This window comes from Cellulosimicrobium sp. NPDC055967 (assembly GCF_042269845.1).
In the GTDB taxonomy this organism is placed as follows: domain Bacteria; phylum Actinomycetota; class Actinomycetes; order Actinomycetales; family Cellulomonadaceae; genus Cellulosimicrobium.
On sequence record NZ_JBHJYJ010000006.1, the window covers coordinates 172,361 to 230,031 of the forward strand.

At 72.7% G+C, this 57,671-nt stretch carries 51 protein-coding genes and 1 tRNA gene (2 of these 52 running past the window's edge); 44 read left to right on the forward strand and 8 right to left on the reverse strand.

Translation table 11 applies throughout. The features are described from left to right. The 3 genes from ACFC2L_RS10545 to ACFC2L_RS10555 all read right to left on the reverse strand — a co-directional run. Positions 1–2,024, reverse strand: partial view of a multifunctional oxoglutarate decarboxylase/oxoglutarate dehydrogenase thiamine pyrophosphate-binding subunit/dihydrolipoyllysine-residue succinyltransferase subunit gene (locus tag ACFC2L_RS10545; RefSeq protein ID WP_375824262.1) — the 5' portion only. Its footprint begins 1,765 nt before the window's first position; 2,024 of the gene's 3,789 nt are visible here — the first part of the coding sequence; its start codon is at positions 2,022–2,024; the stop codon falls past the left edge of the window. Positions 2,025–2,419: 395 nt separating this feature from the next. After that, positions 2,420–3,616 carry a sensor histidine kinase gene (locus ACFC2L_RS10550; protein ID WP_375824263.1) on the reverse strand — a complete coding sequence of 399 codons (1,197 nt, stop codon included), beginning with the start codon at positions 3,614–3,616 and terminating at the stop codon, positions 2,420–2,422. Then, on the reverse strand, positions 3,613–4,416 hold the full coding sequence (locus ACFC2L_RS10555; RefSeq protein WP_253053309.1) for a response regulator transcription factor: 804 nt from the start codon (positions 4,414–4,416) through the stop codon (positions 3,613–3,615). Before ACFC2L_RS10555 ends, ACFC2L_RS10550 begins: the two co-directional genes overlap by 4 nt. 150 nt (positions 4,417–4,566) lie before the next feature. Between ACFC2L_RS10555 and ACFC2L_RS10560 the strand changes: the two genes are divergently transcribed. From ACFC2L_RS10560 to ACFC2L_RS10575, 4 genes are all read left to right on the forward strand, one after another. Then, positions 4,567–5,943 carry a hemolysin family protein gene (locus tag ACFC2L_RS10560; RefSeq protein ID WP_375824264.1) on the forward strand — a complete coding sequence of 459 codons (1,377 nt, stop codon included), beginning with the start codon at positions 4,567–4,569 and terminating at the stop codon, positions 5,941–5,943. Then, the gene (locus ACFC2L_RS10565; RefSeq protein ID WP_375824265.1) at positions 5,940–6,983 is read left to right on the forward strand and encodes a hemolysin family protein; all 1,044 of its coding nucleotides are present in this window, start codon (positions 5,940–5,942) and stop codon (positions 6,981–6,983) included. Before ACFC2L_RS10560 ends, ACFC2L_RS10565 begins: the two co-directional genes overlap by 4 nt. Before the next feature lie 132 nt (positions 6,984–7,115). Beyond that, entirely contained in the window at positions 7,116–7,925 is an 810-nt protein-coding gene (locus tag ACFC2L_RS10570) for a D-alanyl-D-alanine carboxypeptidase family protein (RefSeq protein ID WP_375824266.1), read from the forward strand. 50 nt (positions 7,926–7,975) lie between these two features. Continuing rightward, entirely contained in the window at positions 7,976–8,539 is a 564-nt protein-coding gene (locus tag ACFC2L_RS10575; RefSeq protein ID WP_375824267.1) for a hypothetical protein, read from the forward strand. A 30-nt stretch (positions 8,540–8,569) separates the two neighbouring features. Here the strand turns inward: ACFC2L_RS10575 and ACFC2L_RS10580 are convergent, their stop codons facing one another. Continuing rightward, on the reverse strand, positions 8,570–9,202 hold the full coding sequence (locus ACFC2L_RS10580; RefSeq protein WP_375824268.1) for a CYTH domain-containing protein: 633 nt from the start codon (positions 9,200–9,202) through the stop codon (positions 8,570–8,572). A 117-nt stretch (positions 9,203–9,319) separates the two neighbouring features. Continuing rightward, positions 9,320–9,392, reverse strand: a tRNA-Arg gene (locus ACFC2L_RS10585). A gap of 151 nt (positions 9,393–9,543) precedes the next feature. Here ACFC2L_RS10585 and argS point away from each other — a divergent pair. From argS to nucS, 22 genes are all read left to right on the forward strand, one after another. Next, complete coding sequence (argS, locus tag ACFC2L_RS10590; protein WP_375824269.1) at positions 9,544–11,229, forward strand: arginine--tRNA ligase; 1,686 nt, start codon at positions 9,544–9,546, stop codon at positions 11,227–11,229. Further along, positions 11,226–12,614, forward strand: coding sequence for a diaminopimelate decarboxylase (gene lysA, locus ACFC2L_RS10595; protein ID WP_375824270.1), 1,389 nt, complete (start codon positions 11,226–11,228; stop codon positions 12,612–12,614). The genes argS and lysA overlap by 4 nt, the downstream gene beginning before the upstream one ends. A 161-nt stretch (positions 12,615–12,775) precedes the next feature. Further along, on the forward strand, positions 12,776–14,116 hold the full coding sequence (locus tag ACFC2L_RS10600; RefSeq protein WP_375824272.1) for a homoserine dehydrogenase: 1,341 nt from the start codon (positions 12,776–12,778) through the stop codon (positions 14,114–14,116). Between the two features lie 11 nt (positions 14,117–14,127). Further along, positions 14,128–15,231: a threonine synthase gene (gene thrC, locus ACFC2L_RS10605; protein WP_375824321.1), complete on the forward strand. Its 1,104-nt coding sequence runs from the start codon at positions 14,128–14,130 to the stop codon at positions 15,229–15,231. After that, positions 15,231–16,157 carry a homoserine kinase gene (gene thrB, locus ACFC2L_RS10610; protein WP_375824273.1) on the forward strand — a complete coding sequence of 309 codons (927 nt, stop codon included), beginning with the start codon at positions 15,231–15,233 and terminating at the stop codon, positions 16,155–16,157. Before thrC ends, thrB begins: the two co-directional genes overlap by 1 nt. A 262-nt stretch (positions 16,158–16,419) precedes the next feature. Next, positions 16,420–18,561 carry a transcription termination factor Rho gene (gene rho, locus ACFC2L_RS10615; RefSeq protein ID WP_375824274.1) on the forward strand — a complete coding sequence of 714 codons (2,142 nt, stop codon included), beginning with the start codon at positions 16,420–16,422 and terminating at the stop codon, positions 18,559–18,561. A 166-nt stretch (positions 18,562–18,727) separates the two neighbouring features. Next, positions 18,728–18,946: a 50S ribosomal protein L31 gene (rpmE, locus tag ACFC2L_RS10620; protein ID WP_253053345.1), complete on the forward strand. Its 219-nt coding sequence runs from the start codon at positions 18,728–18,730 to the stop codon at positions 18,944–18,946. 163 nt (positions 18,947–19,109) lie between these two features. Further along, positions 19,110–20,213, forward strand: a complete 1,104-nt coding sequence (gene prfA / locus ACFC2L_RS10625) for a peptide chain release factor 1 (RefSeq protein ID WP_375824275.1) — start codon at positions 19,110–19,112, stop codon at positions 20,211–20,213. Further along, positions 20,206–21,195: a peptide chain release factor N(5)-glutamine methyltransferase gene (gene prmC, locus ACFC2L_RS10630; protein ID WP_375824276.1), complete on the forward strand. Its 990-nt coding sequence runs from the start codon at positions 20,206–20,208 to the stop codon at positions 21,193–21,195. The genes prfA and prmC overlap by 8 nt, the downstream gene beginning before the upstream one ends. Continuing rightward, positions 21,192–21,938 (forward strand): L-threonylcarbamoyladenylate synthase, encoded by a 747-nt coding sequence (locus ACFC2L_RS10635; RefSeq protein WP_375824277.1) that lies wholly within the window; start codon positions 21,192–21,194, stop codon positions 21,936–21,938. The genes prmC and ACFC2L_RS10635 overlap by 4 nt, the downstream gene beginning before the upstream one ends. Beyond that, positions 21,935–23,188, forward strand: a complete 1,254-nt coding sequence (locus tag ACFC2L_RS10640; protein WP_375824278.1) for an MraY family glycosyltransferase — start codon at positions 21,935–21,937, stop codon at positions 23,186–23,188. The genes ACFC2L_RS10635 and ACFC2L_RS10640 overlap by 4 nt, the downstream gene beginning before the upstream one ends. Continuing rightward, complete coding sequence (locus tag ACFC2L_RS10645; RefSeq protein ID WP_375824279.1) at positions 23,185–23,715, forward strand: hypothetical protein; 531 nt, start codon at positions 23,185–23,187, stop codon at positions 23,713–23,715. The genes ACFC2L_RS10640 and ACFC2L_RS10645 overlap by 4 nt, the downstream gene beginning before the upstream one ends. 164 nt (positions 23,716–23,879) lie before the next feature. After that, positions 23,880–24,737: a F0F1 ATP synthase subunit A gene (atpB, locus tag ACFC2L_RS10650; RefSeq protein ID WP_375824322.1), complete on the forward strand. Its 858-nt coding sequence runs from the start codon at positions 23,880–23,882 to the stop codon at positions 24,735–24,737. 108 nt (positions 24,738–24,845) lie between these two features. Next, positions 24,846–25,076, forward strand: coding sequence for an ATP synthase F0 subunit C (locus ACFC2L_RS10655; protein ID WP_164437185.1), 231 nt, complete (start codon positions 24,846–24,848; stop codon positions 25,074–25,076). Beyond that, positions 25,076–25,678 (forward strand): F0F1 ATP synthase subunit B, encoded by a 603-nt coding sequence (locus tag ACFC2L_RS10660; RefSeq protein WP_375824280.1) that lies wholly within the window; start codon positions 25,076–25,078, stop codon positions 25,676–25,678. Before ACFC2L_RS10655 ends, ACFC2L_RS10660 begins: the two co-directional genes overlap by 1 nt. Continuing rightward, the gene (locus ACFC2L_RS10665) at positions 25,678–26,493 is read left to right on the forward strand and encodes a F0F1 ATP synthase subunit delta (RefSeq protein WP_375824281.1); all 816 of its coding nucleotides are present in this window, start codon (positions 25,678–25,680) and stop codon (positions 26,491–26,493) included. The genes ACFC2L_RS10660 and ACFC2L_RS10665 overlap by 1 nt, the downstream gene beginning before the upstream one ends. A gap of 109 nt (positions 26,494–26,602) precedes the next feature. Further along, complete coding sequence (atpA, locus tag ACFC2L_RS10670; RefSeq protein ID WP_375824282.1) at positions 26,603–28,234, forward strand: F0F1 ATP synthase subunit alpha; 1,632 nt, start codon at positions 26,603–26,605, stop codon at positions 28,232–28,234. 2 nt (positions 28,235–28,236) lie between these two features. Then, positions 28,237–29,133, forward strand: coding sequence for a F0F1 ATP synthase subunit gamma (locus tag ACFC2L_RS10675; protein ID WP_253053365.1), 897 nt, complete (start codon positions 28,237–28,239; stop codon positions 29,131–29,133). Between the two features lie 91 nt (positions 29,134–29,224). Then, on the forward strand, positions 29,225–30,706 hold the full coding sequence (gene atpD, locus ACFC2L_RS10680; protein WP_253053367.1) for a F0F1 ATP synthase subunit beta: 1,482 nt from the start codon (positions 29,225–29,227) through the stop codon (positions 30,704–30,706). 133 nt (positions 30,707–30,839) lie between these two features. Next, complete coding sequence (locus ACFC2L_RS10685; RefSeq protein WP_047232903.1) at positions 30,840–31,106, forward strand: F0F1 ATP synthase subunit epsilon; 267 nt, start codon at positions 30,840–30,842, stop codon at positions 31,104–31,106. Between the two features lie 13 nt (positions 31,107–31,119). Next, positions 31,120–31,536, forward strand: coding sequence for a DUF2550 domain-containing protein (locus ACFC2L_RS10690; protein ID WP_047232904.1), 417 nt, complete (start codon positions 31,120–31,122; stop codon positions 31,534–31,536). Positions 31,537–31,600: 64 nt separating this feature from the next. Then, the gene (gene nucS / locus ACFC2L_RS10695) at positions 31,601–32,296 is read left to right on the forward strand and encodes an endonuclease NucS (RefSeq protein WP_375824283.1); all 696 of its coding nucleotides are present in this window, start codon (positions 31,601–31,603) and stop codon (positions 32,294–32,296) included. 124 nt (positions 32,297–32,420) lie between these two features. Here the strand turns inward: nucS and ACFC2L_RS10700 are convergent, their stop codons facing one another. Beyond that, positions 32,421–35,801 carry a glycosyl hydrolase family 65 protein gene (locus tag ACFC2L_RS10700; RefSeq protein WP_375824284.1) on the reverse strand — a complete coding sequence of 1,127 codons (3,381 nt, stop codon included), beginning with the start codon at positions 35,799–35,801 and terminating at the stop codon, positions 32,421–32,423. Between the two features lie 187 nt (positions 35,802–35,988). Between ACFC2L_RS10700 and ACFC2L_RS10705 the strand changes: the two genes are divergently transcribed. From ACFC2L_RS10705 to ACFC2L_RS10780, 16 genes are all read left to right on the forward strand, one after another. After that, positions 35,989–36,720, forward strand: coding sequence for a TetR family transcriptional regulator (locus ACFC2L_RS10705; RefSeq protein ID WP_375824285.1), 732 nt, complete (start codon positions 35,989–35,991; stop codon positions 36,718–36,720). Further along, positions 36,717–37,799, forward strand: coding sequence for a YndJ family protein (locus ACFC2L_RS10710; protein ID WP_375824286.1), 1,083 nt, complete (start codon positions 36,717–36,719; stop codon positions 37,797–37,799). The genes ACFC2L_RS10705 and ACFC2L_RS10710 overlap by 4 nt, the downstream gene beginning before the upstream one ends. Continuing rightward, positions 37,796–38,317, forward strand: a complete 522-nt coding sequence (locus ACFC2L_RS10715; RefSeq protein WP_375824287.1) for a DUF1990 family protein — start codon at positions 37,796–37,798, stop codon at positions 38,315–38,317. The genes ACFC2L_RS10710 and ACFC2L_RS10715 overlap by 4 nt, the downstream gene beginning before the upstream one ends. Before the next feature lie 80 nt (positions 38,318–38,397). After that, complete coding sequence (locus ACFC2L_RS10720) at positions 38,398–39,675, forward strand: N-acetylglucosamine-6-phosphate deacetylase (RefSeq protein WP_375824288.1); 1,278 nt, start codon at positions 38,398–38,400, stop codon at positions 39,673–39,675. Between the two features lie 384 nt (positions 39,676–40,059). Then, positions 40,060–41,115 carry a LacI family DNA-binding transcriptional regulator gene (locus ACFC2L_RS10725; RefSeq protein WP_375824289.1) on the forward strand — a complete coding sequence of 352 codons (1,056 nt, stop codon included), beginning with the start codon at positions 40,060–40,062 and terminating at the stop codon, positions 41,113–41,115. A gap of 71 nt (positions 41,116–41,186) precedes the next feature. Further along, complete coding sequence (locus tag ACFC2L_RS10730; protein WP_375824290.1) at positions 41,187–42,488, forward strand: ABC transporter substrate-binding protein; 1,302 nt, start codon at positions 41,187–41,189, stop codon at positions 42,486–42,488. A gap of 94 nt (positions 42,489–42,582) precedes the next feature. Continuing rightward, on the forward strand, positions 42,583–43,572 hold the full coding sequence (locus ACFC2L_RS10735) for a carbohydrate ABC transporter permease (RefSeq protein WP_375824291.1): 990 nt from the start codon (positions 42,583–42,585) through the stop codon (positions 43,570–43,572). Further along, the gene (locus tag ACFC2L_RS10740) at positions 43,572–44,495 is read left to right on the forward strand and encodes a carbohydrate ABC transporter permease (protein ID WP_375824292.1); all 924 of its coding nucleotides are present in this window, start codon (positions 43,572–43,574) and stop codon (positions 44,493–44,495) included. The genes ACFC2L_RS10735 and ACFC2L_RS10740 overlap by 1 nt, the downstream gene beginning before the upstream one ends. 77 nt (positions 44,496–44,572) lie before the next feature. After that, positions 44,573–46,870, forward strand: a complete 2,298-nt coding sequence (yicI, locus tag ACFC2L_RS10745) for an alpha-xylosidase (RefSeq protein ID WP_375824293.1) — start codon at positions 44,573–44,575, stop codon at positions 46,868–46,870. 131 nt (positions 46,871–47,001) lie between these two features. Further along, a complete protein-coding gene (locus tag ACFC2L_RS10750; RefSeq protein ID WP_375824294.1) occupies positions 47,002–48,492 on the forward strand; it encodes a GH1 family beta-glucosidase in 1,491 nt (496 codons plus the stop codon). 727 nt (positions 48,493–49,219) lie between these two features. Further along, positions 49,220–49,465, forward strand: a complete 246-nt coding sequence (nrdH, locus tag ACFC2L_RS10755; protein WP_047232913.1) for a glutaredoxin-like protein NrdH — start codon at positions 49,220–49,222, stop codon at positions 49,463–49,465. 81 nt (positions 49,466–49,546) lie between these two features. After that, entirely contained in the window at positions 49,547–49,978 is a 432-nt protein-coding gene (nrdI, locus tag ACFC2L_RS10760; protein WP_024839279.1) for a class Ib ribonucleoside-diphosphate reductase assembly flavoprotein NrdI, read from the forward strand. Then, complete coding sequence (gene nrdE, locus ACFC2L_RS10765; protein WP_375824295.1) at positions 49,948–52,134, forward strand: class 1b ribonucleoside-diphosphate reductase subunit alpha; 2,187 nt, start codon at positions 49,948–49,950, stop codon at positions 52,132–52,134. Before nrdI ends, nrdE begins: the two co-directional genes overlap by 31 nt. A 137-nt stretch (positions 52,135–52,271) precedes the next feature. Next, positions 52,272–53,252: a class 1b ribonucleoside-diphosphate reductase subunit beta gene (gene nrdF / locus ACFC2L_RS10770; RefSeq protein ID WP_375824296.1), complete on the forward strand. Its 981-nt coding sequence runs from the start codon at positions 52,272–52,274 to the stop codon at positions 53,250–53,252. Between the two features lie 295 nt (positions 53,253–53,547). Then, positions 53,548–53,937: a hypothetical protein gene (locus tag ACFC2L_RS10775; RefSeq protein ID WP_375824297.1), complete on the forward strand. Its 390-nt coding sequence runs from the start codon at positions 53,548–53,550 to the stop codon at positions 53,935–53,937. A 26-nt stretch (positions 53,938–53,963) separates the two neighbouring features. Then, positions 53,964–54,797 carry an alpha/beta hydrolase gene (locus ACFC2L_RS10780; RefSeq protein WP_375824298.1) on the forward strand — a complete coding sequence of 278 codons (834 nt, stop codon included), beginning with the start codon at positions 53,964–53,966 and terminating at the stop codon, positions 54,795–54,797. Here ACFC2L_RS10780 and ACFC2L_RS10785 read toward each other — a convergent pair. Continuing rightward, positions 54,736–55,296 (reverse strand): phosphoribosyltransferase, encoded by a 561-nt coding sequence (locus ACFC2L_RS10785; protein ID WP_375824299.1) that lies wholly within the window; start codon positions 55,294–55,296, stop codon positions 54,736–54,738. The genes ACFC2L_RS10780 and ACFC2L_RS10785 overlap by 62 nt on opposite strands. 148 nt (positions 55,297–55,444) lie before the next feature. Beyond that, a complete protein-coding gene (locus ACFC2L_RS10790; RefSeq protein WP_375824300.1) occupies positions 55,445–56,416 on the reverse strand; it encodes an FKBP-type peptidyl-prolyl cis-trans isomerase in 972 nt (323 codons plus the stop codon). A gap of 202 nt (positions 56,417–56,618) precedes the next feature. Here ACFC2L_RS10790 and ACFC2L_RS10795 point away from each other — a divergent pair, with 202 nt between their 5' ends. Together ACFC2L_RS10795 and ACFC2L_RS10800 are read left to right on the forward strand one after the other, a co-directional pair. After that, positions 56,619–56,924, forward strand: a complete 306-nt coding sequence (locus ACFC2L_RS10795) for a hypothetical protein (protein ID WP_047232918.1) — start codon at positions 56,619–56,621, stop codon at positions 56,922–56,924. A gap of 33 nt (positions 56,925–56,957) precedes the next feature. Then, a protein-coding gene (locus tag ACFC2L_RS10800) for an alpha/beta hydrolase (protein WP_375824301.1) crosses the window boundary here: on the forward strand, positions 56,958–57,671 show its 5' portion. The gene runs 138 nt beyond the window's last position; only the first 714 of its 852 coding nucleotides appear in the window; the start codon lies at positions 56,958–56,960; its stop codon lies beyond the right edge, outside the window.

The following is a 57,671-nucleotide window of genomic DNA, read 5'->3' on the forward strand; positions in this document are numbered from 1 at the left end:
CCGTCGCCGCCCAGGTCGATGCGGTCCTGCTTGGCGCGCACGATGCCCTCGAGCACCGGGTCGACCGCCTCGAGGTGCGACGGGTTGGCGGCGAGGTAGACCTTGGTCGTCGCGCCGGTCTCGGCGGTGAAGACGCCCTCGGTGCCGAGGTGGTACTTCACGTCGCCCGAGCCCTGCACGCTCTTCGGGTCGAGGTTGCCCTCGAACTCGGCGAAGATCTGCGCGTAGCTCTTGCCCGCGATGTTGGCGAGCACGTTGAGGCGGCCGCGGTGGGCCATGCCGATGCCGACCTCGTCGAGGCCGTTCTCCGCCGCCTTCGACAGGATGGCGTCGAGCAGCGGGATGAGCGCCTCGCCGCCCTCGAGCGAGAAGCGCTTCTGCCCGACGAACTTCGTCTGCAGGAACGTCTCGAACGCCTCGGCCGAGTTGAGACGGCGCAGGATGCGGAGCTGGTCCTCGCGGGGCGTGCGCGCGTACCCGGACTCGAGCCGCTCCTGCAGCCACTTGCGCTGCGTGCGGTCGGCCAGGTGCATGTACTCCACGCCGACGGTGCGGCAGTAGGAGTCGCGCAGCAGACCGAGGATGTCGCGCAGCGAGGACTTGGTCCTGCCGCCGAAGCCGCCCGTGGGGAACGTGCGGTCCAGGTCCCACAGCGTCATCCCGTGGTTCTGGATGTCCAGGTCGCCGTGCTTGCGCTGCCGGTACGCGAGCGGGTCGGTGTCGGCCATGAGGTGCCCGCGCGACCGGTACGAGTGGATGAGCTCGGCGATCTTCGCGGGCTTGGCCGCCTCGATCTCGGCGTCCGTCGTGTTGTCGCGGACCCAGCGCACCGGCTCGTACGGGATGCGCAGCGCCGCGAACACGCGGTCGTAGAAGCCGTCCTCGCCGAGGAGCTTCTGCGACAGGATCCGCAGGAACTCGCCCGACTGCGCGCCCTGGATGATGCGGTGGTCGTAGGTCGACGTGATGGTCAGGACCTTCGAGATGCCCAGGCGCGCGAGGCGCTCGGTCGACGCGCCCGCGAACTCCGCGGGGTAGTCCATCGCACCGACGCCGATGATCGTGCCCTGGCCCGCCATGAGGCGCGGGACCGAGTGCACGGTGCCGATGCCGCCGGGGTTGGTGAGCGAGATCGTGGTCCCGGCGAAGTCGTCGACGCCGAGCTTGCCGCCGCGCGCGCGGCGCACGAGGTCCTCGTAGGCCGCCCAGAACTGGGCGAAGTCCATCGTCTCGGCCTTCTTGATGCTCGGCACGAGGAGCTGGCGCGACCCGTCCGGCTTCGCCAGGTCGATGGCGAGGCCGAAGTTGACGTGCGCCGGCTGGTTCACCGCGGGCTTGCCGTCGAGCTGCGTGTAGCTCGCGTTCATGACCGGCATGTCCGCCAGCGCCTCGACGAGCGCGAACCCGATGAGGTGGGTGAACGAGATCTTGCCGCCGCGGCCGCGCGCGAGGTGGTTGTTGATGACGATCCGGTTGTCGACCATGAGCTTGGCCGGCACCGCGCGCACCGACGTCGCCGTCGGCACCTGGATGCTGGCCTCCATGTTCGTCACGACGCGCGCCGCGGGCCCGCGGAGCTTCTGCACGTCGTCCCCGCCGGCCTCCGCCTCGGCCGTCGGCGCGCCGGCGACCTTGCGGGCCGGGACCTGCGCGTACGGCGCGGTCGCGGGCTGGGCGGTCGCGACGGGGCGCGTAGCCCGGACGGCCTCGGCGGCGGCGTTGACCGCGGGGTCGGCCGGGAGCTTCGGGGGCTTGACCCGCTGCGCCGCCTCGGCGGCGGCCGAGCCGTCCGTCACGGCGGCGGGAGCGACCGGCGCGGAGGGGGCTGCCGGGGCCGCGGCGGGCGCCGCGGAGGACCCGTTCACGGGCGTCGACGGCGCGTCGGCCGTCGTCGTGGCTGCCTCGGCACGCTCTGCCGGACGGTAGTCCTCGAAGAAGTCCCACCACGCGGGGTCGACCGCGTTCTTGTCCAGGAGATACTGCTCGTACAGCTCGTCGACCAGCCACTCGTTCGCTCCGAACACGGAGCTTGCGTCGCTGATCGCCTCTGACTCAGCCTTCGGGGACACGCGAGGATCGCCCACTTTCACACACAGGTCGCTGTCGGTCACAGTCTGCGAGCAGACGCGTGACGGCACGCGCGAGGCGTGGCGCCCGACGTCGGCACAGACTCGTCCGGATTCCGGACCACTCCAGCCTAGGCCCTCGACGGCGGCCCAGCGGGCTGCGCGGGGCGTTCGCGCGCGGCCTGTCCGCGGGTTCTTCACGCTGCGTCTGGGCCAGGCAAACGTGACCCCACGCGGACCTCGTCGGACGGCAAGATCGCGGAATTCCACGCCATCGCGAGGTATCCGGGCCGCGCGGTGTGATGGATATCACGCACGCGGCCGACCCCGTGTCCGCGCTGTCAGCGGCGGGCTCAGCGCGTCGTCGGGCCCTCGGGGCCGGGCGCCGGGTCGCCGAGCGGGTCGAGCCCGACGGCGCGGGAGCGGGCCGGGAGCGTGACGCGCATCGTCGCGCCGCTGCGCGAGTCCGCGACCTCGATCCGTCCGCCGTGGAGGTCGATCGCCCACCGGACGATCGCCAGGCCGATGCCCGTCCCGCCCGTCGAGCCACCTGTCGTCGTGTGCGTGCCCGTCGCGCTGGCCCGGGCGAAGCGCTCGAAGATGCGCTCGCGGTCCTCCTTCGCGATCCCCGGGCCCTCGTCCACGATCTCGAGCACGACGTCGTCGTCCACCGGGTACGCCTCGAGCCGGATCTCGCCCCCCTGCGGGGAGTGCCGGATCGCGTTCTGCAGGAGGTTCGTCACGACCTGGTGCAGGCGCTCGCGGTCCGCCTCGAGCACGAGGTCGGGCGGCGTGACGTCCACGACGTACCGCAGCTGCTTCCCGGCCTCCACCATCGACACCGCCTCGGCGTTCTCCTCGAGGAAGTCGCCGACGTCGATCTCGGTGATGTTGAGGGCCGCCGCGCCGGCCTCGATGCGCGACAGGTCCAGGAGGTAGGAGACGAGGCGCGTGAGGCGCTCCGTCTGGGCCAGCGCCATCTCCATGGTCGCGGGCGTCGGCTGCGTGACGCCGTCGACGACGTTCTCGAGCTGCGCCTGGAGCGCCGCGATCGGCGTCCGCAGCTCGTGCGACACGTTCGCGATGAGCTCGCGGCGCACCTGGTCGCTCGTCGCGAGGTCCTCCGCCATGACGTTGAACGCGACGGCGAGCTGGCCCACCTCGTCACGGCTCGTCGCCCGCACCCGCCGCGTGTAGTCGCCGTCGGCCATCGCGCGCGCCGCCGCCGTCATCTCGCGCAGCGGCGACGTCATCCCGCGCGCGAGGAGCTGGGTGAGCAGCAGCGACAGGACGATCGCGAGCGGGAACGTGCGCGACGGCCCGAGCTGGTTCTGCAGCCCGATCCACGTGATGAGGACGGCGAGCGTGACGGTCGCGGCCACGAGCACGCCGAGCTTGATCTTCAGCGAGCGGAACGAGTCGAGCGGACGGACGTCGGGCAGGTGCGGGCGGATCGTGTGCGCCCGGTGCAGGCCGTTCCGCGCCGGAGCGCTCGTCGACCCGCCCGCGCCGTCGACCGGGTCGGCAGGGCCAGCGGGGTGGGAGGTCATCCGGCGGGCGGCTCGAACGCGTAGCCGACGCCGTGCACCGTGCGGATGAGGTCGGCGCCGAGCTTGCGGCGCAGCGCCTTGATGTGCGAGTCGACGGTGCGCGTCCCGCTCGCGTCCGCCCAGTCCCAGACCTCCGCGAGGAGACGCTCGCGCGTGAGGACGGTCTTGGGCGAGCTCGCCAGCATGACGAGGAGCTCGAACTCGGTGGGCGTGAGGTGGACCTCGTCGCCCGCGCGGTAGACGCGGCGCTGGGCCTTGTCGATGGTCACGTCACCGACCGTCATGGGCGGGTCGGTCGGGGCGGCGCTCGCGGCCTGGGTGGCGCGGTCGACCCGGCGCAGCAGCGCCTTGATGCGCGCGACCAGCTCGCGCATCGAGAAGGGCTTCGTCATGTAGTCGTCGGCACCCACGCCGAGCCCGATGAGCATGTCGGTCTCGTCGTCGCGCGCGGTGAGCATGAGGATCGGCACGGGCTGCTCGGCCTGGATGCGCCGGGTGACCTCGAGGCCGTCGATGCCGGGCAGCATGACGTCGAGCACGATGACGTCCGGGCGCAGCCGTGTCGCGGCGTCGACGCCGGAGAGCCCGTCGCGCGCGACCTCGACGCGCCAGCCCTCCGCGCTCAGGCGCTGCGCGATCGCCGTCGCGATGGCGGGCTCGTCCTCGACGACGAGGACCGTGGCGGCCTGCTGCGGGGTGCCGCCCGTCAACGGCGCCGTCGTGGGCACGGGCCCGCGGCCCGGGACGGGACCGGCGCCCGCGCCGGTCGGTGATGCGCTCGCTGCCCTCGGATCTGCCATGGGATACAGCGTGGCACACGTCGGCCCAGGTCGGCCGGATTTCGCCGCCGCCGGGCGGCCGGGCGCCGTGCGGCCGGGCGGCCCGGGGGGAGCGGGCGCTAGCATCGTCGGCACGATGAAGACCACCTCTCGATATCGGTGGAGCACCTCGTGGTAGGCGACTGGGTCATGGTCGCGCTCGGGGTGCTCCTCACCGCAGGCACCGCCGTCTTCGTGGCCAGCGAGTTCTCCCTGGTCACCCTCGACCCCGCCGTCCTCCCCGCGGGCGACGACCCCGACCAGGAGGGCGACAGACGCGGATCCCCGCCCACCGGCGGGAAGGCGCGTGCCGACCGGCGCGACCGCAGCGTCCGGGCCGGCCTCAAGCACCTGTCGACGGAGCTGTCGTCCGCGCAGGTCGGGATCACCCTCACCACGATCCTCCTCGGCTACACGGCGCAGCCGGCGCTGCTCTCGCTGTTCGGCGCCGGGCTGAGCGCCACCGCGCTCGGGCAGGCGGCCTCGGCGGTCCTCGCCGGGGTCCTGGCCCTCCTCGTCGTGAACTTCGTCTCGATGCTCTTCGGCGAGCTCATCCCCAAGAACTTCGCCCTCAGCGCCCCCTACGCGACGGCCCGGCAGGTCGTGCCCGTGCAGCGCCAGTTCACCAAGCTGTTCCGGCCCGTGATCGCCGTGCTCAACGGGTCGGCGAACGCGATCCTGCGCCGCGTCGGCGTCGAGCCGCGCGAGGAGCTGTCGGGCGCACGCTCGGCCTCCGAGCTCGCCGCGCTCGTCCGCCGCTCCGCGCAGGAGGGCACGCTCGACGTCTCCGTCGCGACGCTCCTCACGAACTCCATCGAGCTCGACGAGCTGAGCGCGGTCGACGTCATGACGGACCGGATGCGGATGGTCGTCGTGGACCGCGACGCGACGGCGGCGGACGTCGTCGACGCCGCGCGCCGGACCGGGCACTCCCGCTTCCCCGTGATCGGCGAGGACCGGGACGACGTCGTCGGCCTCGTCCACCTGCGCCGCGCCGTCGCCGTCCCGTACGAGCGGCGCGAGGAGGTCCCGGCGGCGGCGCTCATGGTCGAGGCGCCCCGGGTGCCGGAGACCGTGCGCCTCGGTCCGCTGCTCGTCGAGCTGCGCGGCTTCGGGCTCCAGATGGCGGTCGTCGTCGACGAGTACGGCGGCACCTCCGGCGTCGTGACGCTCGAGGACGTCGTCGAGGAGCTCGTGGGGGACGTGGCGGACGAGCACGACCCGCGGCGCTCCGGCGCGGCCCGCCGTGCGGACGGCTCCTGGCTCGTGCCGGGCGTCATGCGGCCCGACGAGCTCACCGAGGTCACCGGGCTCCGCGCGCCCGAGGACGGCGCGTACGAGACGCTCGGCGGCCTCGTCATGGCGCGGCTCGGGCGCGTGCCGGAGCCGGGCGACGAGGTCGTCGCGGGCGACGGTCGCGACCGCGTCGTGCTGCGCGTGGAGGCGATGGAGGGCCGGCGGGTCGAGCGGCTCTCCGTCCGTGCGGCCCCGGTGGAGGTGGAGTCGTGAGCTCGACCACCGCGCTCCTCGTCGCCGTCCTCCTGCTCGCGGGCAACGCGTTCTTCGTCGGCGCCGAGTTCGCCGTCATCTCCGCGCGCCGCTCGGCGATCGAGCCGCTCGCCGCGCAGGGGAACCGGCGGGCGCAGACCGTCCTGTGGGCGATGGAGAACGTGTCGCTCATGCTCGCGTGCGCCCAGCTCGGCGTCACGGTCTGCTCCACGGGCCTCGGCGTCGTCGCGGAGCCCGCGCTCGCGCACCTCATCGAGGACCCGTTGCACGCCCTCGGCGTGAGCACGTCGCTCGCCCACCCGATCGCGTTCGTCGTCGCGCTCGCGATCGTCGTCTACCTGCACGTCGTGCTGGGCGAGATGGTCCCGAAGAACCTCGCGGTCGCGGGGCCCGAGACGGCGGTCATGTGGTTCGGGCCGCCGCTCGTGTGGATCGGGCGCGTGCTGCGGCCGGTCATCGTCGCGCTCAACTGGCTCGCGAACCACGCGGTGCGCGCCACGGGCGTCGAGCCGAAGGACGAGGTGGCGTCGGCGTTCACCGCCGAGGAGGTGCAGTCCATCGTCGAGCACTCCCAGGCCGAGGGGGTCCTGCGCGACGAGCAGGGGTTGCTCTCGGGAGCCATCGAGTTCTCCGAGCGCACCGCGCAGGACGTCATGGTCCCCGTCTCGGACCTCGTCACCGTCACCGAGGGCTGCACGCCCGACGAGGTCGAGCGCCTGGTCGCCAAGACCGGCTTCTCCCGGTTCGCCGTCGCAGACGTCACGGGCGACCTCGTGGGCTACCTGCACGTCAAGGACGTGCTCTACGCGGACGAGACGACGCGCGGGACCCCGGTCCCGTCGTGGCGCGTGCGGGCGCTCGCGACCGCCGCCCCGGGCGACGAGGTCGAGGACGCGCTCCGGGCGATGCAGCGCTCGGGCGCGCACCTGGCGCGCGTCGACGCGCCCGAGGGCGGCGGCGCCCTCGGCGTCGTGTTCCTCGAGGACATCCTCGAGGAGCTCGTGGGGGAGGTGCGCGACGCGATGCAGCGTCGGCACTGACGACCGTTCCCCGCGTCGGGACCGGCCCTGAGCAGGGGACTTGGCATCGCCGGAGTGCTTCGTTACTGTTCCGTGATTGATCGGTCGTCGGTGGCCCGGGAGCCACCCCGAAGGGTGAGAGGCAGGTGGCGGGTGGAGTCGCAGCAGACCGACGCACCCGCCCTCGAGTCCCGACGGGCACGGCGCGAGGCGGAGCAGGGCTCACGCCGTCGTCGTCCCCAGGCGCAGGTCTCCAGCCAGCACCGCTGGATGCCGCGCATCGCCGTCCTCGGGACGCTCGCCGCCGCGACGATCGCGATGCCCCTCTCCGCCGGCGCGGACGACGGGCTCGGCACGGGATCCCCCTTCGAGCCCGACACGCGCCCGCTCGGCCCCAGCGCGCTCGACCTCGCGACCGCCGCGTCGACGGCGCCCGCGGTCTCCCAGAGCGTCGCCGCCGCACCGCGCGTCGAGGTGCGGCGCGAGGCAGCCTCCCGGTCCGCCGCACGTGACCCGCTCCCCGGCTGCGACCCGACCGTCCGCCCCGCCGGCACCAACGGCAACCTCGACGAGCACGCGCTGTGCGAGCTCTGGCAGGCCGGCGAGCACCTGCGGCCCGACGCCGCGGTCTCGCTGTCGGCCATGAACGAGGCCTTCCGGGCGACGTTCGGTCGCGACCTGTGCCTCGTCTCGTCGTACCGCACGCTCTCGACGCAGGTGTCGCTCAAGTCCTCCCGTGGCGCGTTCGCCGCGCCGCCCGGCTGGTCCATGCACGGGTGGGGGCTCGCGATCGACCTGTGCTCGGTCGAGACCGGCTCGCGCGAGGTCTACGCGTGGATCAACCAGAACGGTGCCACCTACGGCTGGGCCAACCCGGCCTGGGCCAAGCGTGGCGGCAGCGGCGCCTACGAGCCGTGGCACTTCGAGTTCGTCCAGGGCGTCGAGGAGATCCAGAACTCCTGACACGGCCCGGCGCCCTCCGCCTCGGCCCTCTCCGCCGTATCGTCGGAACCGTGGCCGACCTGCTCCTCGCCGCGGTCGTCCTGCGCCGTCCCGAGCACGCGCTCGCCGCGCAGGTGCTGAGCCTCGCGCTCTCCGGCCTCGTCCGGGTGGAGCCGGCGGCGCCCGGGTCGGCCCCGGCTCTCACCCTCCTCGACCCTGTCCCCGGCTCCGAGCGCGAGCGCGTCGCCGTCGCCGCGGTGTTCGGTGACGGTGCCGGGCCGGGGGCGCGGGTCGTGCTCGACCCCGCTGACGACGGCCTCCGCGCCCGGGTGCGCTCGGCCTCGCGCGACGTCGTGCGGGCCGCGCGCCGCGACGGCTACCTCGAGCCCGGGCGCGCGCGCCGTCTCACGGAGGAGGGTGAGGCCGTGCGGTCGGAGCTCGTGGCGCTGGAGGACGCCGTCGAGCGGGAAGTCGCGGACGCTCGCGCGCACGACCACGCGCGCGAGCACGTCTCGTCCGGCGCGCTCCCGTGGGCCGTGCTGTTCGGGCACGAGCCCGGGTGGGTGCCGGTCGACCGTCGGACGGTCCGGTTCGACGTCGCCGCCGTCTGTGCGGCGGCCGACGCACTGCGCTGACCGGGTGGCCGGGCGGGCAGCGCGCGGTCGCTACGGGCCGGAGAGCCGCTCGTTGCGGCCGAAGTCCGGGAGGAACCGCGGGCCCGACGCCGCGAGCTCGGCCTCGAACTCCTCGCGCCACGAGCCGTAGGGCCGGTTCGCCAGGGCGTCGTTGGAGAAGCGGGGGTCGTCGGTGAGCTCCGTGACGCAGAAGGCGGGGATCTGCAGGTCCGTGACGGGGCCGGTGCGCTCGCACTCCGCGACGACGAGCGGGTGGTTCGCGCCGCCGAACACGTCGACCACCCAGCCGTCCGCGCCGACCCAGACCGAGTACCGCGTCTTGACGACGCGCGCCCCGCCGCGCCGGATCATCTGCACGCCCACCGCGACGTCGACCTCGCGCTCCGCCTCGTACCGCGTGCCGCCCGCCATGGGCCCCTTGACGGTGAGGGTGCACAGGTCGACGGCAGGGGCGAACCGGTCGAGCAGGCGTACCGGGTCCGTCTCCGCGTCCATCGTCGCGTCCACGGTCGGGACCTTGGCCCGCAGCCGCAGGGCGTAGCCCTCGTCCGCCAGGTAGTAGCTCTGCACGATGAGCGCCGGTGCGTCGCGCAGGTCCTCGGGCAGCTCGCGCACGAGGAACCGGCGCTCGAACTCGAAGTCCCCGTAGCCGCCGTCGGTCATGGCCCCACCGTAGCGGGCGCACGCGACGCGGCGCGGGAAGCAGGCTGGGTCGACGGCGGCGGAGACGACGCGAGCCCGGCCGCCGGAGGCGGGCCGGGCTCGTCGGAGCGGAGCGGGTGCCCTCGATAGGATTCGAACCTACGACCTTCTGCTCCGGAGGCAGACGCTCTATCCACTGAGCTACGAGGGCGAGCACCGACGGTGTCCGCCGACGCGATGCACGAGACTACCAGCACGTCCGGGGTGCGTGGGCCCGACGGCGGCCAGGCGGTCCGGACGCCCCGCGGCCCTCGCGCGAAATGCCGCGACGGAGGGTGCTCGCGCCTCGGTAGAATCGCCCGGTGACCCCCGACGAGCTCTCCGAAGCGCTGAGCGCTGCCCTGGCCGCCGCCGTCGCCGACGGCACCCTCGCCCTGGACCCGACCGCGGTCCCCGAGCGCGTCCACGTGGAGCGACCCCGCCAGCGCGAGCACGGCGACTGGGCCACGAACGTCGCGCTGCAGCTCGCCAAGAAGGCGGGCACGACGCCGCGCGCCCTCGCCGAGGACCTCGCGACGCGGCTCGCCGCGACGCCGGGCGTCAAGGCCGTGGACGTCGCCGGCCCGGGCTTCCTCAACATCACGCTCGACGCTGCCGCGGCGGGCGAGCTCGCGCGCACGATCGTCGACGCGGGCCCGGCCTACGGGCGCAACGACTCGAGGGCGGGCACGAAGGTCAACCTCGAGTTCGTCTCCGCCAACCCGACCGGCCCGATCCACATCGGCGGCGTCCGCTGGGCCGCCGTCGGCGACTCGCTCGCGCGCGTGCTCGAGGCGAGCGGCGCGGACGTGACGCGCGAGTACTACTTCAACGACCACGGCGCGCAGATCGACCGGTTCGCCCGCTCGCTGCTCGCCCGCGCCCGCGGTCTGGAGGCGCCCGAGGACGGGTACGGCGGCGAGTACATCACCGAGATCGCGGACGCGGTGATCGCCGACGCGCTCGCCGCCGGCGCCCCCGACCCGCGCACGCTCCCGGACGCCGAGGCGCAGGAGGTCTTCCGGTCGCGCGGCGTCGAGCGCATGTTCGGCGAGATCAAGGCGTCGCTGCACGACTTCGGCGTCGACTTCGACGTGTACTTCCACGAGGACTCGCTGCACGAGTCGGGCGCCGTGGAGCGGGCCGTCGAGCGCCTGCGCGAGTCGGGCCACATGTTCGAGCAGGACGGCGCGACGTGGCTGCGCACGACCGACTTCGGCGACGACAAGGACCGCGTCGTCATCAAGTCGGACGGCGACGCCGCGTACATCGCGGGCGACATCGCGTACTACCTCGACAAGCGCGAGCGCGGCTTCGACGAGGTCATCATCATGCTCGGCGCGGACCACCACGGGTACGTGGGCCGCATGATGGCGGTCTGCGCCGCGTTCGGCGACACCCCGGGGAAGAACCTGCAGCTCCTCATCGGGCAGATGGTCAACCTCGTCAAGGACGGCGTGCCTGTGCGCATGTCCAAGCGCGCCGGGACCGTCGTGACCCTGGAAGACCTCGTGGACGCCGTCGGGGTCGACGCCGCGCGCTACTCGCTCGCGCGCTCGTCCGCGGACCAGAACATCGACCTCGACCTCGACCTGCTCGCGCGGGCGACGAACGAGAACCCCGTCTACTACGTGCAGTACGCGCACTCGCGCACCGCGGCGGTGGACCGCAACGCGGCCGACCGCGGCGTCGCGCGCGCCGACGGCTTCGAGCCCGCGCTGCTCGACCACCCGAGCGAGGCCGCGCTCGTCGGGCGCCTCACCGAGTTTCCGCGCATCGTGGCCCAGGCCGCGGAGCTGCGCGAGCCGCACCGGGTCGCGCGCTACCTCGAGGCGCTCGCGGGCGACTACCACACGTGGTACCAGCAGAAGTCGCAGCGCGTCCTGCCCTACCCCGACGAGGAGGTCACGGACACGCACCGCACGCGCCTGTGGCTCAACGACGCGGTGCGCCAGGTGCTCGCCAACGGCCTCGGCCTGCTCGGCGTCTCCGCGCCGGAGCGCATGTGAGCACGGGCCTGCCGGGGTACCCCGGCGAGCCGTGGTCGCGGGGCGTGCGCCGTCGGGAGGACGGGGTCGTCGAGGTCGCGGGCGTCGACGTCCACGACCTCGCGGCCGAGCACGGCACGCCTGCCTACGTGCTCGACGAGGCGGACTTCCGTGCCCGGGCCCGCGCGTACCGCACGGCGTTCGAGGCGGCGTTCCGCGCCGTCGGGTCGGACGTCGACGTGTACTACGCGGGCAAGGCGCTGCTCACGGTCGCCGTCGCGCGCTGGGCGCGCGAGGAGGGACTGCGCGTCGACACCGCGAGCGGGGGAGAGCTCGCCGTCGCGCTGCGCGCGGGCGTCCCCGGCCAGGAGATCGGGCTGCACGGCAACAACAAGTCCGACGCCGAGATCGGGCGCGCGCTCGACGAGGGCGTGGGCCGGATCATCGTCGACTCGCTCGTCGAGGTCGAGCGCGTCGCGCGCCTCGCGGGGGAGCGCGGCGTCGTCGCGCCCGTCATGGTGCGCGTGACGACGGGGGTCCACGCTGGTGGGCACGAGTACATCTCGACGGCGCACGAGGACCAAAAGTTCGGCCTGTCGATCGCCGCGCCGCGCGCGGCGGACGGCACCCGGACCGGCGACTCCCCGGCCATGACCGCGCTGCTCGACGTCGTCGCGCGCCCCGAGCTGCACCTGCTGGGGATCCACTCGCACATCGGGTCGCAGATCCTCGACCCGTCGGGGTTCGAGGTCGCGGCGCGCGCGGTGCTGGAGCTGCGCGCCGAGCTCGCCGCACGCACGGGCGTGCTCGTCGACGAGGTCGACATCGGCGGGGGCTACGGCATCGCCTACCTCCCCGGCGAGGTCGCGCTCGACCCCGAGCGCGTGGCGAAGGACGTCGCGGCCGCCGTCGACGCGGCGGCCGCGGAGCTCGGTACGCCGCTGCCGCGGTTCTCGATCGAGCCCGGTCGCGCGATCGTCGGGCCGGCCGGCCTCACGCTGTACACCGTGGGCACGGTCAAGCCCGTGACGCTCGACGACGGCCGGGTGCGCACGTACGTGTCGGTCGACGGCGGCATGAGCGACAACATCCGCCCGGCGCTCTACGAGGCGCAGTACCACGCGGAGGTCGTCGGCCGGGCGTCGGACGCGGAGCCGGTGCTCGCACGCGTGGTCGGCAAGCACTGCGAGAGCGGCGACATCGTCGTCCACGAGGTGCGGCTCCCCGGCGACGTGCGCGCGGGGGACCTCCTGGCGGTCCCGGCGACCGGTGCCTACGGCCGCTCGATGGCGTCGAACTACAACCTGCTCGCCCGACCGCCCGTGGTCGCGGTGCGCGACGGCGCGAGCCGGGTGCTCGTGCGCCGCGAGACGGTCGACGACCTGCTCGCGCTCGACGAGGGCTGACGGCGGACGCCGGCCCCGTGCCGGCATCCGACCCGTGGGCACGCCCGGGGTGGTCGCACGGGGCGCCGTATCCTGTGCCTGCGGCTCCCGAGCCACCCGGGCACGACCCGGTCCGCGTGCACGGCGCCGCACCCGTCCTGACCACCCGAGGAAGGTCCGTCGTGCCCCCTGCCGCCGAGTCCCACCCGCCCCTGCGCGTCGCCCTGCTGGGCTGCGGCGTCGTCGGCACCCAGGTCGCGCGGCTGCTGACGGAGCAGTCCGACGACCTCGCCTCGCGCGTGGGCGCGCGCCTCGAGCTCGTCGGGATCGCGGTGCGGGACGCGGCCGCGCCGCGCGCCGCGTCGGTCGACCGCTCGCTCCTGACCGAGGACGCGGAGGGCCTCGTCGCGCGCGCGGACATCGTCGTGGAGGTCATGGGCGGCACCGAGCCCGCGCGGTCGCTGCTGCTGCGCGCGATCGACGCGGGCGCCGCCGTCGTCACGGCGAACAAGGCCCTGCTCGCCGAGGACGGGCCGACGCTCTACAAGGCCGCGGACGCGGCCGGGGTCGACATCTACTTCGAGGCCGCCGTCGCGGGCGCGATCCCCATCGTGCGCCCGGTGCGCGAGTCGCTCGCGGGCGACCGCGTGCGCCGCGTGCTCGGCATCGTCAACGGGACGACCAACTACGTCCTCGACCAGATGGCCACCACGGGCAGGGACCTCGAGGAGGCCGTCAAGGAGGCGCAGGACCTCGGCTACGCGGAGGCCGACCCGACGGCCGACGTCGAGGGCTACGACGCCGCGGCCAAGGCCGCGATCCTCGCGAGCCTCGCGTTCCACACCCGCGTCTCGCTGGACGACGTCGCGCGCGAGGGCATCATGTCCGTCACCGCCGACGACGTCGCGTGGGCGGCGCAGACCGGCCACGTCATCAAGCTCCTCGCCATCGCGGAGCGGCGCGAGGGCACCGCGGCGGGCGCGCCGGCCGGCGTCTCGGTGCGCGTGCACCCGGCGCTCGTGCCCACGTCGCACCCCCTCGCGAACGTCCGCGGGTCGTTCAACGCGGTGTTCGTCGAGGCGGAGTCCGCGGGCGAGCTGATGTTCTACGGCCGCGGTGCCGGCGGGGCGCCGACGGCGTCCGCCGTCCTGGGCGACGTCGTCTCGGCCGCGCGCCACCGCGTGCTCGGGGGCAAGGGCCCGCAGGAGTCCACCTACGCCGAGCTCGCGATCCTCCCGGCGAGCGCGGCCGTGACCCGCTACCAGGTGCGTCTCGACGTCGACGACCGCCCGGGCGTGCTCGCGCAGGTCGCGCACGCGCTCGCCGAGCACGGCGTCTCCATCGAGGCCGTCCGCCAGCCCGCGGCGCCGGGCGGGGCGGACGTCGCGGAGCCCGGGGTCGCGGAGCTCCTCATCACCACGCACGCGGCGCCGGAGTCGGCGCTGTCCGCGACCGTCGCCGCGGTCGCCGAGCTCGAGCCCGTCCGCACGATCACGTCCGTCCTGAGAGTCGAGGGAGCCTGATGGCCCACCAGGTGGTACACCAGTGGCAGGGAATCATCGCCGAGTATCGTGAGCGTCTGCCCGCGCACGTCGCCGAGCGGATCGTCACGCTCGGCGAGGGCGGCACGCCGCTCGTCGAGTCCCCGGCGCTCTCGGAGCGCACCGGTGCCCAGGTCTTCGTCAAGGTCGAGGGCATGAACCCCACGGGGTCGTTCAAGGACCGCGGCATGACGACGGCGATCTCTGCGGCCGCGGGCCGCGGTGCGCAGGCGGTCGTGTGCGCGTCCACGGGAAACACGTCGGCGTCGGCCGCCGCGTACGCGGTGCGTGCCGGGATGACGTGCGCCGTGCTCGTCCCGGACGGCAAGATCGCGATGGGCAAGCTCAGCCAGGCGATCGCGCACGGCGCGCGCCTGCTCCAGGTCGACGGCAACTTCGACGACTGCCTCGTCGCCGCGCGCAAGCTCGCCGACGCCTACCCGGTCGAGCTCGTCAACTCGGTGAACCCCGACCGGATCGAGGGTCAGAAGACCGGCGCGTTCGAGATCGTCGACGCGCTGGGCGACGCGCCCGACATCCACGCACTGCCCGTCGGCAACGCGGGGAACATCACCGCGTACTGGAAGGGCTTCCGGGAGTATGCAGGCCAGGGCGCCCCCGGCCACGCGGGCGAGGGTCTGCCGGCCGTGTCCACGCACGTCCCGCAGATGTGGGGCTTCCAGGCGGCGGGCGCCGCGCCGATCGTCGCGGGCCACCCGATCACCGAGCCGGAGACGATCGCGACCGCGATCCGCATCGGCAACCCCGCCTCGTGGGAGCTCGCCGAGGCGGCGCGCGACGAGTCGAGCGGCGTCATCGAGGCGGTCACGGACGAGCAGATCCTCGCCGCCCACCGGGTCCTGTCGAGCGAGGTCGGCGTGTTCGTCGAGCCCGCGTCGGCCGCCGGCGTCGCCGGGATCCTCGCGCGCGCCGAGCGCGGGCTCGTCCCCGCGGGCGCGCGCATCGTCGTCACGGTCACGGGCCACGGGCTCAAGGACCCGCAGTGGGCGCTGCGCACGCTCGACGGGAGCGAGGTCACCCCGACGCGCGTGAGCGCCGACGTCGTGTCCATCGCCGACGCCCTCGGGCTCGACTGATGCAGCTCGGCGCGGACCACGTGCGGGTGCGCGTCCCGGCGACGAGCGCCAACCTCGGCCCCGGATTCGACGCGCTGGGCCTGGCGCTCGCCCTCCACGACGTGCTCGAGGTGCGCGCGCTCGCGAGCGACGACGTGGTCGTCGACGTCGAGGGAGAGGGCGCGGGAGAGGTGCCCGGCGACGCGTCCCACCTCGTGGTGCGCGCCCTGCGGGCCGCGCTCGACGTCGCGGGCGCGCCGCAGACCGGCCTGCACCTGACCTGCGTGAACCGCGTCCCGCACGGGCGCGGCCTCGGCTCGTCGGCGGCCGCCGTCGTCGCGGGCATCGTGGCGGCGCGGGCGCTCGTCGCCGACCCGTCGGTCCTCGACGACGATGTGGCTCTCGGCCTCGCGACCGCCATCGAGGGGCACCCGGACAACGCGGCGCCCGCGCTCCTGGGGGGCGCCACCGTCGCGTGGGACGCGGGCTCCGGGGCGGGCGCCCGCGCGGTGCGGCTCGACGTGCACGCCGACGTGCGGGCGACCGTGCTCGTGCCCTCGGCCCGGCTCGCGACCAGCCGGGCGCGGGGCGTGCTCCCGGCCCACGTGCCGCACGCCGACGCCGCCTTCAACGCCGGGCGCGCCGCCCTCCTCGTCGAGGCGCTCACCCGGCGGCCCGACCTGCTGCTCGACGCGACGGACGACCGCCTGCACCAGGCGTACCGGGCCGACGTCATGCCGTCGTCGTTCGAGCTCGTCCAGGCGCTGCGGGCCCACGGCCTCGCCGCGACCGTCTCGGGAGCCGGCCCGACCGTGCTCGTGCTCTCGGCGGCGGACGGCCTGGAGGAGGTCGCGCGCGTCGCGGACTCCCTCGTCGGGGGGGCCGCCGACTGGGCGGTGCACCGCCTCGACGTCGACACGCGGGGCGTCGTGGCCGAACGGCTCTGACCTCGGTCCTGCCGGTGCTAGGATGATTCCCAGCCTTCGGTCACGCTCTCGCACCAGCACGTCCGCTCGCAGAGCGCGCTCTCATCCACCGGGTGTGCTGCGACCGAGCAGTCCGAGAGAAGGCAATCCAGCCCCGCGTCAGATGACGTCGTCGTACCACTGACGCGTGGCGACACCTACGCACCGGCCGTCACGGCCGGGCGTCGACCACCCGCGGCCCGCCCTCTGAGCGGCGGGCGCAAACGAGGGGGAAGGGTCCTTCGTGACAGACACCATCGACACCGCCACGAGCAGCGCGACCGGTTCGGCCGCTGCCGGCGGGACCGCCCGGACCGGCGCGCTCTCCACGCTGCGCCTCCCGGAGCTGCAGGCGCTCGCCTCGCAGCTCGGGGTCAAGGGCACGTCCAAGATGCGCAAGGGCGATCTTGTGGACGTCATCCGCGCCCGCACCGGCGAGCAGAGCGCCTCCGAGCGCCCCGCCGCGCCGCGGCGCGACACGGACGGGGCGAACGCCTCGGGCCGTGAGACGAGCGAGGCGCCCGCCGCCTCGGGGCGCGGCCGCAGCCGTCGTGCCGAGCGTCCCGCCGCGAGCCCCGCGGCCACCACCGACAGCGCCGCGCCGGCGCGCCAGGACGCGCCGTCGGCCGCGAGCCGCGAGGAGCGGACCGCCGCTCCCGTGCTCGACCTGCCCGTGCGCGCCGACGAGCAGCGCTCGGAACAGCGTGGCGAGCGTCGCGACGGCCGTCGCGACTCCCGCTCGGAGGCCGCCGCCGCGGTCGCCGAGGCGCTCGGCGAGCAGGGCGTGCGCACGCGCGACGCCTCGAACGAGTCCGCCGACGAGCGCGCCGCACGCGCCGCCGCGGCGGTCGGCCTCGTCACGGGCGAGCGGGGCTCGCGCCGCGCGGGCCGCGGTGCCGGCGCCCCCCGGACCGGCGAGGGCGACGGCGACGCGACGCGCGCCGACCGTCAGCGCGACCAGCAGGGCGGCGACCGCCAGCGCGACCAGCAGGGCAGCACCCCGCAGCGCGAGCAGCAGAGCGGTGGCCAGCAGGGTCGCGGCGAGCGTCAGGGCGACCGGCGGGACGACCGCCAGCTCCTGGACGACGAGCGCGGCGGCCGTCGCCGCCGGGGCCGCGACCGCGGCCGCGAGCGCGACCGCAAGCGTGGCCGCAACCGCCAGGGACCGGACCTCGCGGGCCTCGACGACATCGAGGTCAACGAGGACGACGTCCTGCTTCCCGTCGCCGGCATCCTCGACATCCTCGACAACTACGCGTTCGTGCGCACGAGCGGGTACCTGCCGGGCCAGAACGACGTGTACGTCTCGCTCGGCCAGGTGAAGAAGGCCGGGCTGCGCCGCGGTGACGCCGTCACCGGCGCGGTGCGCCAGCCGCGCGAGGGCGAGAACCAGGGCAGCACGGCACGCCAGAAGTTCAACGCGCTGGTCCGCCTGGACACGGTCAACGGCATGTCGCCCGAGGAGGCGCGCCAGCGTCCCGAGTTCACCAAGCTCACGCCGCTGTACCCGCAGGAGCGCCTGCGCCTCGAGAACTCCGAGGCCACGCGCCTGACGCCGCGCGTCATCGACATCGTCGCGCCGATCGGCAAGGGCCAGCGCGGCCTCATCGTCGCGCCGCCCAAGGCCGGCAAGACGATCATCATGCAGCAGATCGCGAACGCGATCACGGCCAACAACCCCGAGGTCCACCTCATGGTGGTGCTCGTGGACGAGCGGCCCGAAGAGGTCACGGACATGGAGCGGACGGTGAAGGGCGAGGTCATCGCCTCGACGTTCGACCGTCCCGCGTCCGACCACACGATCGTCGCGGAGCTCGCGATCGAGCGGGCGAAGCGCCTGGTCGAGCTCGGCCAGGACGTCGTGGTGCTCCTCGACTCGCTGACCCGCCTCTCGCGCGCCTACAACCTCGCGGCGCCCGCGTCGGGCCGCATCCTCTCCGGTGGTGTGGACGCGTCCGCGCTCTACCCGCCCAAGCGGTTCTTCGGCGCGGCCCGCAACATCGAGAACGGCGGCTCGCTGACGATCCTCGCCTCGGCGCTCGTGGAGACGGGCTCCAAGATGGACGAGGTCATCTTCGAGGAGTTCAAGGGCACGGGGAACATGGAGCTCCGCCTGTCCCGCAACCTCGCCGACAAGCGCATCTTCCCGGCCGTGGACGTCAACGCGTCCGGCACGCGCCGCGAGGAGATCCTCCTGTCGCCGGACGAGCTGAAGATCGTCTACAAGCTCCGCCGCGTGATGGGTGCGCTCGACCAGCAGCAGGCGATCGAGCTGCTGCTCGGCCAGCTCAAGAAGACCCAGACGAACGTCGAGTTCCTGCTCCACGTCCAGAAGACGACCCCGGGTGGTCTCGCGGACGACGACAACGTCGGCCGCACGATCTGACGCTCGTCCGGCAGGAGCCGACGGCGGGCGGCCCCGGGAAGTTCTCGGGGCGCCCGCGCGTTCTGGCACAATGGTTCGTCGGCCTGCGTCCGTCAGGCCGCCTGTCGCCGGTTCACAGGTGCGGTCGCCGCACCTGACCCGGAGACGTCACCCCAAGGAGAAAACCGTGAAGTCTGGTATCCACCCCGAGTACGTCGTCACCGAGGTGACCTGCACCTGTGGCAACACCTTCGTGACGCGCAGCACCGAGGCGTCGGGCAAGATCAGCTCCGACGTGTGCAGCGCCTGCCACCCGTTCTACACGGGCAAGCAGAAGATCCTCGACACCGGTGGCCGTGTGGCCCGCTTCGAGGCCCGCTACGGCAAGAAGGCCGCCGACAAGTAGCGACACCGCAGCGCCGGTGGTCCGATCCCGACAACCTCTCCAGGGGCAGTCGGCGAGGTCGGACCACCGGCGCTGTTGCTTTGCCCGAGCGATCCTCCCGATCCTCGCGCGGTCGTGACCTCGTGCCGACGACCGCGACCCGCCCGTCACCGAGGAGCCGTCCGTGACCGAGTCGTTCGCCGCCGTCGAGCCGCTGCTGGCCGAGCACGCCGACATCGAGACCCAGCTCGCCGACCCCGCCGTCCACGCCGACGCGGGCCGCGCGCGCACGCTCGGGCGGCGCTACGCCGAGCTGAACCAGGTCGTGGGCGCGTACCGCGCGTGGCGCGAGGCGAGCGACGACGCCGAGGCCGCCGCGGAGCTCGCGGCCCTCGGCGGCGAGGACGGGGAGGCGTTCGCCGCGGAGCTCCCGGGCCTGCGCGCCGCCGAGGAGGAGGCGCGCGAGCGCCTGCGCCGCGTGCTCGTCCCGCGCGACCCGGACGACGGCCGCGACGTCATCCTCGAGATCAAGGCCGGCGAGGGCGGCGAGGAGTCGGCGCTGTTCGCCGGGGACCTGCTGCGCATGTACCTGCGGTACGCGGAGCGCCGGGGCTGGAAGACGGAGGTCCTCGAGTCGACCGACTCCGACCTGGGCGGCTTCAAGGACGTCCAGGTCGCGGTCAAGGCGCGCAGCACGCCGTCCGACCCCGCGGACGGCGTCTGGGCGAACCTCAAGTACGAGGGCGGCGTGCACCGGGTCCAGCGCGTCCCGGTGACCGAGTCGCAGGGCCGGATCCACACGTCGGCGGCCGGGGTGCTCGTCTTTCCCGAGGTCGAGGATGCGGGCGAGGTCGAGATCGACCCGAACGACCTGCGCATCGACGTCTACCGTTCGTCCGGCCCGGGCGGGCAGTCCGTCAACACTACCGACTCCGCCGTGCGCATCACGCACCTGCCGACCGGCATCGTCGTGTCGATGCAGAACGAGAAGTCCCAGCTCCAGAACCGCGAGCAGGCGATGCGCGTGCTGCGCGCGCGCCTGCTCGCCGCGCAGCAGGAGGCCGCGGCCGCCGAGGCCGCCGACCTGCGCCGCTCTCAGGTCCGCACCGTCGACCGTTCCGAGCGCATCCGCACCTACAACTTCCCGGAGAACCGCATCGCGGACCACCGCACCGGGTACAAGGCGTACAACCTCGACCAGGTGCTCGACGGCGACCTCGACCCGGTGGTCCGCTCGGCGGTCGAGGCCGACGAGGCGGCGCGTCTCGCGAGCGCCGGCGATGCCTGAGCCGTTCGGTCCGACCCCGCCGTCGGACGCCCGCACCTCGACCTGGCTGCGCTGGACGACGGCGGTCCTCGACGCCGCCGGGGTGCCCTCGGCGCGCGCGGACGCCGAGCTCCTGCTCGCCCACGCCCTCGCGGTGCCCCGCGCCGAGGTGGCCCGCCGTGCGGTCCTCGGCACGCCCGTGCCGGACGACGTAGCGCCCGACCTCGCGCGGCTCGTCGCCCGGCGCGCGCAGCGCGTGCCGCTCCAGCACCTCGTGGGCACCGCGCCGTTCCGCCACCTCGAGCTCGCCGTCGGGAAGGGCGTCTTCGTCCCGCGGCCCGAGACCGAGCAGGTCGCGCAGGTCGCCGTCGACGAGGCCCGCGCGGTCGTGGCCGGGGCGGGGCGCGCGACCGTCGTCGACCTGTGCACCGGCTCGGGGGCGATCGCGCTCGCCGTCGCGACGGAGGTCGCCGGGACCGACGTGCACGCGGTCGAGCTCGACGCCGCCGCCCACGCCTGGGCCGAGCGGAACGTGACGGCCGTGCACGCGGCGAGCGGCGTCGTCGTGCACCTGGTGCGGGGCGACGCCCGCACGGCGCTCGCCGGGCCGGCCGTCGACGGCGGCCTCGACGGCGCGGTCGACGTCGTCGTGTCCAACCCGCCGTACGTGCCCCCCGGTGCCGTCCCGCGCGACCCCGAGGTGGCCGACCACGACCCGGGCGTCGCGCTCTACGGCCTCGGGCCGGACGGGCTCGAGGTGCCGCGGGGGATCACGGCCGCGGCCGCGCGGCTCCTGCGTCCCGGCGGTCTCTACGTCATGGAGCACGCCGAGGTCCAGGCCGCCGCCGCGCGGGACATGGTCGCGGCGACCGGCGCGTTCGTCGACGTCCGCACCGTCGCCGACCTCACGGGACGCGACCGCATGGTCGTGGCCCGGCGCGCGGGACCCGGGCACGCCGGTGACCCGGAGCCCGCCCGTGGGCGTGGAAGGATGGACCCGTGAGCTCCGTCCACCCCGTGACCGACCCGAACACCTGGGGCGCCGGCATCGACGAGGCGGTCAACGCGATCTCCCGCGGTGGCCTCGTCGTGCTGCCCACCGACACCGTCTACGGCATCGGCGCCGACGCCTTCGACGCCGAGGCCGTCGCCGCGCTCCTCGCGGCCAAGGGCCGGGGCCGGCAGATGCCCCCGCCCGTGCTCGTGCCGGACGCGCGCACGCTCGACGGGCTCGCGACCGACGTCCCCGACGACGCGCGCCGCCTCGTCGAGGCCTTCTGGCCCGGCGGCTTCACGATCATCCTGCAGGCGCAGCCCTCGCTGGCCTGGGACCTGGGGGAGACCCACGGGACCGTCGCGCTGCGCATGCCCGACCATCCGGCGGCGCTCGCGCTGCTGCGCCGCACGGGCCCGCTCGCGGTGTCGTCGGCGAACGCGACCGGGCGTCCCGCGGCCCTCGACCTCGACGACGCGCGCGAGCAGCTCGGCGACGCGGTGGCGGTCTACCTCGACGGGGGGACGGCGCCCGGGGGGGTGGCGTCGACCATCGTCGACGCGACGTCGGGCACGTTGCGCGTCGTGCGCCAGGGCGCGGTCACGCTCGACCGGCTCCGCGAGGTCGCGGACGTCGCGGGCCCCGACGACCCGCCGGCCGACCCGGCCGCCGCCGCTCCCGGCACCGACGCTGCCGGCACCGACGCTCCCACCTCCGACGACGCCCGGGAGCCGGAGGCGAACGGCGGGTGAGGGTCTACCTGCTCGTGATGCTCGTCGCCGCCGTGGTGACGTTCCTCACGACGCCCTTCGCGCGGTGGGTCGCGCTGCGCACCGGCGCGATCACCGCCGTGCGCGACCGCGACGTCCACACGATCCCGACCCCCCGCCTCGGCGGCCTCGCGATGCTGCTGGGCCTCGTGACGGCGGTCGTCTTCGCGTCGCAGATGCCGTTCCTCGAGAGCGTGTTCGTGGGCGAGGTCGCCGGACGGCTCGTGGCCGACCCGCGGATCTGGGGGATCGTCGGCGGGGCGGCGATCGTCTGCCTGCTCGGGATCGCCGACGACATCTGGGACCTCGACTGGATGACGAAGCTCGCGGGGCAGGTGCTCGCGGCGGGGCTGATGGCCACGCAGGGCGTCGTCCTGTACCGGCTGCCCCTCGGGATCGGCGACCAGCAGCTCATCTGGTCCTCGCGCCTCCAGCTCGCCGCGACGATCCTCGTGGTGGTCGTCGCGATGAACGCGGTCAACTTCGTCGACGGCCTGGACGGCCTCGCCGCGGGGCTCGTCGCGATCGGCGGCACGGCGTTCTTCGTCTACTCGTACGTGCTCACGCAGAAGGCGAGCGCCGACGACTACTCGAGCCTCGCGACGCTCGTGATCGCCGCGCTCGTCGGCATCTGCGTCGGCTTCCTGCCGCACAACTTCCATCCCGCGCGCATCTTCATGGGGGACTCGGGCTCGATGGTCCTCGGGCTCGTCATGTCCGCCGCGGCCATCGTCGTGACCGGCAAGATCGAGACCGACGCGCTCTCCGGCGCGCAGCAGATCCCGGCCTTCATCCCGATCCTGCTGCCGCTCGCGGTGATCCTGCTGCCCCTGCTCGACATGGGCATGGCGGTGGTGCGCCGTGTCGCGCGGGGGAAGTCGCCGTTCCACCCGGACCGCATGCACCTGCACCACCGGATGCTCGCGATCGGGCACTCGCACCGGCGCGCCGTCCTCATCCTCTACGTCTGGACGGCCGTGTTCGCCTTCGCCGCCGTCGCGCTCGTGCAGTGGCACTGGCACGGCGTGGCCGTGGGCCTCGCCGTGGCCGTCCTGATCTCCGCGGTGCTCACCCTCGGGCCGCTGCGCACGCGCGGCCGGTTCCTGGACGACGACGCCGCGACCGCCACCGCGCCCGTGCCCGTCGCGGCCGCTCCCGACGACCTCCCGCCCGAGACGGCCGCCGCGCCCGCGCCCGCCGTCCCCACCCCGCCGAAGGAAGCCCTGAGATGACCACGAGCCAGCCCGAGCCGACCCGCCCGGACGACGCGGGGTCGTACGTCGCCCGCCCGTCCGCCGACGGCGCCGCCGAGGGCGCGACGCCGTCCGAGCCCACGCTCGGGCCGCAGGGCCGGGCGGTGCGCGCCGTGTTCCGCACCGCGCTGCGGGACGTGCTCGTGCTCCTGGGCGCGCTCACCGTCCTCGGTGTCGCCGTCGGCGCGCTGGTGGCGGGGCTCCCGGGCGTCTGGGGCGCGCTGCTCGGCGTGGGGGTCGCCCTGTTCTTCTCGGCCACCACCGTCTACGTGATGCTGCGGACCGTCGACGCGAGCCCGACGACCACGGCCGCCGTGGTCATGGGGAGCTGGCTCGCGAAGATGGTCGTGCTCATCGCCGTCCTCGTCGTCCTGCGGGGCATGGACTTCTACGACCGGTGGGTGTTCGCGGGCGTCCTGCTCGTCGGCGTGATCGGGTCCGCCGTCCTCGACTACCGCGCCGTGAGCCGGGGTCGGATCCCCTACGTGGAGCCCTCCGGACGCTGACCTGGTGCGCCGCGCGCGGAGAGCGCGCCCCAGTACCAGGAAGCGGGTCCCGCCCGCATGAGCAAAAAGTCACAAGCAGGCCAGGATCGGCAGGACCACGCCGATCCATGCGCTAGGCTACTGGCGAATCCATGACGGCCAGGTCCGACGGCGTGCCCACAACAATGTGCTGGCTGCTGGGACCACACGACCATTGGGAGTCCACCCTGTCCACGCTTGCGACCCCCGTGCTCCTCGCTGCTTCCGAGGGCGAGAGTGGCTTCCACGCGCCGTCGATCGCCGACTTCTTCCCTCCGGCCATCCTCTTCGAGGACACGATCTTCCAGATCGACCGGATCTGGATCATCCGCATGGTCGCGGCGATCGTCCTGCTGGCGATCTTCGTCACCGGTGCGCGCCGCGCGCGGCTCGTGCCCGGCCGGTTCCAGAACGCCCTCGAGATGCTCATCGACTTCGTGCGCGTGCAGATCGTCGAGGAGATCATGGGGAAGGAGAACGCCAAGCGCTTCGTCCCGATGATCGCGACGATCTTCTTCTCCGTACTCGCGTTCAACATCACGAGCGTCATCCCGGGCCTCAACCTGGCCGGGACCTCGCGCATCGGCCTGCCGATCGTGCTCGCCGTGTGGGTGTTCGTCGCCTACTGGGCGGTCGGCATCAAGAAGCACGGCCTCGGCGGCTACCTCAAGAACAGCCTCTTCCCCCCGGGGGTCCCGGCGCCGATCTACCTGATCGTGACGCCGATCGAGCTCCTGCAGGTCCTCATCATCCGGCCCGCCTCGCTGGCGATCCGACTCGCGGCCAACATGATCGCCGGGCACATCATGCTCGTGCTCTGCTTCGCGGCGACGCAGTATTTCATCTTCGAGGCAGCTCCTGCCATGAAGGCGTTCGGGGCGCTCAGCCTCGCCGGCGGCTTCGCGATCACGCTCTTCGAGATGCTCGTGGCCTTCCTGCAGGCCTACATCTTCGCGCTCCTCGCCGCCGTGTACATCAACATGTCGCTCGAGGAGGAGCACTGACCCCCCGGGTCGTGCACCGACTCCGCTCCACCAGACACACCATCAAGCGCAGCACCAACGCGACGCCCGGTCATCCGGTCGGGCGCCCAACGGAAGGAACGAGCAATCGTGGACGTCACCACTCTCGCTGAGGTCACCGGCAACATCGGCACCGTCGGTTACGGCCTCGCCGCCATCGGCCCGGGCATCGGCCTCGGCATCCTCATCGGCAAGACCATCGAGGGCATGGCCCGCCAGCCCGAGGTCGCCGGGCAGCTCCGCGCGACGATGTTCATCGGTGTCGCGTTCGTCGAGGTGCTCGCGCTGCTGGGTCTCGTCGCCGGCTTCATCATCCAGTGATGACGGCGCTGGCTGACGCCGCGCTCACCGTCGCGGCGGAGACGGGCGAGGAGCACGCGGGCATCGAGCTCTTCCTGCCCGCCGGGTACGACCTGCTCTGGTCGACCGTGATCATGGTCGTCCTCGCGATCGCGTTCTACAAGGCGATCCTGCCCAAGTTCCAGGCGGTCCTCGACGAGCGCACCGCGAAGATCGAGGGCGGTCTCGCCAAGGCCGAGTCCGCTCAGGCCGAGGCCGCGGCGGCGCTGGCGGAGTACCACCAGCAGCTCCAGGAGGCTCGGGCCGAGGCCGCGAAGATCCGCGAGGAGGCGCGTGCCGAGGGCGGCGCCATCGTGGCCGACCTGCGGACCAAGGCGTCCGACGACGCCGCGCGCATCGTCGAGACGGCGCACCGCCAGATCGAGGCCGAGCGCCAGCAGGCCGCGGTCTCGCTGCGCAACGACGTCGGTCTGCTCGCGACGGAGCTCGCCTCGAAGATCGTCGGCGAGTCGCTCGCCGACTCGGCGCGCCAGAGCCGCGTCGTCGACCGCTTCCTCGACGAGCTCGAGGCCGCGGGTCCCGCGGCGGCGAGCGCGGCGGGCACGGCTTCCGAGGAGCGCTGATGCGCGGAACGAGCGGCGAGTCCCTGACGCAGGCGCGGGACCGGTTCGAGCCGGTCCTGCGCTCGGCGGGCGAGGGCGCGCTGGCGCTGGGCGAGCAGCTCTTCGCGGTCACTGCTGCGTTCGACGAGTCGGCGCCGCTGCGGCGCTCGCTCGCGGACCCGTCGCGGTCCGGCGCGGACAAGGCGGCCCTCGTGACCGCCGTCCTCGCGTCGGGCTTCGACGAGCGGGTCGTCGACCTCGTGTCCGGCCTGGTCCGGTCGCGCTGGACCCGTGAGGGCGACCTCGCGGACGCGACCGAGCGGCTCGGTCTGGACGCGGTCCTCGCGTCCGCCGAGGCGCGCGGAGCGCTGGAGAAGGTCGAGGACGAGCTGTTCCGGACCTCGCGCGCGCTCGTCGGGCAGCGCGAGGCCCGCCAGGTGCTCTCCGACGACACGACCGACCCCGAGCGGCGCGCGGCGTTCCTCCACGCGCTGCTCGACGGCAAGGTCGACCGGGTCACCGAGGTGCTCGCGGTCCACGCGACGCGTGCGCTGCGCGGTCGCCGGTTCGTCCCGACGCTGGGCTGGATCGGGGAGATCGCGGCAGAGCGTCGGCAGCGCCTCGTCGCCTCGGTGACGTCGGCGACCGTCCTCACGCAGGCGCAGCTCGACCGGCTCGGTGCGCTCCTCGAGCGGGCCTACGGGCGTGCCGTGCAGCTCAACGTCACGGTGGACAACTCCGTGCTCGGCGGCCTCCGTGTGCAGGTGGGTGCCGACGTCGTCGACTCCACCGTGCTGTCCCGGCTCGCCGACGCGCGCCGACGCCTCGTGAGCTGACGAGCCGACCCTTCCGACCGACGACCGTCCTGCCGGCCACCGGCCGCACAACCGACAAACGTTCGACCGCACCCGAACCACGAGGTGCGGCCACGACAGGAGAAGAGCAATGGCTGAGCTGACGATCCGGCCGGAGGAGATCCGGGCCGCTCTGGACAGCTTCGTGAAGTCCTACGAGCCCGAGGGCGCCGTGTCCGAGGAGGTGGGCCGGGTCACCCTGGCCGCCGACGGCATCGCCCAGGTCGAGGGTCTCCCGGGCGCGATGGCCAACGAGCTGCTGCGCTTCGAGGACGGGACCCTGGGTCTCGCCCTCAACCTCGACGTCCGCGAGATCGGTGTCGTCGTGCTCGGCGAGTTCACCGGCATCGAGGAGGGGCAGGAGGTCCGTCGCACGGGCGAGGTCCTCTCGGTCCCCGTCGGCGACGGCTACCTCGGTCGCGTCGTCGACCCGCTGGGCAACCCGATCGACGGCCTCGGCGAGGTCGCGACCGAGGGCCGCCGCGCCCTCGAGCTCCAGGCGCCCGGCGTCATGGCGCGCAAGTCGGTCCACGAGCCGCTCCAGACGGGCCTCAAGGCGATCGACTCGATGATCCCGATCGGCCGTGGTCAGCGCCAGCTGATCATCGGTGACCGCCAGACGGGCAAGACGGCGATCGCGATCGACACGATCATCAACCAGAAGGCGAACTGGGAGTCGGGCGACCCGACCAAGCAGGTCCGCTGCATCTACGTCGCGATCGGCCAGAAGGGCTCGACCATCGCGTCGGTCCGCGGCGCGCTCGAGGACGCCGGTGCGCTGGAGTACACGACGATCGTCGCGGCGCCGGCCTCCGACCCCGCGGGCTTCAAGTACCTCGCCCCCTACACGGGCTCGGCCATCGGCCAGCACTGGATGTACGGCGGCAAGCACGTCCTCATCATCTTCGACGACCTGTCGAAGCAGGCCGAGGCATACCGTGCCGTGTCGCTGCTGCTGCGCCGCCCGCCGGGCCGCGAGGCGTACCCCGGTGACGTCTTCTACCTGCACTCTCGTCTCCTCGAGCGTTGCGCGAAGCTCTCGGACGAGCTCGGTGCGGGCTCGATGACGGGCCTCCCGGTCATCGAGACGAAGGCGAACGACGTCTCGGCGTACATCCCGACGAACGTCATCTCCATCACGGACGGCCAGATCTTCCTCCAGTCCGACCTGTTCAACGCGGACCAGCGCCCCGCGGTCGACGTCGGCATCTCGGTGTCGCGCGTCGGTGGTGACGCGCAGGTCAAGGCGATGAAGAAGGTCTCGGGCACGCTGAAGCTCGAGCTCGCCCAGTACCGTGCGCTCGAGGCCTTCGCGATGTTCGCGTCCGACCTCGACGCGGCGTCGCGCGGCCAGCTCCAGCGCGGTGCGGTCCTCATGGAGCTGCTCAAGCAGGGCCAGTACTCGCCGTTCCCGGTCGAGGAGCAGGTCGCGTCCATCTGGGCCGGCACCAAGGGCAAGATCGACGACGTCCCGGTCGAGGACGTGCGTCGCTTCGAGTCCGAGCTGCTCGACCACCTGCGCCGCAACACGGACGTCCTCTCGACGATCGCCGAGTCCGGCAAGCTCGAGGACGAGACCGAGTCGCAGCTCGCCGCGGCGGTCGACGCGTTCCGCTCCGGCTTCCTCAAGGGTGACGGCTCGCCGCTCGTCGGCGGCGACACCGAGGACGAGGCCGAGACGGAGATCGAGCAGGAGCAGATCGTCCGGCAGAAGAGGGCCTGAGCATGGCCGGATCCCAGCGCGTCTACAAGCAGCGGATCAAGTCGACGCAGTCGCTCAAGAAGATGTTCCGCGCGCAGGAGCTCATCGCCGCGTCGCGCATCGGCAAGGCGCGCGACCGCACGGCCGCCGCGTCGCCGTACGCCCGGGCGATCACCCGGGCGGTCTCGGCCGTCGCGACGCACACGTCGACGAAGCACCCGCTGACCAGCGAGCGCACGGACACCAACCGCGTGGCGGTGCTCGTCGTCGCCTCCGACCGCGGCATGGCCGGCGCCTACTCGGCGTCGATCATCCGCGAGACGGAGCGCCTCGTCGAGCGGCTCGTGGCCGAGGGCAAGGAGGTCGCGCTCTACGCGGCCGGACGTCGTGCCATCTCGTACTACACGTTCCGCGGGCGCGAGCTCGCCGGCTCGTGGTCGTACGGGTCGGACGCGCCGAACTCCGAGGTCGCGGGGGAGATCGCGGACGCCCTGCTGGGCGCGTTCCTCGCCCCGGCCGCCGAGGGCGGCGTGAGCGAGCTGCACATCGTGTACACGCAGTTCGTCAACATGGTCACGCAGCGCCCGCGCGTGGTGCGGATGCTCCCGCTCGAGGTCGTCGAGGGCGTCGCCCCGGCGGGCAAGCACGACGTGCTCCCGCTGTACGACTTCGAGCCCTCGCCCGAGGCCGTGCTCGACGCGCTGCTCCCGCGCTACGTGCGCAGCCGGATCTTCAGCTGCCTCCTCGAGGCGGCGGCGTCCGAGCTCGCCGCACGTCAGCGTGCGATGCACACGGCGACGGACAACGCGGAGGACCTCATCCGCAACTACACGCGGCTGGCGAACCAGGCGCGTCAGGCGGACATCACCCAGGAGATCAGCGAGATCGTCTCGGGTGCCGACGCCCTGGCGGCGTCATGACGGGCCGCACGGCCCGCGCGGCCAGCACCATCATCGACAACCTGACCGACACCGCCGGGGACCACTCCGGCACTGCGAAGCGAGGCCAGCAATGACCGCCACCACCGTGGAAGCACAGGTCGAGCACTCCAGCGGTCCCGGCGTGGGCCGAGTCGCTCGTGTGATCGGCCCCGTCGTGGACATCGAGTTCCCGGCGGACGCCATCCCCGACATCTACAACGCGCTGACCGTCGAGATCGACCTCTCGTCGCAGGGCGAGGGCGAGAAGTCCTTCACGCTCACGCTCGAGGTCGCCCAGCACCTGGGCGACTCGCTCATCCGCGCGATCGCCCTCAAGCCGACCGACGGCCTCGTCCGCGGCGCCCAGGTGACGGACACGGGCGCGCCGATCAGCGTCCCCGTCGGCGACGTCACCAAGGGCAAGGTCTTCAACGTGACGGGCGACGTGCTCAACGCCGCTCCGGGCGAGACGGTCGAGATCACCGAGCGCTGGCCGATCCACCGCAAGCCCCCGGCGTTCGACCAGCTCGAGTCGAAGACCACGATGTTCGAGACGGGCATCAAGGTCATCGACCTGCTGACCCCCTACGTCCAGGGTGGGAAGATCGGCCTCTTCGGCGGTGCGGGCGTCGGCAAGACGGTCCTCATCCAGGAGATGATCCAGCGCGTCGCCCAGGACCACGGCGGTGTCTCGGTCTTCGCTGGCGTCGGCGAGCGCACGCGTGAGGGCAACGACCTCATCCACGAGATGGAGGACGCGGGCGTCTTCGACAAGACCGCCCTCGTCTTCGGCCAGATGGACGAGCCGCCGGGCACGCGTCTTCGCGTCGCGCTCTCCGCGCTGACGATGGCGGAGTACTTCCGCGACGTGAAGAAGCAGGACGTGCTGCTGTTCATCGACAACATCTTCCGCTTTACGCAGGCGGGCTCCGAGGTGTCGACGCTGCTCGGGCGCATGCCCTCCGCGGTGGGCTACCAGCCGAACCTCGCGGACGAGATGGGTCTGCTCCAGGAGCGCATCACCTCGACGCGTGGTCACTCGATCACGTCGCTCCAGGCGATCTACGTCCCGGCGGACGACTACACCGACCCGGCGCCGGCGACGACGTTCGCGCACCTCGACGCGACGACCGAGCTCTCGCGTGAGATCGCCTCGCGCGGTCTGTACCCGGCGGTGGACCCGCTCGCGTCGACGAGCCGCATCCTCGACCCGCGCTACGTGGGCCAGGAGCACTACGACGTCGCGACGCGCGTGAAGTCGATCCTGCAGCGCAACAAGGAGCTCCAGGACATCATCGCGATCCTCGGTGTGGACGAGCTCTCGGAGGAGGACAAGACGGTCGTCGCGCGTGCGCGCCGCATCCAGCAGTTCCTCTCCCAGAACACCTACATGGCCGAGAAGTTCACCGGCGTCGCGGGCTCGACCGTGCCGCTGAGCGAGACCATCGAGGCGTTCAAGAAGATCGCGGACGGCGAGTTCGACCACATCGCCGAGCAGGCCTTCTACAACATCGGTGGCCTCGAGGACCTCGAGCGCAACTGGGCGCGCATCCAGCAGGAGTACGGCGCCTGATCCGACGCACGCGCGGGGCCGGGCCGGTCGGTCCGGCCCCGCGGGCGTCGCACCCGGACCCGGACCGCGGCACGCGGGCCGGGCGTCGTCCCGGACACCACACCGGGCATGAACCGCCCATGAAGGAGTTCCCGTGGCACAGCTGAACGTCGACCTCGTGGCGGCGGACCGCAAGATCTGGTCGGGCCGCGCACAGCGGGTCACGGCCCCCGCGGCGGACGGTGAGATCGGCATCCTCGCGGACCACTCGCCGCTGCTCTCCGTGCTGCGCGAGGGGTCGGTGCGCATCGTGGCCGAGGGCGAGACCCTCGACGTGCGCGTCTCCGGAGGGTTCCTCTCCGTCGACTCGAACCAGGTCACGATCGTCGCGGACTCGGTCGAGTCCGTACCGGCCCGCTGACCTTCGCACGACCATGACGCCCCTGGCCTGGCTCGCGATCGGACTGCTCGTCCTCGTCCTTCTCGCGATCGGGCTGGGGGCGTGGCGTCTGCGCGCCCTGTCCCACCGCGTCGGCTCGTTCGAGTGCGGCGCGCGGCGCGCGGGTGCGGCCGGTGCGCCCTGGGTCGCGGGCATCGCGCACTACGGCGTCGGCCGCATCGACTGGTGGCGGCTGTGGTCGGTGTCGATCCGCCCCGCCCGGACGTGGTCCCGCTACGACCTCGTCATCGCGGGCCGCGAGCCGTTCGTCGGCGACGGGCCCGACACCTACCTCGTCCGGTGCCGGTACCACGGCCAGGACTTCGAGCTCACGATGTCGCGCGCCGCGTACGAGGGGCTGGCCTCCTGGCTGGAGGCCGCGCCGCCCGGCCGCCGCGACGTCGTCGTCTGAGGCGTCGCCCGTGGGCTGACGCCGCGTCCCGGACCGCCCACCACCGACCCGGAGGACCTGCCTCATGCGTCTCGTCGTCGCCCGCTGCTCCGCCCGCTACACCGGCCGTCTCTCGGCGCACCTGCCGCTCGCGACGCGCGTGCTCATCGTCAAGGCCGACGGGAGCGTGCTGCTGCACTCCGACGGCGGGTCGTACAAGCCGCTCAACTGGATGAGCCCGCCGTGCTCGCTCGCGGTGCGCGAGCCGTCCGAGGAGGCGCGCGAGCGCGGCGTGACCGAGGTCTGGGCCGTGCAGCACGCGAAGAGCGACGACCGCCTCGAGATCGAGCTCCACGAGGTCCAGCACGACAGCTCTCACGAGCTCGGCATCGACCCGGGGCTGGTCAAGGACGGCGTCGAGGCGCACCTGCAGGAGATGCTCGCCGCGCAGATCGAGCTGCTCGGGTCGGGCCACACGCTCGTCCGCCGGGAGTACCCGACCGCGATCGGCCCCGTGGACATCCTCGCGAAGGACGCGAGCGGCGCGACCGTCGCGGTCGAGATCAAGCGCCGGGGCGACATCGACGGCGTCGAGCAGCTCACGCGCTACCTCGAGCTCCTCAACCGCGACCCGCTGCTCGCGCCCGTGCGAGGCGTGTTCGCCGCGCAGGAGATCAAGCCCCAGGCGCGCGTGCTCGCGACGGACCGGGGGATCGGCTGCCTCGTCCTCGACTACGACGCGATGCGCGGCGTCGACGACGTGGACTCCCGCCTCTTCTGACGCGCGGGTCTTCCGGCGCGGGAGCCGCCAACCCGGACGAGCAGGCGGTCGTGGCCCGTCCCACAGCGAGGACGGGCCACGGCCGCCGGGTCGAGGGGTCAGGACCGCGGGCTCGGCCGACCGGTCAGCATGTGAGGGCCGCGAACGGCGCCGCGTGCTCGGTGACCGTCCCGGCGGCGTCCGCCACCCGCACCGTCGCCGAGCCCGCCGGGATCGACGCGGCGCGCGCGGAGAACGACTGGTAGGCGTTGCCGCCCGGTGCCACCTCCGCGACGGTGCGCGACCCGTACGGCGTGACGAGCTCGACGTCCACGGGCTCGCCCGCCCCGACTCCGCCCGTGCCGACGTACGCCGCCCGGACCGCGACGTAGGCCGTGCCGGCGAGGCAGCGCGGGACGGCGGTGACGTCGACCTGGGGCGCGGGTGCCGCGGTGGAGCGGGAGCGCACCTCGAACGACGCGATGCTCACGGTGCCGCGATCGGCCCGGAAGCCGATCGTCGGCAGGAGCCCGGCGAGCACGTCGGGGTCGGACGTGTCGAGCGCGCCGCCGGTCGTCGTGCCGCCGTACCAGGTCCACGCGCCGTCCTCCTCGGCGAACACGTCGACGCGCGCGCCGTTCACCTGGAGCGCGATCCGGTCGCCGGGGCCGTAGCCCCGGATGCCGAAGTACGGCGACGACCCGTCCGCGCCCCCGACGTAGTCGAGTCCGGACGCGACGTTCGTGTGGTTGAACCAGGCGAGCGCGTAGGTGCGGTCCGCGGCCGCGAGGCCGAGGAACAGCGAGTCCTCCTGGGTCCCCGCGCCGGAGAACGCGCCGATCTCGGCGACGACCACGGACGACGACGTCGCGCGGGCCGTGCGGTGCCCGTACAGCCCCCAGTAGCGCGCGTCGCCGGTCGCGGCGAGCACCCCGTCCCCGGCCGCGAGGGCGGGCAGCGCCTCCCCGGAGGGCTGCAGCGTCGTCCACTCCGCGGTCGTGTCGGCGTCGAAGTCGTCGTGCAGCACGACGTCGTCGTACCAGGCGGGGTCGAACGCGAGCCGGGCGGTCGTGGCCGCGCGCGCCTCCTCGGCGGCGCCCGACCCGCCCCAGCGCACGACGGCGCCGATCCGCGCCTCGCTGCCGGGGACGGCGTCGGGCCCGGGCGTGACGTCCCACGAGCGGGTCGCGCGGTCCCATGACCCGAGGTCGACCGGGCCCGCCGCGCCCACGGCGACGGCCGTCCAGCCGGCCGGGAGCTCGGGCGCGACCTCGACGCCCGTCACGGCGTCCGCGCGCGTCGACACGGTCACGTCCACCCGGGAGGCACTCCCGACGGCGGGCTCCGCAGCCTCGACGCGTGCGGAGACCGCCCGTGACACGGGGCTCCACGACTCGAGCTCGGTCACGCCGACGGACTTGCCGGGCGCGGCGTCGAACGTGACGCGGTAGCTCGTCGTCTCGAGCGGCGGGAAGGTGATGCGGTTCAGGCCGTTGCCGACGGGCTGCTCGGGCACGCGCGTCTGGTCGGGGACGACCTGCCAGGACGCGCCGTCCCAGTACTCGAGGCCGTAGCCGGCGGCGGGCTGGACGGCGTCGGCGTCCTGGTAGCCGTGGAAGCGGACGTCGCCGATCGTCGTCGGCTCGGCGAACTCGACGCCGACCCAGTCGCGGGCGTTCGGCGAGGAGTAGTTGGACCAGCGCGTGTTCTGGGGCACCTCGTCGTACCAGACCTTGCCGTCGAGGACCCGCCACGCGTCGTCGTACCGCCACGTGTACGACGCGACGGGGCGCGGGTAGGCGTTCCGGAGCGGGTTCGCCGACGTGTTGACGGCGTGGGGGAGGCGCTGCGGCTCGCCGCCCGGCACCGGCACCTCGACCGGGTCGGCACCCTCGGCGACCGCGTCGGCGTCGGCGTGCAGCACCTGCTCGCCGTCGACGTAGACGCGCAGGCCCGCGCCGGCCCCGTAGCGCGAGCCGTCGCGGTCGAACAGGACCGTGACGTTGCGCCCGTGGTACGGCACGTTCTCCGCGGCGAACCAGTCCCAGTCGGCCGGCACGAGCGGGTCGAGCACGAGCGAGTCGTCGGACTGCGGCTGGAGGCCGAGGAGGTCCTGGAGCACGAGGTCCACGTAGCTGGAGTGCAGGTAGTCCTCGGAGTGGTCGTTCCTGTCGTAGATCCAGCGGTCCTCGTCGGGGTGGTGCGCCTCGGCGACGTACGGCTCGCCGTCGCGGAACTGCGTGCGGACGTAGGTGTCGAACAGGTCGAGGTAGTCCGCGCGCGTGAGGTCGCCCGCGGCGTCGTCGCGCAGCGCGGTCGCGACGCCGTCGAGCGTGAGCGACGTCGAGAACGGCCACGACGGCCCGTCCCACTTGCAGCATCCCTGGTCGGACGAGCGCCAGAAGTCGGGGGAGCGGCGCTCGGTCACCGTCGGGCCGTACGGCGCCGCGAACCCCTGCGGGTCGAGGAGCTGGTCGAAGGCGACCGCCTGCTCCGGCGAGGCGAGGCCGAACTTCCACGGGACGAACCCGACGTCGAGCCGGTCGCGCAGGCGCTCGTGGTCCGGGTTCTCCCAGTCGACGACGTCGTAGAAGAAGTCGCGCTCGTCGTCCCAGAGGTAGGTGTCCGCGGCCTCGCGCAGCGCGGCGGCGCGGTCGCGGTACTCGGTCGCGGTCGCCTCGTCGCCGTTGAGCGTCGCGACCTCGGCGAGCGCGAGCATGTCGCCGTAGAGGTAGGCGTTGATCGACGGCCGGAAGGTGTGGCGGCCCGCGTAGTCGCGGTCGGTCGCGTACGACGCGGGCGAGCTCTCCTTGGCGTCGTACTCGGGCGTCTGCCAGTAGAGCCCGAGGTCGGCGTCGAACTGGTTCCCCCAGTCCTCGACGAAGGTCTCCAGCTCGGGCTGGAGCGCGCGGAGGCGGTCGAGGTTCCCGGTGACCTTCGCGCGCTCGACGATCGCGGTCACGGCCCAGAACGAGTACTGGTGCGCCCAGTCGGCCGCCTCGGGGTTCTGCGCGGGCTCGATCTGGCCGGGGCCGGTGAGCCAGTAGTCCTCGTAGTCGTCGAGGTAGCGCTGGTCGCGCAGCCAGCGGCCCTCGGCGAGCTGGTGGCCCGCCGCGGCGTTGATGGCCTGGTACGGCGCGGCGTAGCCGCAGCAGTCGAGGAACTCCGTGAGCACCCAGCCCGTGCCGGGCTCCGTGTAGCGCAGGTGTTCCTTGAGCACGCGCCAGCGGTAGTAGTAGACGGCCTCGGCGTCCGCGTCGGGGAGGTCCACGACCGGGACGTTGGCCGCGTACCAGTCGGGGTCGGCGTAGCCGTCGAGCTTCTCGCCGACGTCGACGAAGGACGTCCCGGGCCCGACCTCGGGCCGGTCGAGGGGCGTCGTCGGGTCGTCGGTCGCGGCCCCGGGGGAGGCGGCCGGGGCGGCCGCGGGCGCCGGCGGCGTCGCCGCGACCGCCGGGGTCGCGAGGGCCAGGGCCAGGAGGCCGGAGGCGAGCGCCAGGGCGCCCGTCGAGCGTGGTCGTCGCATGCGTGTCCTTCGTCGTCGAAGAGCGGGTCCCGCGTGGTCCAGGGCACGGGGACGTGACTGCGCTGTCGGCCACAGATTCCAACAAGAGCAAACAGAAAACAACAGGCGGCGGGTGCGGACCCTCCTTCGTGCCGGCCGGCTGCTCTCCGTGGTAGTTTTTGAACATGTTCAAAAACGGCGCCGTCGCATGAGCGCGACACCGAAGTCCGAGCGCACGCGCGCGCACCTGCGCGACGTCGCGGTCCGGATGCTGCGCGACGTCGGGTACGAGCGGACGACCATGCGCGCCGTCGCCGCCGAGGCGGGCGTGAGCACCGGGAACGCCTACTACCACTTCCCGTCCAAGGACGCGCTCGTCCAGGAGCTCTACCTCGAGGTGCAGCGCGAGCACGCCGAGCGCGCCGCGCCCGTGCTCGCCGCGGGCGGGTCGCTCACCGACCGGCTGCGCGGCGTCTGGGGAGCGTCGGTCGACGCGTTCGCCCCCTTCCACGCGTTCGGCGGCGAGTTCGTGTCCGTCGCGATCCGCCCGGGTTCGGACGCGAGCCCCTTCTCCGCGGCCTCCGCCGCCTCGCGCGACCTCTCGCGCGACCTGTTCGAGCAGATCGTCGCCGGGACGTCGACGCGCGTCCCCGAGCGGCTGCGCTCGGAGCTCCCCGAGCTGCTGTGGCTGGCCCAGCTCGGCATCACCCTGTTCTGGGTCCACGACACCTCGCCCGGGTTCGCGCGCACGCGCCGCCTCGTCGACGGCGGGGCCTCGCTCGTCGGCAGCCTCGTCCGGCTGTCCCGGCTCCCCGTCGCGCGCGGCGTGGTCGACGACGCGCTGCGCCTCGTGCGCGCGGTCCACCCGGGCGCGCCCTGGGCGTCGCCCCCGGGGGATGCGGAGCGCGAGCGCGCGGGCGAGCCGGAGGCGGGCGCGTGAGCCCCGCCGGCGGGGCCCTCGTCTCGGGCCTGGTGATCCTCGGCATGGTCGTGGTCCTGCCGCTCGGCCTCCGGCTCCTGGGGCCCGACGTCGTCCCCGCGCCGCGCAGCGTGGCGTGGCCCCTCGCGGGGGTCGCCGGGGCGGTGAGCCTCGTGCTGCCGCACGGCACCGCGTCCGTCCTGCTCGCGCTCGTCTTCGCGGCGGCGACCGTCGTGCTCGCCGGTACCGGCGCGCGTCTGGCGGTGCGCACGGCGCGCGACCTGCGCGACGGGCAGGTCGCCGCGGCAGGTCTCGCCTCGCGCGCGGCGACCGCGACCGCGCTGGTCATGCCGGCGGTCGGCGCGAGCGCGCTGGTCGCCGAGCGCGCCGGGTGGGGGCTCCTCGGGTTCTCCGGGACGTATCTCGCGCTCACGGTCCCGCACATGCTCTACGCCGGGTTCGGTGCGGCACTCGTCGCGGGCACGGTCGCGCGCCTCGCGGTCGCCGACCGGCTCGCGGTCGCGGGCGCGTGGGGCGTGCCGGTCGGGACGGCGCTCGTGCTGGTCGGCTACCTCGTCGGCGACGTGGCCGAGCTCGTCGGCTCGGGAGTGCTCACGCTCGCCCTCTGGGCGACCGCGGTCGCGGCGGTCCGCTCGCTCGCGCGGCCCACCGGCCCGCCGCACCCGGCCGACGACGCGCACCCGGCCGGTCCGGGGAGCCTCGTGAGCACGGTGAGCACGGTGAGCACGGTGAGCACGGTGAGCACGGTGAGCACGGCGAGCACGGCGAGCACGGCGGGCGTCCGGGCGCTGCTCGGCACGGGTGCGGTCGTGGTCGGGCTGTCGATGCTGCTCGCGCTCTGGTGGGCCGCGGGCGAGGCGCTCGGGTTCGCGCACCCGAGCCTCGACGTCATGGCGGCGACGCACGGCGTCGCGAACGCGCTCGGGTTCGTGCTCTGCACCCTCCTCGGGCTGCGGGTCCTCGCGGCCCGGCCGCCGCTCTCGCGCGAGGCGGAGGGCACGGGCGAGGCGGAGCACGGCGACGCGGGACAGGACACGGAACGCGGGCCCGGGCGGGCCCCGGAGGGGAGTGCGGCATGACGTTCACGTACCCGGAGGTCGGCGCGACCCGCACCGACACCTGGCCCACGGGGTACCGGCACCTGCACGTGCGCCGTCGGCTCACCGACCGGCCGCGCACGCCCGACGACCTCGCGTGGCTCGGCGAGCAGCTCCTCACCTGGCGCGTGCACGCCGCGGCGCGCGTGCGCCTCGAGACCGAGGCCCCGGTCGCCGAGCCCGGTGCGCGCGTGACGACGCTGCTCGGCCTCGGGCGGCTGCGGCTGCCCGAGCCGTGCGAGGTCGTCTGGGTCGAGCGGTCCGCGCACCGCGTCGCGTTCGGGTACGGCACCCTGCCCGGGCACGCGTTCGTGGGCGAGGAGCGCTTCGCCGTCGAGCGCGACGACGCGGGCGACCTGTGGTGGAGCATCGACGTGTTCAGCCGCCCGGTGCTGTGGTGGGTGCGCCCGCTCGCGTTCGCCGTGCCCACGTTCCAGCGGCTCTTCGCCCTGCACCTCGGCCGCGGTGCGAAGCGGCTCCTCGCCGCGCGCGACCGCTGACGTCTCGCGTCCCGACCCGCGCGCGTCCACGTCCGCACGAGTTTGCACGCCGGGTGTACGAAGTGCGCCAGAATGGGCCCATGACCGACGCCCGCAGCCCTCGTCCCGACCAGCAGACCGGCACCGCACGAGTCCTCGTGGGCCGCGTCGTCACCCCGACGGGGGTGCTCGACGACGGCGTCGTGGCCCTGCAGGACGGGCGCGTCGCGTGGGTCGGGACCCGCGCGCAGGCCGCCGACGCCGGCTACGCCGACCTGCCCGCGGGCGACGGCGCGACGCTGCTCCCGGGCCTCGTCGACGTGCACGACCACGGCGGCGGCGGGTCGAGCTTCCCCGACGCGACGAGCGTCGAGGAGGCGCGCGTCGCCGCGCGCGAGCACCTGCGCCACGGCACGACGAGCCTCGTCGCCTCGCTCGTCACGGCCCCGCGCGACGTCCTGCTCGAGCGCACCGCGAACCTCGCGGACCTCGCCGACGCGGGCGAGATCGTCGGCATCCACCTCGAAGGCCCGTTCCTCTCCGAGGTGCGGTGCGGCGCGCAGAACCCGCACGACATGCTCGAGGGCGACCCGGAGCTCGTGCGCGCGATCGCGGGCGCGGCGCGCGGCTACCTGCGGACCATGACGGTCGCGCCCGAGGTGCCGGGCGTCGTCGGCGCCGGGGGAGTGATCGAGACGCTCGTCGAGGTGGGGGCCCTCCCGTCGATCGGGCACACCGACGCGAGCACCGAGCAGACCGAGGCGGCGATCGCGGCCGGCGTCGCGGCGCTCGCGGCCGCCGGTCGGCCCGGCGCGCGGCTCACCGCGACCCACCTGTTCAACGGCATGCGCCCGCTGCACCACCGCGAGCCCGGCCCCATCGCGGCGTGCCTCGCGGCCGCCGCGCGCGGCGAGCTGGTCGTCGAGCTCGTCGCCGACGGCACGCACCTCGCGCACGGCACGATCCGCAGCGTCGTCGAGCTGGTCGGGTCGCACGTCGGTGCCGACGGCGCCGTCGCCGGGCCGGACGCCGTCGCGCTCGTCACCGACGCCATGGCCGCGGCGGGCATGGCCGACGGCGCCTACGAGCTCGGGCCGATGCGCGTGACCGTCGCGCACGGCGTCGCGCGGCTCACCGAGGGCGGGTCCATCGCGGGCGGCACGTACCACCTGCTCGACGTCGTGCGCGAGACCGTCGAGGCCGGCGTGCCGCTGGTCGACGCCGTCCGCGCGGCGTCGTGGACCCCGGCGGGCGTGCTCGGCCTCGACGACCGCGGCGGCCTCGTCGCGGGCCGCCGCGCCGACGTCGTCGTCACGGACGCCGACCTGCGCGTCCGCGAGGTCCTGCGAGCGGGCGCCCCGGTCGACCTCGAGCCCTGACCCACCCGCACCCGCACCCGCACGCGTCGCCCCGCCGACCGCACCCGCCGAACCCGGGGTCGTCCCTCACCCGGCCTGTTCCATGAGGAGCGACCCCGGGTTCGTCACGTCAGGGGAGCGCGGCGAACCCGGGGTTGGGGGCGACTCGCGGGTCGAACTCACCGGTATGCCCGGGTTCGGCGGTTCGACGGGCTTCGGATCCACCCGACGTCGGTGCAGGTCGGCGCGGGAGTCGTCAACCAGAGAGCGCGTTCTTGCTCCACGGGCTTGACTCTCGTCATTTGTTCATCCAATACTCGTAACAGCGAAGCGCTTCGACGATGCGTTTCGACGAAGCGCTTCGACGGCCGAGGCGACGGACCGGACCACAGGGGAGTGGTGACGATGGCGACGATGCAGGACGTGGCGCGACGCGCGCAGGTCTCGTTGAGCACGGTCTCCTACGCGCTGTCCGGGACTCGTCCCGTCTCCGACGCCACGCGTCGCCGCATCGAGGACGCCATGTCCGAGCTCGGCTACCAGCCCAACGCGATGGCCCGCGGGCTCGCGTCGCGCCGCAGCCACGTGCTCGCGCTCATCTACCCCGCGATGGAGAAGGGGCTGGGCGGCACGGTCGCCGAGTTCGTCTCCTCCGCCGCGGAGACGGCGCGCGAGAACGGGTACCACCTCGTGCTGTGGCCCTTCCGCACGACCCAGGCGCCGGAGGTCCGCGACCTCGTGCGCCAGGGGATGGCGGACGGCGTCCTGCTCATGGAGGTCGCGCTGGACGACGCCCGCGTCGACGTGCTCGACGAGGCCGGGGTGCCGTACACGATGATCGGCCGCACGCGCGACGTCACGGACCGTCCGTCCGTGGACATCGACTTCGAGCGCACGACGGACGACGCGGTCCAGCACCTCGTCGACCTCGGGCACCGGCACGTCGCCCTCGTCAACCACTCGCAGGCGACGGCGGACGACGGCTACGCGCCGACGTTCCGCGCCGAGGAGGGCTTTGAGGCGGCGATGCGTCGCCGCGGGCTCGAGCCGCTCGCGCTGCGCGTCGATGAGTCCCCGCGCGCGGGCCGCGACGCCGTCGCGACGCTCCTGGAGCGCGAGCCCCGTCTGACGGCCTTCGTCACCATGAACGAGATCGCGACGTTCGGCGTCGTCGCCGAGCTGCAGCAGCGCGGCGTCGCGATCCCCGCGGACATGTCGATCCTGTCGATCGTCACGTCGCCCGGCGTCGGGGAGATGAGCAACCCGCCGCTGACCACCATGCACGCGCCCGGGGCCGAGCTCGGCCGCCTGGGTGTGCAGAAGCTGCTGTCCCTCGTGGACGGCTCCCGTCCGAGCACGCCGAACGTGCTCATCCCGTGCGTCCTCGAACCCGGCAGCAGCGTCGCCCCCGCGGCCGGCCGGTCCCCGGACGACGACGACCGCGAGCCCGAGGCTCGCTGACCCGACCGACCGGGCGACGCCCCGGTCACCCTCCGGCTCCAGCGCCGGAACTCGATGAGGAGGACACGCACATGCTGCGATCCCGGAAGATCTCGCTCGTCGCTGCCGTGGTAGCGCTCCCACTCGCCCTCGCGGCGTGCGGGGGCTCCGGCGGCAGCGGCGGGTCCGACGACCAGACCCTGACGATCTGGCACTACGAGAACGAGGACTCCGCCATGGGCCAGGCATGGGCCAAGGCGATCGAGATCTTCGAGGAGGAGAACCCGGACGTCGACGTAGTCGTCGAGAAGCAGACGTTCGAGCAGATCCAGAAGAACGCCAAGATCGTGCTCACCGGCGACGACGTGCCCGACGTCATGGAGTACAACAAGGGCAACGCGACCGCCGGCCAGCTCGCGGCGCAGGGCCTGCTGACGCCGCTCACCGACGCGGCGACCGACCGCGGCTGGGACGAGAAGCTCAGCGGCTCGCTCCAGACGACCGCGACCTACGACGACCAGGGCCTCATGGGCTCGGGCGAGTGGTACGGCGTCCCGAACTACGGCGAGTTCGTGCAGGTCTACTACAACAAGGACATGTTCGCCCAGTACGGGCTCGAGGTGCCGACGACGCTCGACGAGCTCGAGACCGTCATGCAGGCCTTCAAGGACCAGGGCGTGACCCCGCTCGCCGAGGCCGGCGCCGAGTACCCGATGGGCCAGCTCTGGTACGAGCTCGTGCTCGCGAGCTCCGAGCGCGACTTCGTCGACCAGTACCAGCTCTTCGACGGCGACCCCGACTTCCACGGTCCCGAGATGACGCAGGCCACCGAGACGCTCGACTCCTGGATCAAGGACGGCTACGTCGCGTCCGACTCCGCCGCGCTGACCGCCGAGGACATGGGCGTGTCCTTCATCAACGGCACCTACCCGATGATGGTCTCCGGCTCGTGGTGGTTCGGCCGCATCGTCGAGGAGATGGACGCCGACTGGGGCCAGTTCAACTTCCCCGGCAACACGCTCCAGGTCGGCTCGTCCGGCAACCTCTGGGTCGTCCCGGCGAACGCCGACTCGCCCGACCTCGCCGAGGAGTTCATCGACATCACCCTGCGCCCCGAGGTGCAGAACATCCTCGCGGAGAAGGGCGGCCTGCCCGTCGCCGGCGACGCGTCGGTCATCACGGACGAGCGCACGCAGCAGCTCACCGAGAACTTCCAGGCGATCCTCGACGACGACGGCCTCGCGTTCTACCCCGACTGGCCCGTGCCCGGCTACTACGACGTGATCGTCAGCGAGCTCCAGTCGCTCATCAACCAGTCGAAGTCGCCGACCGAGGTGCTCGACGGCCTCGAGTCCGCGTACGTGGACGGCAAGGCGGACCTGCTCGACAGCTGAGCGGACGCACGCCCGCGGCCGGTCGGGTCCGATCCCAGGATCGCCCCGGCCGGCCCGGGCCCCCACCCGAGCACCTCCCGCGAAAGAGACCGTCATGACCACCCGCACCGACACCGTGCCCGAGGCCGCGCCCGGCCCCGAGCGCGAGGCCACCCGCGCGACCGCGGCGCCGCGACGTCGTCGCCGTCCCGCCTGGGTGCCGTACCTGCCCTACCTCCTGCCCGGCGCGGTGGCGTTCGTCGTCGTGATCGGCTACCCGTTCGTGATGAACGTCTACTACAGCCTGTTCAAGTGGCGCGGCGGCATGGCGCCGATGCGCTGGTACGGGCTGGGCAACTACGCCGACCTCCTGCACGACTCGGCGTTCTGGACCTCGTTCCAGAACTCGATCGCGATGATCCTCGCGATGGTCGTCGCGCCGACCCTCATCGGACTCGTCCTCGCGGCCGTGCTGTTCGACTACCTCGGCCGGCGCTTCGGCCCGCGCGTCGCGGCGTTCCTGCGCGCCACGTACTACCTGCCGCAGATCCTCCCGGTCGCCGTCGCCGGCGTGCTGTGGAACTGGATCCTCAACTCCCAGACCGGCGCGCTCAACGTGATCCTGCGCGGGATCGGCATCGAGAACCCGCCCAACTGGCTCGGCGACACGACGACGGCGCTGCCGAGCGTCATGCTCGTGCTCATCTGGGTGCAGATCGGCTACCCGGTCGTCATCTTCATGTCCGCGCTCCAGCGCGTGGACCCCGAGCTGTACGAGGCGGCCGAGCTCGACGGCGCGGGCTGGTGGCGCCGCTTCGGGGCCATCACGATCCCCCAGATCCGCCCGGAGACGTTCGTCGTGACGCTCACGTGCACGGTCGCCGCGCTCAAGGTGTTCGGCCCCATCTACGTGCTCACGCGCGGCGGGCCCGAGAGCTCGACGCTCGTCCCGAGCTACTACTCGTACCTCAACTTCTTCGACAAGTCGAAGGTCGGCTACGGCGCCGCGGTGGCGACCGTGCTGACCCTCGTCATCATCGTCGTCGCCGTCGTGATCCTCGCGCTGCAGAGCCGCGCCGAGCGTCGTGAGCAGGAGGGCCGCTGATGTCCACCGTCACCACCACCCCCGCGGACGCCGTGGCGCCGGGCGCCGACGCGTCCCACCCCCGCCGCGCTCTGCGAGCCACGCGCCAGGACGAGCGCTACCGCCGCGGGATCGGTCGCTGGTTCGTGCTCGCCGCGGCGATCCTCGTCGCGCTGCTCATGCTGTCGCCGTTCGTCATCATGGTGCTCAACGCGTTCAAGTCGCCGGCCGAGTACTCGCAGGACGGCCCGCTGAGCATCCCGAAGGAGCTCTACCTCGAGGGCGTGCAGAACTTCTGGACGCGGACGAACTTCCCGCAGAAGCTCTGGAACTCCGTCTTCATCTCGGCGCTCGTCGCCGTGTTCGGGACGCTCCTGTCGCTGCTCAGCGCGTACGCGATCGGCGTCGGCCGCATCAAGGGTCGTCTGTGGATCGTCACGCTCTTCCTCGTGGCCAACATGCTGCCGCAGGAGGCGCTCATCTACCCCCTGTTCGACATGGCGCAGAAGGTGGGCCTGTCGAACTCGCAGTGGTCGATCATCATCATCTTCACCGTCATCCAGGCGGCGTTCGGCACGTACCTGCTCGCGTCCGTGCTCGGCACGTTCCCGCCCGCGCTGCTGGAGGCAGCGCAGCTCGACGGCGCCGGCCGCTGGCGCATCCTGTGGCAGGTGGTCTACCCGATCGTCAAGCCCACGCTCGGCGTCCTCATGATCTTCTTCTTCATCTGGACGTGGAACGAGTTCTTCATCCCGCTGGTCATGCTGACCACCAACGACACCCAGACGATCCCCATCGCCCTCGCGTCGCTCCAGGGCGACCGGATGATGGACGCCCCGACGACGAACGCGGGCGCGCTCGTCTCGCTGATCCCCGCGCTGATCTTCTTCCTCATCTTCCAGCGCACGCTCACCCGGGGCGTCACGGCGGGCGCCGTGAAGTGACGCTCGCCGTGTGATGCCGAGCCGCCCCAGGGGCGGCCCCGAGACTCCGATACGCACCGACGAAGGAAGCACCACCCATGAAGTTCACCGACGGGTACTGGCAGGTCCGGCCCGGCATGCACCCGCTCTACGCGGTCGAGGTCGACGACGTCCGCGCGGACGAGGCGGCCGGCACGCTCACCGTGTACGCGCCGACGGCGAAGATCCGCGGCCGCGGTGACACGCTCAACCGCCCGATGCTCACGACGACGTACTCCTCGCCCGCGCCCGGCGTCATCCGGGTGCGCGTGGAGCACCACCAGGGCGCCGTGCGCCGGGGCCCGGCGTTCCAGGTGGCCGGCGAGCCCGGGTTCCGGCCCGAGGTCGAGGTGCACGACGACGTCGCCGTCCTGCGGTCCAAGGACCTCGCCGTGCGCGTGCACCGGGGCGACCGCTGGCGCGTCGACTTCGAGGCGGACGGCGAGGTGCTGACCTCCTCGCTGCCGAAGTCTGTCGGGCACGTCACGTCGGACGACGGCGGCACGTGGACCCACGAGCAGCTCGCGCTCGAGCCGGGCGAGCTCGTCTACGGCCTGGGGGAGCGGTTCGGCCCGTTCGTCAAGAACGGCCAGGTCGTGGACATCTGGAACGAGGACGGCGGGACGTCGAGCGAGCAGGCGTACAAGTCCGTGCCGCTCTACCTCACGACCAAGGGCTACGGGGTGTTCGTCGAGCACCCGGAGAAGGTGTCGTTCGAGGTCGCGTCCGAGGTGAACACGCGCGTCCAGTTCTCCGTCGAGGGGCAGGCGCTGGAGTACCTGGTCATCCAGGGGCCGACGCCCAAGGACGTGCTGCGCCGGTACACCGCGCTCACCGGCCGCCCCGCGCGCGTGCCGGCGTGGTCGTTCGGGCTGTGGCTCACGACGTCGTTCACGACGAGCTACGACGAGCAGACGGTGAACGGGTTCATCGACGGCATGGCCGAGCGCGACCTGCCGCTGTCGGTGTTCCACTTCGACTGCTTCTGGATGCGCGAGTACCAGTGGGTCGACTTCGAGTGGGACCCGCGCACGTTCCCCGACCCCGAGGGCATGCTGCGCCGCCTGCACGACCGCGGGCTCAAGGTGTGCGTGTGGATCAACCCGTACGTCGCGCAGCGCTCGCCCCTCTTCGCGGAGGCCGTGGAGCAGGGCTTCCTCGTGAAGCGCGAGGACGGGTCCGTGTGGCAGTGGGACCTGTGGCAGGCGGGCATGGGCCTGGTGGACTTCACCAACCCCGACGCGACCGCGTGGTACGTGGGGAAGCTCGAGGGCCTGCTCGACCAGGGCGTCGACTGCTTCAAGACCGACTTCGGCGAGCGGATCCCCGTCGACGGCATCGCGTGGCACGACGGCTCCGACCCGCGCAAGATGCACAACTACTACGCCCAGCTCTACAACGAGGCGGTCTTCCGGCTGCTCGAGCGCAAGCGCGGCGAGGGCGAGGCGGTCCTGTTCGCGCGGTCCGCGACGGCGGGCGGCCAGCAGTTCCCCGTGCACTGGGGCGGCGACTGCGACTCGACCTACGCGTCGATGGCCGAGTCGCTGCGCGGCGGCCTGTCGATGTCGATGTCGGGGTTCGGCTACTGGAGCCACGACATGGGCGGCTTCGAGGGCACGCCCGACCCGGGCGTGTTCAAGCGCTGGACGGCGTTCGGCCTCCTGTCGTCGCACTCGCGCCTGCACGGCTCGGGCTCGGTCCGGGTCCCGTGGGCGTTCGACGACGAGGCCGTCGACGTGACGCGCAAGTTCACGCACCTCAAGCTCTCGCTCATGCCGTACCTCGGGCGGGTGGCCGAGGAGGCGCACACCGACGGCGTGCCGATGATGCGGCCGCTCGTGCTCGAGCTCCCGCACGACCGCGCCGGGTACACCGCGGACACGCAGTACCTGCTGGGCGACGCGCTCCTCGTCGCGCCGGTGTTCCGCGCGGACGGCCGCGTGGAGTACTACGTGCCGGAGGGCACGTGGACGCGCCTCGTCCAGCCCGACGACGGCCCCGCCCTGAGCGAGACCGTGACCGGCCCGCGCTGGGTCACCGAGACCCACGGGTTCGACTCGCTCCCGGTGCTCGTGCGCCCGGGCACCGTCCTGCCGGTGGGCGCCCGCACCGACCGCCCCGACTACGACTGGGCCGACGGCGTCACGCTGCACGCGTTCGAGCTGCCCGACGGGTACGACGAGCTCGTGGTCGTCCCGTCGGCAGACGGCGCGCAGGGCGCGACGTTCCGCGTGCGCCGGTCGGGCGCGACGCTCACCGTCTCGTCCGACGACGCCGCGGCGGCCTGGTCCGTGCGGGCCGGATCGGCGACGGCCGAGGCGCACGGCGCGACGAGCGTGACGATCGACCTCGGCTGAGGACGTATCCTGGGCGAGCATGTCATGGAAGCGCTCCCATGACATGCTCGCCCCCGTCCTTCCCCGAGCACCTCCCACCGACCACCCCGTCGCGGACCGCGCCGTCCGCCGACCGAGCAGCGAGGACCCTCGTGACCACCGACACCACCGCCCCTGACGCCGTCGAAACGCAGACCGCGCCCGCGCCGTCGGGCCGCCGGACGTTCCCGACCGACTTCCTCTGGGGCTCCGCCACCGCCGCGTACCAGATCGAGGGCGCCGCCGCCGAGGGCGGCCGCACGCCGTCCATCTGGGACACCTACTCTCACACCCCGGGCCGCACGCTCAACGGCGACACGGGCGACGTCGCGGACGACCACTACCACCGGTGGCAGGAGGACGTGCAGCACGTCGCGGACCTCGGCCTCGGCGCGTACCGGTTCTCCATCTCCTGGTCCCGCGTCCAGCCCGGCGGCACCGGCCCGCTCAACCCCGAGGGCGTCGCGTTCTACTCGCGCCTCGTCGACGCGCTGCTCGAGAAGGGCGTCAAGCCCGTCGTCACGCTCTACCACTGGGACCTCCCGCAGGAGCTCGAGGACGCCGGCGGCTGGGCCAACCGCGACACCGCGTACGCGTTCGCCGAGTACGCCCGCCACATGGCGCGCGAGCTCGGCGACCGGATCGACACCTGGACGACGCTCAACGAGCCCTGGTGCTCCGCCTACCTCGGCTACGGCTCCGGCGTGCACGCGCCCGGCCGCACCGAGCCCGCCGCGGCGCTCGCGGCCGTGCACCACCTCAACCTCGCGCACGGCCTCGCCGTCCAGGCGATCCGCGACGAGCTCGGCGAGGACGCGAAGACGTCCGTCACGCTCAACCTGCACGTCATCCGGCCCGACGACCCGTCGTCGGCCGCGGACCTCGACGCGGTGCGCAAGATCGACGCGCTCGCCAACCGCGCGTTCCTCGCGCCCATGCTCGACGGCGAGTACCCGGCCGACCTGCTCGCCGACACCGCGCACGTGAGCGACTGGTCGTTCGTGCAGGAGGGCGACCTCGAGACGGTGCGCCAGCCGCTGTCGATCCTCGGCGTCAACTACTACTCGACCGTGCGCGTGCGCCACTTCTCCGGCGACGGCGAGCGGTCCGAGAACGACGGCCACGGCGCGTCGAGCCACAGCCCGTGGATCGGCGTCGACGACGTCGAGTTCGTCCAGCAGCCCGGCCCGTACACCGCCATGGGCTGGAACATCGAGCCCGCCGGCATGACCGAGCTGCTCGTGTCCGTCGCGACGACCTACCCCCACCAGCCGATGATGGTGACCGAGAACGGCGCCGCGTTCGCCGACGAGGTCACGGTCGACGCCGCCGGGACCGCCCGCGTGCACGACGACCGCCGCGTCGCGTACCTGCACGACCACGTCGACGCCGTCGGCGCCGCGATCGACGCGGGCGCCGACGTGCGCGGGTACTTCGCGTGGTCCCTGCTCGACAACTTCGAGTGGGGCTACGGCTACGACCGCCGGTTCGGCATCATCCGCGTCGACTACGACACGCTCGAGCGCACGTGGAAGGACTCCGCGCACTGGTACCGCCGCCTCGCGACGTCGAACACTCTCTCCGCGGTCGACGAGACCGCCTGACGGCGGTCGACGGCACCGCCTGTCGCTGAAGCAGACCGTCGTTCGACGAGGGCCCGCCCGGTCGCACCGGGCGGGCCCTCGCGCGCCCTGGCAGGCCGAGAAAGAGCCCCGGTGTGCCGAGGTGGAGCCCTGGTGCGCGGAGGTGGACCCCTGGTGGCCGAGGGAGCGCGGTGGTCGATGATCGGCGACCGGGTGACCTTTCTCGCATGCCGCGCACTCGCCGCGCGACACGCCGAAGGAACGCGACACGCCGACGAGTTGGACGTTCGTCGTGCCCGGATTGGGGTGTTTCGCCGGCCGTCGGTGCGAGTCCGCACGACGGTGGAGGTGGCCCCGCGGGGCGGCCTCACCGAGCCTCACAGGGTGTGGACCGAGGTCGTCCCCACCCTGTGGACGGCGCCCCGCCGTCCGCGGGAGGACGCCGTTCGTGGTGCCTCCGAGCGGTGGACGACGGGCTGTGGACGAGGCTCTCCGAAGGTGTGTCAGAGGGCGGTGGGAGGATGGGTCCGTGGCTCCTAGCACACGCCGACGGGTGAAGTTCGACCACGACATCTAGTGCGGTGGCGCGGTGTCGACCACTAGGTATAGTGGTTGCACACCCAGGGGGCCGGAGGCCTTCTGGTGAATCACACAGACGTAGTTCCACCGGTGTCCTTCGAGGTCAGAGATGTTTCTCCCTCCCCGAGGACCGATCCCGGACAGAGCGCGAGAGACGAGGAGTCACCCCATGAGCGTCACGGTCTACAGCAAGCCGGCTTGCGTTCAGTGCGACGCGACGTACCGCGCTCTCGACAAGAAGGGCATCGAGTACTCCGTCGTGGACATCAGCCAGGACGCCGAGGCGCTCGAGCTCGTGCGCGGGCTCGGCTACCTGCAGGCGCCCGTGGTCGTCGCCGGGGACGAGCACTGGTCCGGGTTCCGTCCCGACCAGATCAACGCCCTCGCGCAGAAGGTCTCGCCGGTCGTCGCCTGACCGGCCTCCCCAGGGCACCGTGAGGTGCCCCGGAACTCGTACGGAAGCAGGCGGAGCAGGGCAGGACGGAGGTGCGTCCCCGTGGGGTCGCTCGTGTACTTCTCCAGCGTCAGCGAGAACACGCACCGGTTCGTCCAGCGGCTCGACCTGCCGGCCCTCGGCATGGACGTGCAGCGCATCCCGCTGCGTCCCACCGAGGGCTTCCTGCGCGTCGAGGAGCCGTACGTGCTCATGGTCCCGACCTACGGGGGCGGCAACGAGGGCGGTGCCGTCCCGCGCCAGGTCGTGAAGTTCCTCAACGACGTGCACAACCGGTCGTTGATCCGTGGCGTCATCGCTGCGGGCAACACCAACTTCGGCGACGCCTACTGCATCGCCGGCGACATCATCTCCGCGAAGTGCCAGGTGCCCTACCTGTACGCCTTCGAACTCCTGGGAACAGCCGAGGACGCCGTGCGCGTCCGCGACGGATTGGGACGATTTTGGCAACGACAGTCACGGATTCCGGCGTGAGCGTGGCAGGCGGTGGCACGATCACCGAGGTACCCCTGGCGAGCGCGCAGCTCGACTACCACGCGCTCAACGCGATGCTGAACCTCTACGGCCCGAACGGCGAGATCCAGTTCGACAAGGACCGCGAGGCCGCGCGCGCGTACTTCCTCCAGCACGTCAACCAGAACACGGTCTTCTTCCACGACCTGCAGGAAAAGCTCGACTACCTGGTCGAGAACAAGTACTACGACCCGGCCGTGCTGGCGAAGTACGACCGCGCGTTCGTGAAGTCCCTGTTCGAGTTCGCGTACGCCAAGAAGTTCCGCTTCGAGACGTTCCTCGGCGCCTTCAAGTACTACACGTCGTACACGCTCAAGACGTTCGACGGGAAGCGGTACCTGGAGCGCTTCGAGGACCGCGTGTGCATGGTCGCGCTCGGCCTCGCGGACGGGAACGAGCAGGCCGCGCTCGACATCGTCGAGGAGGTCATCTCGGGCCGCTTCCAGCCCGCGACCCCCACGTTCCTCAACGTCGGCAAGGCGCAGCGCGGCGAGCCCGTGTCCTGCTTCCTGCTGCGCATCGAGGACAACATGGAGTCCATCGCGCGCGGCATCAACTCGGCGCTGCAGCTCTCCAAGCGCGGCGGCGGCGTCGCCCTGCTCCTGTCGAACATCCGCGAGCACGGCGCGCCCATCAAGCACATCGAGAACCAGTCGTCCGGCGTCATCCCCGTGATGAAGCTGCTCGAGGACTCGTTCTCCTACGCGAACCAGCTCGGCGCGCGCCAGGGCGCCGGCGCCGTGTACCTGCACGCGCACCACCCGGACATCCTGCGGTTCCTCGACACCAAGCGCGAGAACGCGGACGAGAAGATCCGCATCAAGACGCTGTCGCTCGGCGTCGTGATCCCGGACATCACGTTCGAGCTCGCCAAGAAGAACGAGGACATGTACCTCTTCTCGCCGTACGACGTCGAGCGCGTCTACGGCAAGCCGTTCGCGGACATCTCGGTCACCGAGAAGTACGACGAGATGGTCGACGACTCGCGCATCCGCAAGACGAAGATCAAGGCGCGCGACTTCTTCCAGACGATCGCCGAGCTGCAGTTCGAGTCCGGCTACCCGTACATCATGTTCGAGGACACGGTGAACAAGGCGAACCCGATCAAGGGCCGCATCACCCACTCGAACCTGTGCTCGGAGATCCTCCAGGTCTCGACGCCCTCGACGTTCAACGAGGACCTCTCGTACGACCACGTCGGCCGCGACATCTCCTGCAACCTCGGCTCGCTGAACATCGCCAAGACGATGGACTCGCCGGACTTCGCGAAGACGATCGACACCGCGATCCGCGCGCTCACCGCCGTCTCGGACCAGACGAGCATCGAGTCGGTGCCGTCGGTCAAGCGCGCGAACGAGTCGGGTCACGCGATCGGCCTCGGCCAGATGAACCTCCACGGCTACCTCGCGCGCGAGCGGATCCACTACGGGTCCGAGGAGGGCATCGACTTCACGAACATCTACTTCTACACGGTCGCCTACCACGCGATCGCGGCGTCGAACCGACTCGCGATCGAGCGCGGGCGCGCGTTCGGCGGCTTCGAGGACTCGAAGTACGCGACGGGGGAGTACTTCGACAAGTACACGGACCAGGTGTGGGAGCCGGAGACCGAGCGCGTGCGCCAGCTCTTCGCCGACGCCGGCGTGCACGTGCCGACGCAGGACGACTGGAAGGCCCTCAAGGCCTCGGTCATGGAGCACGGGATCTACAACCAGAACCTCCAGGCCGTCCCGCCGACCGGCTCGATCTCCTACATCAACAACTCGACGTCCTCGATCCACCCGGTGCCGTCGAAGATCGAGATCCGCAAGGAGGGCAAGATCGGGCGCGTCTACTACCCGGCGCCCTACCTGACGAACGACAACCTCGAGTACTACGAGGACGCGTACGAGATCGGCTTCGAGAAGATCATCGACACGTACGCCGCCGCCACGCAGCACGTCGACCAGGGCCTGAGCCTCACGCTGTTCTTCAAGGACACGGTCACGACGCGCGACGTCAACCGCGCGCAGATCTACGCGTGGCGCAAGGGCATCAAGACGCTCTACTACATCCGCCTCCGCCAGATGGCCCTCGAGGGCACCGAGGTGGAGGGCTGCGTCAGCTGCATGCTGTAGTCGCCTGAGGCAACTATCGGTTGTCTCGAAGCCCGGCGCCGTCGGCCACTCTCCCGCGGAGGAGCGGCCGACGGCGCAGGTCCGGTCCCACGAAGTCGTCCCGGTCGCTCCGGGGTCAGCAGGAGAGAAGAAGGCAGATGTCGCCCACGGGGAAGCTCAAGCTCATCGATCGCGTGAGCGCGATCAACTGGAACCGTCTCGAGGACGAGAAGGACCTCGAGGTGTGGGACCGCCTCGTCGGGAACTTCTGGCTGCCGGAGAAGGTGCCGGTGTCGAACGACATCCAGTCGTGGAACACGCTCACCGCCCAGGAGCAGCAGCTCACGATGCGCGTGTTCACGGGCCTCACGCTGCTCGACACGATCCAGGGCACGGTCGGCGCGGTGTCGCTCATCCCCGACGCGATCACGCCGCACGAGGAGGCGGTGTACACCAACATCGCGTTCATGGAGTCGGTGCACGCCAAGAGCTACTCGTCGATCTTCTCGACGCTGTGCTCGACGCGCGAGATCGACGACGCGTTCCGCTGGTCGGAGGAGAACCCGAACCTCCAGCGCAAGGCCGAGATCGTCATGGAGTACTACAAGGGCGACTCGCCGCTCAAGCGCAAGGTCGCGAGCACGCTGCTCGAGTCGTTCCTCTTCTACTCCGGCTTCTACCTGCCGATGTACTGGTCGTCGCGCGCCAAGCTCACGAACACGGCCGACCTCATCCGCCTCATCATCCGCGACGAGGCCGTGCACGGGTACTACATCGGCTACAAGTTCCAGAAGGGCCTCGAGAAGCTCAGCCCCGAGGAGCGCGACGAGCTCAAGGCGTACACGTTCGAGCTGCTCTTCGAGCTCTACGACAACGAGGTGCAGTACACGGAGGACCTCTACGACGGCGTCGGGCTGACCGAGGACGTCAAGAAGTTCCTGCGGTACAACGCGAACAAGGCGCTCATGAACCTCGGCTACGAGGCGCTCTTCCCCAAGGACGAGACCGACGTCAACCCGGCGATCCTCTCGGCCCTGTCGCCGAACGCGGACGAGAACCACGACTTCTTCTCCGGGTCCGGCTCGTCGTACGTCATCGGCAAGGCCGTCAACACCGAGGACGACGACTGGGACTTCTGAGACACGTCTTCAGGACCCCTCGCCACGAGGCGACGACGGGGCCCGGCACCGCAGCAACCTGCGGTGCCGGGCCCTTCGCCGTCTGGACCCCGCACGGACCCCGCCGGACCCCGCACGGAGTCCGCCGGACCCCGCACGGGCCTCGACCTGCCGGGCGGCGGGGTGCGTCGTGGTGTCCCGGCCACGGCCGAGCTCCGCGGGCTCTCGTCGACGGCGCAAGAACGTCCCGTATCGCCCTGCGAGGGCTCCGGGCCTACCGTTCGGACGAGACGGGCGTGGCGACAGAGGGGCGACGATGACCTGGCCGATCGGGTACGTGGTGGTCGTGGTGGTCGTCGGCTGGTGCACCTTCTTCGCGGCCGTCGCCCCTCGTCGACCCCACCTGATGGCGCGGGCGAGCTGGGTCTTCGGCATGGTGGTCAACGAGGTGCCGTTCCTGGCGATGTACCTCCTGGTCGCGTCCACCGCACTGGCGGCCGTCGAGGGTGACCTGGGGACGACGGGTGGCCGGGTCACGGCCGGAGCGGCCGTCGTCGTCGCCGCGGGACTGGTGGTCGTCGCGTGGCGAGGCGTGCGCAGCGACCGGTCGGTGCGGCGGGCCTGGTGGAGGGGCTCGGCCCGGACTGGCGGGGGCGCGTGGACGCGCCGCTACGGCGGCACCGTCCCTGGGCCCGGATCCTGCTGACGCCGTTCGTGCGGACGCGCCGGGACGTGGAGCGGATCCGCAACATCGCCTACGGCGACGCCGGTCGCCGCAACCTCCTCGACCTCTACCGGCGTCGCGACGCGCCCCAGGACGCACCGGTGCTGGTCTACTTCCACGGTGGAGGGTTCACCGGAGGGGAGAAGAGCCGCGAGGCGCTGCCGCTGCTGACCTGGCTCGCGAGCCGGGGCTGGGTGTGCGTGAGCGCGAACTATCGGCTGCGCCCCGAGGTCACGTTCCCCGACCACCAGATCGACGCCAAGAAGGTCCTCGCGTGGGTCCGTGAGCACGGTCGGGAGTACGGGGCCGACCCGACGAGGATGTTCGTGGCGGGCAGCTCCGCGGGTGCGAACCTCGCCGGTCTGTGCGCACTCACCCCGGGCGACCCGCGGTTCCAGCCGGGCTTCGAGGAGGCCGACACCACGGTCTCCGGGGCGATCCTGCTGTACGGCTACTACGGGCACTACTTCGGCGCGGAGCCGGCCGGGCCACCGCCCGTCCTCCAGCCCCAGGGGTACGTCCGCGGGGAGGCGCCGCCGTTCTTCGTCGCCCACGGCAGCAAGGACGGCTGGGGGACCGTGGAGGGTGCGCGACACCTCGTGGCGCGGCTGCGACGCGCCGGCACGAACACCGTGGTCTACGCCGAGCTGCCCGGGGGTCAGCACTCGTTCGACGTCTTCCACTCGCCCCGCTTCGAGGCGGTCGTCGACGGGGTGGACGCCTTCACCGCCTGGGTCCTCGCCGAGGCCGGGCGACCCGCGGGCCCGCCGCGGGAGGGTGTCAGTCAGCGGGCCGGGGCTGCGCGCCCTCGACGGGCGGGTCGGCCGACCACGGGAACGTGATCCACAGGTCGGTGTCCTTCCAGGAGTAGTCCGGCTGGATGATCGTGCGCGGCTTGGTATACAGCACCGCGGACCGCGCCTCGGCCCCGTGGGTGCTCAGCATGTCCATGACGAGGGCGAGCGTGCGGCCGGAGTCCGCGACGTCGTCGACCACGAGCACGTGCGCTCCCGGCAGGTCGGACGTGTCCATGAGCGGGGGGAGCACGCGCGGGTCGGTGAGGGTCTGGCCGATGTCGGTGTAGAACTCGACGTTGAGCGTCCCGACGCCCTTGGTCCCGAGCGCGTACGCGACCGCGCCGCCCGGCAGGAGCCCGCCGCGCGCGACGGCGACGACGACCTCGGGCCGGAACCCGCTCGCCACGACCTGCTCGGCGAGCTCGCGTGCGGCGACGCCGAACGTCTCCCACGTGAGCACCTCGCGCTCGGGCGGGTCGGCGGGGCTCGGCGCCGACGCGTCGTCGGGTACGGCGGGGACCGGGGTCGTGGAGGCGTCCGTCATGGATCGAGAGTACGTCGTGCGACACGCGGGCCCCGCCCGGCTCGGGTCCCGACGAGCCGGGACCCCCGTCCCGGACCCGGACCGGTCCCGGACGCGACGAGGGCCGCACCCCGTGGCGGGGTGCGGCCCTCGTCGGGTCAGGCGAAGGTCACTGCGCGTCGAGGATGTCCACGACGAAGACGAGCGGGGAGTCCGCGGGGATCGTGCCGCTGCCCTGCGCGCCGTAGCCCAGCTCCGACGGGATGACGAGCAGCACCTGGCTGCCCACGGTCTGCCCGGCGAGGCCCTGCGTCCAGCCCGGGATCACCTGCTGGAGCGAGAAGCTCGTGGGGGCGCCGCGGTCCCACGACGAGTCGAAGACGGTGCCGTCGAGCAGCATGCCCGTGTAGTGGGCGGTGACGGTCTGGTCCTCGGTCACGACCGGGCCGCTGCCCTTGATGAGCGTCTGCGCGACGAGCTCGGTCGGGGCCTCGTAGCCCTCGGGGATCTCGATGGTCGGCTTGCCGGTGTCGTCGAGCGTCACGGTCGGCAGGCCCTCGGCGGGCGTGACCGCCTCGCCCTCGGCACGCGACGGGATGGTCTTCACGCCGGTGACCTCACCGATGGTGAGGTAGGTGATCGGCTCGCCGGTCGTCTGGTCCGTCGTCGGGTTGGCGAACAGGAAGCGGGTGCCGACCTTCTTGCCGACGACGACGTCGAGGAGCTGCGGGAAGATCGAGTCGTCGATGAGGAGCTGCTCGGGGGAGCCCGTCTCCCACGTCGACCCCATCCTGGCGCCGTCCGTACCGGAGAACGCGGCCGTGTGCATGGTGATCTGCTGGCCCTTGGCGATCTCGTCGCCCTCGCCGTCGTCCAGCGAGATGGCGGCCGCGGCGGAGACCTCGAACGGCTGGTCGAACTCCACGGTGGGCTCGGCGCCCGGGTCGCCGGTGACCGTCACGGCCTCGAGCGCCGCGACGTCCTCGGGCGACGACGTCGCGGCATCGCTGGCGCCGTCGGTCGCGGACGGGCTCGACGACGTCTCGTCGCCGGAGCCGCCGCCCTCCGAGGCGCAGCCGGAGAGGACGAGGGCGGCGCCCAGGGTGAGCGCGGCGACGCCGCGCAGGGTGCGGTGCTTCACGAGAGGGGGTCCTTCGGTCGGTGGGACGACGCGGGGCCGTCGGGTCTGGGCCGCACCCGCACGACGGCGGTCGTCGGCGTCCCGGGTCGGGGTCGCCTCGCGTCCGCGTGCCGGGTGCAGCACCGGCGCGGACACTCTAGCGGTCCTGCCTGGACTCCCGCTGGGAGCCGCCCCGGCCGTGTGCCCGGGGGAGAATGGGTGCATGCCGTCCCGTCGACCGTCCCGCAAGCGACCGTGGGGAGCGGAGCCCGCGCCCCTCGACCTGGACCGTGCCCTCGGCGGCGCGCGCCGCGAGTCCGGGGCCGACGGCGAGTGGCAGGTCCGCACGGTGCGCGGCGGGTCCAAGACGTACCTGTGCCCGGGGTGCAACCAGGAGATCCCGCCCGGGACGGGGCACGTCGTGGCCTGGCAGGAGGACTCGTTCTTCGGTGCCGAGACGGCGCTCGACCACCGCCGGCACTGGCACACGTCGTGCTGGCAGGCGCGCGGGCGTCGTCGGCCCCGGTAGAGGTCCGCGGCTGACGAACTAGGCTCGACCACGATGAGCACCGCACCCGAGCCCGCCGGGGCCGACGTCCCGGCCGGTCCTACCCCCATCCGGTCCCTGACGGTCCTGCCCGCGCGGCGCGAGGACGTCGAGCTGCACACCGCGGACGGGCTGACGCTCGTCGGCGAGCTCGCGCTCCCGGCCGACCGCGACCCGGTCGCGACCCTGGTCACGCTCCACCCGCTGCCGACGCACGGCGGCTACATGGACTCGCACGTGTACCGGAAGGCGGCGTGGCGCCTGCCCGCGCTCGCCGACCTCGCGGTGCTGCGGTTCAACACGCGCGGGACGTCGTCGCCGCGCGGCACGAGCGAGGGCGCGTTCGACGGCGGCGAGGCGGAGCGCTTCGACGTCGCCGCCGCGATCGAGCTCGCCGAGTTCCGCGACCTGCCGCACCGCTGGCTCGTCGGGTGGTCGTTCGGGACCGAGCTCGCGCTCAAGCACGGCACCGACCCGGCGGTGGAGGGCGCGATCCTGCTGTCGCCGCCGCTGCACCGCGCGACCGACGAGGACCTCGACCGGTGGGACGCGTTCGGCAAGCCCCTCGTCGTGCTCGTCCCCGAGCTCGACGACTACCTGCGCCCCGACGAGGCGCGCCGACGGTTCGCGCGCGTGCGCAACGCCGAGGTGATCGGCGTCGACGGCGCCAAGCACCTGTGGGTGGGGGAGTCGTCCGTGCGTCGCGTGCTCGACGAGATCGTCGGCCAC

What these genes read in the sequence shown, in the direction of transcription:
- ACFC2L_RS10550 (WP_375824263.1), bottom strand. Translation starts at nt 3,616, where the DNA reads ATGACCTCCCACCCCGCTGGCCCTGCCGACCCGGTCGACGGCGCGGGC.
- ACFC2L_RS10555 (WP_253053309.1), bottom strand. Translation starts at nt 4,416, where the DNA reads ATGGCAGATCCGAGGGCAGCGAGCGCATCACCGACCGGCGCGGGCGCC.
- ACFC2L_RS10580 (WP_375824268.1), bottom strand. Translation starts at nt 9,202, where the DNA reads ATGACCGACGGCGGCTACGGGGACTTCGAGTTCGAGCGCCGGTTCCTC.
- thrB (WP_375824273.1), top strand. Translation starts at nt 15,231, where the DNA reads ATGCAGCTCGGCGCGGACCACGTGCGGGTGCGCGTCCCGGCGACGAGC.
- prmC (WP_375824276.1), top strand. Translation starts at nt 20,206, where the DNA reads ATGCCTGAGCCGTTCGGTCCGACCCCGCCGTCGGACGCCCGCACCTCG.
- ACFC2L_RS10645 (WP_375824279.1), top strand. Translation starts at nt 23,185, where the DNA reads ATGACCACGAGCCAGCCCGAGCCGACCCGCCCGGACGACGCGGGGTCG.
- atpB (WP_375824322.1), top strand. Translation starts at nt 23,880, where the DNA reads ATGTGCTGGCTGCTGGGACCACACGACCATTGGGAGTCCACCCTGTCC.
- ACFC2L_RS10660 (WP_375824280.1), top strand. Translation starts at nt 25,076, where the DNA reads ATGACGGCGCTGGCTGACGCCGCGCTCACCGTCGCGGCGGAGACGGGC.
- ACFC2L_RS10665 (WP_375824281.1), top strand. Translation starts at nt 25,678, where the DNA reads ATGCGCGGAACGAGCGGCGAGTCCCTGACGCAGGCGCGGGACCGGTTC.
- atpA (WP_375824282.1), top strand. Translation starts at nt 26,603, where the DNA reads ATGGCTGAGCTGACGATCCGGCCGGAGGAGATCCGGGCCGCTCTGGAC.
- ACFC2L_RS10675 (WP_253053365.1), top strand. Translation starts at nt 28,237, where the DNA reads ATGGCCGGATCCCAGCGCGTCTACAAGCAGCGGATCAAGTCGACGCAG.
- atpD (WP_253053367.1), top strand. Translation starts at nt 29,225, where the DNA reads ATGACCGCCACCACCGTGGAAGCACAGGTCGAGCACTCCAGCGGTCCC.
- ACFC2L_RS10690 (WP_047232904.1), top strand. Translation starts at nt 31,120, where the DNA reads ATGACGCCCCTGGCCTGGCTCGCGATCGGACTGCTCGTCCTCGTCCTT.
- nucS (WP_375824283.1), top strand. Translation starts at nt 31,601, where the DNA reads ATGCGTCTCGTCGTCGCCCGCTGCTCCGCCCGCTACACCGGCCGTCTC.
- ACFC2L_RS10700 (WP_375824284.1), bottom strand. Translation starts at nt 35,801, where the DNA reads ATGCGACGACCACGCTCGACGGGCGCCCTGGCGCTCGCCTCCGGCCTC.
- ACFC2L_RS10705 (WP_375824285.1), top strand. Translation starts at nt 35,989, where the DNA reads ATGAGCGCGACACCGAAGTCCGAGCGCACGCGCGCGCACCTGCGCGAC.
- ACFC2L_RS10715 (WP_375824287.1), top strand. Translation starts at nt 37,796, where the DNA reads ATGACGTTCACGTACCCGGAGGTCGGCGCGACCCGCACCGACACCTGG.
- ACFC2L_RS10720 (WP_375824288.1), top strand. Translation starts at nt 38,398, where the DNA reads ATGACCGACGCCCGCAGCCCTCGTCCCGACCAGCAGACCGGCACCGCA.
- ACFC2L_RS10725 (WP_375824289.1), top strand. Translation starts at nt 40,060, where the DNA reads ATGGCGACGATGCAGGACGTGGCGCGACGCGCGCAGGTCTCGTTGAGC.
- ACFC2L_RS10730 (WP_375824290.1), top strand. Translation starts at nt 41,187, where the DNA reads ATGCTGCGATCCCGGAAGATCTCGCTCGTCGCTGCCGTGGTAGCGCTC.
- ACFC2L_RS10735 (WP_375824291.1), top strand. Translation starts at nt 42,583, where the DNA reads ATGACCACCCGCACCGACACCGTGCCCGAGGCCGCGCCCGGCCCCGAG.
- ACFC2L_RS10740 (WP_375824292.1), top strand. Translation starts at nt 43,572, where the DNA reads ATGTCCACCGTCACCACCACCCCCGCGGACGCCGTGGCGCCGGGCGCC.
- yicI (WP_375824293.1), top strand. Translation starts at nt 44,573, where the DNA reads ATGAAGTTCACCGACGGGTACTGGCAGGTCCGGCCCGGCATGCACCCG.
- nrdH (WP_047232913.1), top strand. Translation starts at nt 49,220, where the DNA reads ATGAGCGTCACGGTCTACAGCAAGCCGGCTTGCGTTCAGTGCGACGCG.
- nrdF (WP_375824296.1), top strand. Translation starts at nt 52,272, where the DNA reads ATGTCGCCCACGGGGAAGCTCAAGCTCATCGATCGCGTGAGCGCGATC.
- ACFC2L_RS10775 (WP_375824297.1), top strand. Translation starts at nt 53,548, where the DNA reads ATGACCTGGCCGATCGGGTACGTGGTGGTCGTGGTGGTCGTCGGCTGG.
- ACFC2L_RS10785 (WP_375824299.1), bottom strand. Translation starts at nt 55,296, where the DNA reads ATGACGGACGCCTCCACGACCCCGGTCCCCGCCGTACCCGACGACGCG.
- ACFC2L_RS10795 (WP_047232918.1), top strand. Translation starts at nt 56,619, where the DNA reads ATGCCGTCCCGTCGACCGTCCCGCAAGCGACCGTGGGGAGCGGAGCCC.